The organism is Brevibacillus fluminis (assembly GCF_003710825.1).
Taxonomy (GTDB): Bacteria; Bacillota; Bacilli; order Brevibacillales; family Brevibacillaceae; genus Brevibacillus_D; species Brevibacillus_D fluminis.
This window is the reverse complement of sequence record NZ_RHHQ01000014.1, coordinates 1-55,874: the sequence shown is the minus strand read 5'-3', so window position 1 is coordinate 55,874 and position 55,874 is coordinate 1. Positions and strand designations below refer to the sequence as shown.

Sequence of the window (55,874 nt, the reverse complement as noted above, 5' to 3'; positions counted from 1 at the left end):
TAGGTTACTAGTTTCATACCTTATCTCCTTTACTTTGGCTTTCATTTTTTATGTCTGGCTATGAAGCTGCAAATCCGTTTTACCCCTTCCAGCAATTGCGACTCTTCTGACGCAAGAGATATACGCACCATTTTGTTGGTCAGCTCCCCAAAAGTGGTGCCGGGGGCAACAGCTACTTTTTCCTCTTTCAGCAATTGGAGCACCAGTTCGTCTGCTGGCCGACCCAATTCCGCCATATCAACCAGCATGTAGAAAGCGCCATCCGGTTTAAACGCTTTCACTTCTGCTTGTGTAAACAAATCGTATGCTTTGTCGCGTCTCTGCTTGTAACTTTGCCGCATTTCCTCAACAAAATCCTGCGGTCCTCTAATCGCAGCCTCCGCCGCTTTTTGGGAAATGGAGGTGGCGCAGGATACCAAGGGCAGCATCACTTTACCCATTATCGTGGTAATCTCGGGAGAGGCCACTGCGTAGCCGATTCGCCAGCCGGTCATCGCGTAATTTTTCGATGCGCCAAAAATGCTGATCACCCGGCCATCGGTGTCGAACGTTTTTGGACTGATATGGGTGCCTTCAAAAACGATTCCGTCGTACACTTCGTCCGATATCACATACAAGTCGTGCTTGACGGCAAATGCCAACAATTCAAGGATTTGCTCCTGCCCGAGAACCGCTCCTGTCGGATTCCCCGGCGTATTGATCAAAATGGCCTTGGTTTTCGGGGTAACCAATTGTTCCAGCTGCTCCAGATCAGGGGCAAAACCGTTCTCCAACTGCAAAGGATATCTTTTGGCCACAGACCCTTGCGCGAGAACCATCATTTCGTAAACCGGCCAGCCCGGATCGGGAATCAAGATTTCATCGTCGGCGTCGGCAATTGCCAGCAAGCTGGCTGTCAAGGCTGTTACGGCCCCGGAGGTGACCATCACTTGCTCGCTTGTGATTTTTAATCCATAGCGATAGCCAAGATGCTCGCACAATGCATCGCGCAGCGATTTGTAACCTGGCACCGAAGTATAGCCGGTAAAGCCTTCGTTCATGGCCAAGGTTGCCGCTTCCCGAATATGTTGTGGCGTATTGACGTTCGGTTCGCCCACTTCCAGATGAATGGCATCCGGAATACTGGCGGAAAGCTCCATTAGCTGGCGGATTCCTGAGTTTGGCAACTTGCTTCGCGTTTTGGATAATTCTTTCATGCTCGTATCTCTCCTTCGCCTTTTTGATACACGATTCTGCCGTCCAAAACGGTCATCTCCACTGTTATATCTTTAATTCTCTCTGTTGGCGTTTCCATGATTGGCTCGCTTAAGACAACCATATCCGCCAATTTTCCCACTTCAATGCTCCCCTTGATGTGCTCATCGAAACTGGCGTAAGCGCCGTTCCATGTATAAAGCCTTATCGCTTCCAGCCGTTTGATCCGTTGGCAGTCACCGACTGACAATCCCGCCTGCGTCTGTCTATTTACCGCTGTATGGATGCCCAAGAGTGGATTGCAATCCGTAATCGGACTGTCCGATCCGGCTGCGGCGATGATTCCCTCGTCGATGAAATCTCTGGCCGGAAACATGTGATTCACACGCTCCCCGTAATTTTTCACGTAACCCTCGCCGAATTCGTAGAAGAACGGTGGATTCGGTATCGGGATAACGTTCAGTTCTTTCATCCTTTTTAACAAGTCAGGAGTTGTTATCCCGGCGTGTTCGATACGATGTCGATGATTGTGGCGGGGCTGTTTTTGCAATGCAGTCTCGATGCAATTCAACATCATCTCGATGGCCCGATCGCCCTGAGCGTGCGCCGTAATCTGGTATCCTAGTTCATGCGTCGTCACTAACGCTTCGTTTAATTCTTCTTGCCCAAAATACAGAATTCCGTGATTATTTCGGTCACTCGTATACGGCTGTCTTGTGGCGATTGTCGGTCCACTGCTGCTTCCGTCAATAAACACTTTGACCGGGCCGATTTTAAACTGCTCATTCCCTAAGCCAGTGACGACTCCGGCCTCCATCATCTTTTTCACAAATTCCTGGGAATCATTTAGAGCCCCAATCATGGCATAGATACGTACCTGAATATCGCCAGTTTGAGTGGACTGCTGCAAAATCCTTAGACTTTCTGGACCGTACGCGCCGGCATCGTGAACGCTAGTAATGCCATTGGCTAGCAGTTGTTGGGAGGCTAGCGGCAATCCCTGACGTATCTCCGTTTCGGTAAATTTGGAAAAATGATGCATGTTCATATGAGCGTTTTCAATCAACACGCCTGTGGGAACCCCTTTTTCATCCCGCTCAATTTTGCCGCCCGGAGGATCAGGAGTATTGGCGTCAATTCCTGCCAATTCCAGCGCCTTGCTGTTTACCGCCGAGATGTGGGAGCAGGTTCTGACCACGATAATCGGGTGATCGGTGGATATCGCATCAAGTTCCCAGCGTGTCGGATATCTTTGCTCCGCTACTTTCGTTTCGTTGAACCCCCATGCGCGGACCCATGCGCCTTTGGGAACCTGGGACGCTTTTGTTTGCAATTCTCCCAGAATGTTTTGCACTGATTTTATATGGGCCGCCTTGCAGTTTATGCCAAGCGTGTTGGCAGCCATCAATGTTACATGTAAATGCGAGTCGATAAAACCAGGTAGCATGCTTCTACCTTGTAAATCGATGATCTTCGTTTCACTGCCGATACATTTTTCGATACCAGCATTGTCTCCTACCGCGAGTATGCGGTTTTCCTTTAGTGCAACCGCTTGTAAAATACGATTTTCTGGGTCAATGGTAAGAATCTGACCATTTATAAAAACGATGTCTGCAGTCAGGGGACGTCCCTCCTCTCATTGTGATCGGTTACTTAAGTCAGTTCGACCTCCTCTCCCAGTTCCTCGGCCAACTTGTGGAGATCGACCTTATAAATAGGGCGCGGTCTGCCTTTCTGGGCCATTTTTTCTTTGCCGATCACTTCTGCAATCTCTTTGTTTTTTAATGATTTGATTAGCCTTGCAGCATTTCGTTCACTGGTAGACAGAGCATTGCTTATCTCCCGCGTTGTCACAACTTCTTTCCGCAAGGTAGTGAGCCAGGAATACAGCTTGCGCATTGAATGGGGAATGGAGTAACCTTCCCCATCAACCAGTGAATATTCCATTGTAGTTCCAGAACCGAACGGACCATATGCTCTTTTTTGATCATCAATCAAAAAGCCGCAATTTCCTCCGTCTTGCATCGCCATTGTCAACGCCTTGTTTGCGTTGTACGCAGCGCCTTCCCCGGTATCTCCCATTCCGATTCCGAAGTTGATGAAAAAGGGGTACCTCTCAAAAATCTGTTCGAAAAGAGAAAAGTCCATAAAATGATCAGTCAGTCTCTCAATGATTCCTCTGGTTGTGTAAAGGGTGACAATATCTTCATCCAGTTCTCCCATTCTGGTGAAAAACAGATTACTTAAGTCGTTAATGGTTTTTTTCACATGCAGATGATCATTTTGCTCGATATATGCCGATTCATCGATCTTAAACTGAAGAATCGTAATTTGTGCGGAGTGTTTTTTATGCTCTTTACCCAGCAGTATCGCTTTTTTTATCGTCTCGCGTATGGTTTGATTGGTATGTTTGACAAGGAAAACTGGGATTTTCAATTCCCTCAATTTTACGTAAACGGAATTCAGACATGTGGCAACAACCTGGAATTTACCCTCCTTCCATAATTGAAGATGGTGTTCAGACAGCTTTTCTCCGTCATACTCATCATCCATTGTTGTTACCGACCATTGAAAATCGGCAATCTGCAATTCTTCAAACGTTTCTTGTAAAACATCAGGGGTGATGACATCAAAGCTAACAGAAGGATAAAAGTGGTATGTACGATAAATATGGAAAATGACAGAGTAAATATCTGTACCTTCAAACGGAATGTAAATGGATCGGCTATCTGGAGGAAGATCATTTTGCGAAAGATAGTAAGGGAATTTTCCACTGAATAAATAGACATCGATTATTTCCTTACACTGTTTTATCAATGCTGGGGATTCCTTTTCCGACTCATAAACGAGTAGAACGGATTCTAGCTCCTCAAATTCATCAGCAACCTTTTTGATTGCTGTTACCAAATTTTCAGGACCAATTATCGCCATTTTAATTTTCATTTTTTCACCCTGTATTTTGTCTTTAATTAGTCTTTTATTATCTGTTTTACTACCTTTCTAATGAACGTATGGTCGATTTACGTATAATTAAGTGTTTTTACGATTTTTATAACGTCTTTATTTAGTCTTTTAATTAGATTCTAATTATTTTTTTCGAGTTGTCAATCTTTTTGTAATATTCAACTGAATGAATTTAGGACGGTAAGCACCAGACAATAAAAGCAACTTTGATTGATTCAGATAGAAGTTGGATAGTTTGAAAAAAGAGGTATTCAAGAACGTGTTTTTTCGTTCCTGAATACCTCTTTTTTTCAAAATAGATTTCTAAGTCTATATGCGATTAACATGCAGTTCCCATTAGACGCTTTTCATTCCCATTCAATCCCAAGCGAATCTTTGCTCACGCCAAGGATCTCCATACATATTATACCCGTTCTTCTCCCAAAACCCCGGCTTATCCTTCTCCACGAACTCTACACCGCGCACCCATTTTGCACTCTTCCAAAAATAAAGGTGCGGGATCACAAAACGCAGCGGATACCCGTGATCAGGTGTCAGCGCTTCCCCGTTATGCTTGGTGGCAAACACGTTGCCCGCGGCCATGAAGTCGGCGAGCGGCATGTTCGCTGTCCAGCCGTGTTCGGCATGCAGCACGACATATTTGGCTTCCGGCTTCACTTTTGCCAGCGCGACGACCGCCTCTACGGGAATGCCCTCCCATTCGTTGTCCAGCTTGCTCCAGCCGGTCACACAATGGATATCATTGGTCACGTGGGTCATCCCCAGCTCCATCAACTGATCGAAGGTGAGCGTCTGCTCTTCCTCCACCGCACCGAAAAGCCGGAACGTCCAGTCGCGCAAATCGTTATAAACAGGCACATCGCCGTAGTGCAGCACCGGAAAGCCTGTCGTCACCTTTTGATTCGGCGGTACGCGGTCTTTCGCTGGAGCGCCGCTCTGCTGTTGGTCCAACCCCATATGTATGCCCTCCTTTAGCGATTGCGCGGAACCAGAATGGCGTGATCCACTTTGATGCAATGGTCCATAATGACCTCGATGCCGTGCTCAGCAACCAGAGACGCAGCCGCTTCATTATATACGCCTTCCTGCAACCAGAACACTTTTGGCTTTTGCTCCATCTTCACAGTATCTTCCGCCACCGGCAGCGTCTCTTCGCTGCGGCGGAACACGTTGACGATGTCCACCGGTTCATGGATGTCAAGTAGCGATCCGAGCACGGTTTCACCCAATACGGTTTGCCCTGCGATAACTGGATTGACCGGAATGATCCGGTATCCGGCATGCTGCATGGCAGCGGCAATCATATAGCTGGTGCGGTCCGGTTTGTTCGAGCAGCCCACCACCGCGATGGTTTTTGCGTCCACCAAAATTTGGCGGCGCTTGTCATTGTCAGGATTTGTGAATGCCATTGTAAACACTCCTTTGTCGAGGTCTTGATATTATGGTACAATCTCGATTATGATTGTTGCTCAAGTTGCAGTTTTCGATACGGAAATGGGATGCTTTTCACTTCTTGATACGGAATGCTGTCGATTTCTGGCAAGGCGGCTAAACATTCCTCGATGTAGTCGATCACCTGCTCCACGTTCAAGCTCCAATAAACCGGCGTGTAGTTTGCGAGATATTTCCGGGCGTTGGTAAACATCCATCTCGCTCCCTTCATATTACCACATTCAAAATGGTAGATGCCCACAGCCAACTGCAACATTCCTTGCAGAAACTTATTGGTCTTGTCCTCCATCCAGATATCCTCAAGGAGGTCGTGGCATTCATAATACTCGCCAACGTTGAACTTGCGAAAAAATTCGTAGTATTGTTCCGGGTATTGGGCAGCCATCGTTTTTCACACTCCTCACGCGTGTCCAAGCTGTGCACGTTACTTATGAAAACTTAACGGATGATTCACTTGCGATTCTGATACAATAATGTCAGAAGCAACAGTTTACGGAAAGGACCGGTCCTGATTCATGAGCATACTTTTAAACAATTTCCCCTTATGGGCGGCACTCCTTTCAATCGGCATCGCACAATTTATCAAAATTCCGCTCCATTTCCTGGCGGCCAAAAAATGGCAATGGCCATTGATGTTTAGCACGGGCGGTATGCCCAGCTCCCACTCCTCCGCTGTCACCGCGCTTTCCACGGCGGTCGGGATTCGCGAAGGTTTTGACAGCAGCTCGTTTGCCATCTCCGCGGTTATTGGGATTGTCGTCATGTTCGACGCGGCGGGCGTGCGCAGACATGCCGGCATGCATGCGGAGGTCTTGAATCGCCTGGTTGACGAATTCAACCATCTGTTGGAAGGCATGCGCACATTCAAAATCAAGCCGAAAGAAGAAAAAGCGAAAAAGTTGAAGGAACTGCTCGGGCACCAGCCAATTGAAGTGTTTATGGGCGGCTGGCTCGGTATCCTGATCGCCATCGTTCTCTATTATTCATTCTACACCATCTAGCGTACCCACTCTCGTCTTACACTTGCAAAAATGGAGGGAATCACATGCGAATTGTCTCCCTTTGCCCCAGCAACACGGAAATCCTTTTCGAGCTGGGGCTCGATGAGCAAGTCGTCGGCCTGGATGATCATTCCGATTGGCCACCGCAATGGCAGCATCTGCCGCGTGTGGGGCCTGATTTGACCATCGATATGGAAAAGGTCGAAGCACTCTCGCCCGATTTGGTTGTCGCATCCTTGAGCGTACCCGGTATGGAGCGGAATGTTGACGAGCTGAAGCAACGGAATATTCCGCATATTGTGCTCAATCCGAGCCATCTCGATGAAATCCCCGCTGACATTCTCGCGGTCGGGCAGGCGGCGGGCATCCCGCAGCAAGCGGCAATTGCAGCAGAGCGTTTCACCGAGCGGCTTGGGAGTCTGCGTCTGCGGGCGACAGCTTTTACCGAACGGCCCAAGCTATACTGGGAATGGTGGCCCAATCCGATTTACACGCCAGGACGGGGCAACTGGCTAACCGATGTCAGCTCGCTGGCTGGGGCTGTCAACGTATTCGACGACTTTACAGAAGCGAATGTAAAGGCGACCCGTGAGATGGTAGCGGAGCGCGATCCTGAACATATTTGCATCGTCTGGTGCGGCATCGAGCTGAAACGAATCAAGCGCGAAATGATTACGGACCGCCCCGAATGGCAAACGATGAGGGCGATCACCAGCGGCAATGTCCATCTGTTGGAGGAAGGCCTTTTTTGCCGGCCATCTCCGCGCATTCTCGATGGTTTGGAGCAACTGATCGGTTTGATTCATCCTGTTGCCAGCACGGAATTACGAGTATGATACGAAAAAGGCCGGACAAAAGAGATTTCTCTTTCGTCCGGCTTTTTTTCTAAAAAACGTCTCGACGTTATTCATTAGATTGATGTGACCGCTTGCGATCAGCACTTTTGTCCCCCGATGAGATGGGAAAAACGGTCACGACCGTTTTTGTGTGCCTTAATCGATCGGCTGCGCCATTGCGGCGATTCCTTTTTCATTCAAGCCCTTCATCATCGCCTCGGTGACTTTTCCGCCACCTCTGTGGACCACATACACTTCCAGTGTCTTTTTACCCCACTGCTCAAAAATGTCCTTTTTCGTTTCGAAATAAAGATCGATGGTATTGCCGCGTACCGCTCCACCTTTGTCCGCTACCACGCCATAGCCATAACCGGGAATGTAGAGCACGGTCCCTAAAGGAAACACTCGCAAGTCAGCCGCAATCGTCGAATACGTCGCGCGCTGCACCTTCACCCCGGAATACGTGATGCCATAGGTCGGATGATCCGGCGTTTTCCCCGTGGACTCAATGCCTGAATAGTACCCTGTCGCTACAACACGTACTTTTGGATATTGTTCAAAAGATTTATCGATGTATTCGTCTTTATCAATGACTTGTGTGAGTGAGCTGGCGGAAACGGTGCGTCGTTTGACTACCTTTTCCCCTTCCCGTTTCTCCGAGACACCAAAACTGTCCCATCTGGAATACGTTTCTGCTACATTGTACGTGTAACCTGTGGTAGCGAACCCGGTCAGGAGCATCAAGCCGAGTGCGGCTGCGCTAATAAACTTCTTCCAATTCTTCGCGTTCATTCAGCAATGAACCTCCTCTCATCAACTAGTCATGTCCAGAAATGAGAGAAGTATACATAAATGCACAGGATTGATTGGAATCATCTGAACATTTTTGCTTGTACGAAAGTGGTTTAAAGCCCGCCATCCTTTTCCAGACTAGTAGTATCCCACTCATAAAGGAGATGTTTTTAATGGACCCTTCGATGAGCAACAATCAAGTGTTGGAACGCATTCGCAGCATCCAGTCGGGAGGCGGATCGTTGGCCAAGAAAGCGGTCAAGGTAGCCGATCCCGAGCTGATGCGCAACGCGCTGTTTTACTTTCCATCCTGGGATAACGCCATTCAAGCCGCAAACGACTAATCCCTTCATACGAAAAAAACGAAAGCAGGCGGATGTTCTCGCCTGCCTTCGTTTTTTATCGTCACCGTTAAAACATCCGATACCCTTTTTTCCGCAAAAGCTGAATCGTGTAGCCGCTCATCACAGAACCGGCCATGCCGAACAAAAGAATCGTCAAATCGTAACCAGTGGGAACAATATTTTTCAGCACAAGCGCACCAATGACGACGCCGACGCATACGATAACCGGCAACCAAGTCGTGCGCAGCACCATATTTAAAATAAAACCGATTCCAAACGCGAGAATCGTAAACAGCACAATGGAAATCAAAAATTGAATAATATTCATAAGCCGCCTCCACTACACGTGTGTTCTCTAGCGTCTAGTGTAGCGAAAAGCGCAGCGTGGGTCAATCCATCTGGAAATGGCGATGCGCTATTTTCCCGTCATGACGGCAAGCGGGACCGCCCTATCTTCTGGATTTTTTCCAGTGCCTTGACACTGGGGACAGTTCTCAGTCCCCCCGACCATCACATGGAAATATCCCTCTCCGCTGCAATACAAGCAACTCTCAAAAGAAACGATCGACTTCATTCGCTCATTCCCCTTTCTTTGCTGGTTGTTGGCTGAACTGAATTAACTGAAAGTTTAGATAATGTTTACTTACTATATCAGATCAGCCCACATTTGCAAAGAAATCAGGAAAAGATTTTATAGGAAGTATAGCCAAAAATCGGATCCACCGGGTAATCTTTGCCGATCAGCGCAGGAGCCTGCTCCAGCACTCTCGGCAAAATGGCTTTCATATAAAGCGTGGAGAGCGGGCTTGTCAGCACTTCCTCCACCGGCAAAAACTGCGCGACCTCGATTTCCCCCGCTTGAGGATGCGGTTCGCCGCTCACGTATTCCATCAAAAAGACAACCATGTTATCGCTGATTTCCTCTTTAATTACGCCGGAGCGCACCCCGACCACTTGCAACGGGCGAGCCGTAATCCCTGTCTCTTCGAGGACTTCGCGCGCGGCCGCTTCATCGACGCGCTCTCCTTGCTGGACGAAGCCTGCGGGGAACGACCACTTGCCCTTCATGCCACCATACGCTTTTTTCACGACCAATGCCTCATTGTTTCGCAGCACGATTCCCGCCGCGCCTAGCCATACTTTTGAATCTCTCGGCATGTATTCGCTACCTCCATTCATTTGGCCAATCTAACACGTTAATTTTTCCATTGTATAGCAAAAACAGCCACCCTGTAAAAAGGCGGCTGTTCTCGTCAGGCGCGATGGAATCAGTCTTCTTCATCCAAAAGCCCGTTATCAATCATGTAACGCAGATTTTCCCGATCGCGCTCGCGTCCCTTTTCTTTCAGGCGCTCGATCGCAGGCAAAATCAAAATGTCGATCTCTTGCTGGACATGATGGACCAGGTCGTACCGCTTCTGCTCTTCTAGAAAGCCTCCGACTTCCATCAATCCGTTGTAACGGTCCAGTTCATCTCGTGTAAGCAATCCTCTGACTTGAACGCTGCAATGGCGCATCGCTATACCTCTTACAGTTTTACTTTTTTCATGGCGAGACCAATACCGCCGATTTTGACCAAATATCGCAGGTCGCTCGCTTTTTTCATCAACGCGGCCGAGGAGCCGAACAGCTTCTTGTCACCGACCTGCCCCATGCCTTCTCCTTTACCGAGAGAAGCCAGCGTACCGAGCAATTCAGGCGTGAACTTTTGCATCAATTCGCCGCGCACCAACGCAACGAGATTGTCTCCGCAGTTTTCGCCTTCTTGCCCCGCGATTTGTGCGGTTGGCGGATACGGACGTCCTTGATCGTTGAAAATGAGGGCGCAGTCGCCGACGACAAATACATTCTCATAGCCAGGCGCATGCAGGTATTCATCCACTTTCACGCGTCCGCGCATCACTTCAAAGCCGGAGCGCTCGACAATGCTGTTTCCGCGAACCCCGCCGGTCCAAACGACCGTCGCCGATTTGATCTCCTCGCCTGTCGCAAGCAGGACACCTTCTGGCGTGCATTGCTTGATCGGCGTATTTATTTTAAACTCAATCCCTTTTTTCATCAAGACTTCCATCGCGTAGTCGACGAGTTCCTTGTCAAAGCCAGGAAGCGCAGAAGGAGCCGCCTCGATATTATAGATTTTGACCAGATCCGGATTCACGTCAAACTCTTCGCAAAGCTCAGGGATACGGTCGCCCAGCTCTCCGCAAAACTCGATGCCGGTAAAGCCTGCTCCGCCGACGACAAACGTCAAATATTCCGTATGTGTCGGGTCATTTTTGAACTTGGCAAACATGTAACGGATATGCTCGCTAATCTGGCGTACCGCATTGATGCTGCGGATGCTGAACGCATGCTCGCGCAAGCCTTCGATTCCGAATGTTTCCGGTTCGCTGCCGAGCCCAATCACCAGATAATCATACGAAAGCACAGTGCCATCCTCGAGCGTGGCCGTCTGCGCCTCAGGTTCGATACTTGCAACCGTTCCTTTGACGAAATTCACTTTTGTTTTGTCGATAATCTTGTGCAGGTCCACCTGCGCGCGGGATGCAGGAGCAGTTCCCGCAGCCGGCTCGTGCAGCCACGTGGTTAAGTAATGATAATCATGCTTGTTGACCAACGTCACTTCCGCTTCGTTGTAGTGAAGCTTTTGCTGCAACTTCAGCGTTGTCAAAAGTCCACCGTACCCTGCGCCAAGGATCAAAATTTTTGGCGTGCTCATTGAAGAATCCCTTCCTTTTCCGATTTGGCTTATCTATGAGAAAAGAATGTGGCAAATTTCACAAGAGCTGTTAGTACATAAAATGTCCCAAATCATTGCGGCTACGCTGCCAAATATATAGAAGTACAAAGACAACCAGCACTTTGTGAAAAAATGCACAACTCTATCCAAAAAAAGGCTTCACAAACTTTTCACATTATAGTATTCATCTTACCAAGAATCCGACAATATTTTCAAGCTATTTTTCGCAATATTGGGTCGATATCCTTTTTTTCTTTCGTTATGATGTTTATAATAAATAGGTGTGCTTTATTCCATCATCATATACCCGGAGGTGCATTGGATTGAGTCTTCTCCAAAAGGACGATCAAGTCTATGATATTACCGTTATTGGTGGCGGTCCTGCCGGTTTATTTACTGCCTTTTATGGCGGAATGCGTCAAGCGAGCGTAAAAATTATTGAAAGCATGCCGCAGCTTGGCGGTCAATTGGCTGCACTTTATCCGGAGAAGTATATTTATGATGTAGCAGGGTTTCCTAAAGTATTGGCGCAAGACCTGGTCAATGGCTTAAAGCAGCAGCTTGCCCAATTTGATCAAACCATTTGCCTCGAAGAAAAAGTCGAAAATGTCGTAAAAAATAACGATAGCGTGTTTGAGATTACATCGGACAAAAGCATCCACTATTCCAAAGCTGTGATCGTCACAGCGGGCGTTGGCGCATTCGAACCGCGTCGTCTTGAGCACCCGGATGCTGTGAAATATGAAAAATCCAACTTGCACTACTTCGTTACGGATCTCAATTCCTTCAAAGGTCAGCGCGTGCTGGTCATAGGCGGCGGCGATTCTGCGGTTGACTGGTCGCTTATGCTTGAGCCGATCGCATCCCAAGTGACACTGATCCATCGCCGTGATAAATTCCGTGCTCATGAGCACAGTGTGGAAACATTGATGGCTTCCAAAGTGAACGTGGTGACACCGTATGAAATCACCGCGCTGCACGGCGACCAAAACATTGAGCGCGTCGTGATTCAAAACGTCACGACCAAAGAAGTGCAAGAGCTCGAAGTCGATGCGGTCATCGTCAACTTCGGTTTCATCTCGTCCCTCGGGCCGATAAAAAACTGGGGAATCGAATTGGAAAAAGGTGCGATTGTCGTCAATTCAAAAATGGAGACAAGCATGCCCGGCGTTTATGCGGCAGGCGATATCGCTACATATCCGGGAAAAGTCAAATTGATTGCGGTCGGGTTCGGCGAAGCTCCTACCGCCGTCAACAATGCCATGGGCTACATCAACCCGGATGCCAAACTGCAGCCTGGCCACTCTTCAAGCATGGATAACTTCAAAAAGTAAACGTCTCTTCGCCTCGGGCTTTATTGTCCGGGGCTTTTCCTTGCCTGTAAACTGCTCATCGCTGCATAGCCCCTTCTCAACTCGCACAAAGTAGGAATGGAGGGGGTTTTTTCATGAAAACGTTATGCCCGATTTGCAACGGCTTCACCGCTTTAGCCTCGCTCTGCCCCAACTGTAGCCTACAGCTGCAAGACACCGGCAGATTGGCTGATTATTACGGAGATTACAGTCCATACCGCGAAATCGACGATGCAAAAAAGGACAATGGCTATCCCGATCTCTCCCTCCGGCAATGCATGCACGTAACGTGGTGCTCGCTTTGCCAGATGGAGCAGATCGTTGCAGTCGACGAGTGGGCGTCATACTGATTTTCCCATTGTTTTTTATTTACATTTTCATTGCTTTTCCACATTTCAATTGTATACTAGTCGACGTACTAGATCTTGAAAAAAACGGAGGTACCATCACGTGAAAAAATTCGATCTGACCATACTGACGATCAGTGTGCTCGTTTTGGCACTGGTTATCCTGGGTGTCACTACTTCGGGAGGCGGCCACAGCGCTGCAACCGTCGCTACGGTCAACGGCGAGAAAGTAACAGAGCAGCAGTTGTACGACGCGATGAAGCAAAAATACGGAGATAAAACCCTTTCCGCGTTGACATCCAGCATCCTGATCGAGCAGGAAGCCAAGAAAACGGGAACCGTTGTTGATGAAAAACAGGTGCAGGATGAACTGAAGCAATTGAAAGCAAAACTCGGTTCGGAAGATGCCTACAAAACCTATTTGGAGCGTAGAAGTTATACAGAAGAATCATTAACCACCAAGTTAAAAGAATTGCTGCTCGTGCAAAAACTGACAGCTGCCTATAACAAACAGCACAATTCCAAGCTGACACCGAACGATTATGTGGACGAGCTGAACAAAAATGCACAAATCGTCATTTCAGACCCTTTGCTGCAAAAAAAATAACAACCAACATCTAGGCTGGTTGTTTGAATAAAGAAATTTCCCCAAAATCAGTTATACAAGGAATTGTGTGCCTCTCTATTATTACCAAGGAAACGATCTGCTTCAATAGGCTGTTCTTGGTCTATTTGGGATTTTTTTCTTCTATAGGATGTATAAGAGTTCTTCTGCTGGCCATACTATTATCATCGAGCCCGGTGGTCACCGATTTAAACGGACCAAATCCGTAACGGAGGCGATGTGCCGTGGACAATGTAGTGGATCACCTCGTCGAGAGTTTCGCGGGAGACAAGCGTTAGTCTTTACGGTAACTCATCCTCTTCATCGGAGGTAGATGTGCCAAAGAGAATAATCGTTAGTACCCAGAAATAAACGATCGGGCTCGATTATAGCCGCCTCCATATGGGGGCGGTTTGTATTATATTCAGCTGGAATTTAAAAAAACGATTATAGAAAATTTAAAAAAACCGGGGAGACTCCCGGTTTTTTACTTTTTGCGGTTGTGGGTTGTGTTTTCGCCGGTCTTGGGCGGCGTGCTGCGGGAACCTGCCGAAGCAGTGGTCGGGCGTTTTTCGTTTGACATGAGGCGTCCTCCTTTGTCGATTTCCTTTCCCTCCTATTATGCCCGCACCGTCGGATTTTTACTTTGCCAGTTATAGCGACCGAAAGACGGTCCGGAGTAGTGTAGAGGCTAATTCCGTGCATAGGGAAGTGTCGAAGGGGAGCCCAATTGCTCGTGCATCTAATTCTGGCATTTGCTCCCGAACCACCAGATCAGGGGAGTAGCCAAGATGCTTTGCCATCTTTTGCGAAAATGAAAAGTGACTCTCTTTCTTTTGCGGCCCTACATGTAATTTGCCTGTCACCTCTGTTTCACACAGCTCGGCAATGGCTTCCGCCAAATCATCCACATGCACAAACGTTCGGAACACATTATCTGCTCGACTATAAGGCTTGCCAGTAGCGAGTGCAGCTGCCAGGCTTTGCCCCCTTCTGTCGTTCCCGTCCGGGTTGGCCCCATACACAGGCCCTGTTCGCAAAATGAGATGGTTTTGGTGACATCGACTTATCATTTCCTCCCCCTTACGTTTGGCATTGCTATAGACAGCCAGCGCACTGTCTCCTTGAATGTCGCTTGTCTCATCCTCCTCACGATAATCTCCTCTCCCGTCGCCAAATACTCCATCCGTAGACAAATACAAAAGCCTTGTGCGCGACGTTAGGAGTGTAAGCAGGTAATGAAGCCCCTGTTCGATCAAGAGCTCCTCTTGCCCCATTAAAGCCCATATGACGACGGATGGCTGAGTATTTGTAAGGCACGCCTCCAGTTGATCATAGCGAGTGACATCCACCCTGATAGATTCCGAAGTTAATTCGGCGCTGCAAGCCGTCCCATATACCGTTACGGAAGGTTGGCTGGCAAGCCGATGGTAAATCGCCGATCCCACGTATCCGCTAGCTCCTAACAGCAAAACGTTCATCGTCTTCCCCCGTTTCTAAACCTTACCCAATAACCCCCGATAATGAGGAACGCAGAGCGAAAAGAGCGGGAACTGGTCTTGTTCAATCAGCCCTTTGATCCGATTGGCTTCCTGCCACGCCAAATCGTGATCGGCTTGTGTAATGACGCCCTTCTGCAGCGCTTCATCCAGCTCGTCACCGTCGATAATTTCTAGCTCGCCCGTCGGCAGCTTCACAACGTCGAGGTATAGATCATCAAACCAGGGGATGCCCTCATTCGTCACCCCATGATCCTTGACAATATCGATATAATGCTGAACGATCTCCCCTGCCTGATTGAACATCGTCGTCAGCGTAAAATGACTATGTTCAGGAAAATGCTGCAGCCAGACGTAGCCAGCATCCGCGACGCAGACGCTGACGTTGCAGCAGCCCATGACGAGCGGCTCACGCACCTCGTCGATTGCAAAAATCGTCACGATTCCCGCAAACTGGCTGTCTTGTTTTTCCATCGATGCATACCTTTTTTGGTAAATTCGTTTCCAGTCTGGTCGATTGGCAAATTTCCGTTTCATGGCATGCTCCTTTCCTCGCTGTGTTTTAGCATTCCGTTATGGGAGCGGCAAATCCTCTACTTGGTGAGTTTTCAGAAAAGAGTTATAATACTGAAAAAGGACAAACCTGTTTTGTTATGGAGGGGTAGTTCATGAGCGAGATTCAACGTGTCAGAAGAAATACGTTAGGCGATCTGCTGCGCCGGAGCAAAAGGCGGTTCCCGACCAAAATGGCGCTGCAATTCGCCGAGGAGAGCTTTACATATGCGCAGCTGGACGAGATCGTCAATCGCACGGCAAATGCGGTACGCGCTTCCGGGCTGCAAAAAGGCGACCGCGCCGCGGTGCTGTCTCGCAACTCCCTAGACTTTGCCATCCTTAATTTTGCGCTAGCAAAAGCCGGCGTCATTCTCGTCCCGATCAATTTCATGCTGAACAAGGACGATATCGCCTTTATTTTTGGCCATGCCGAGGTGAGCGCCTGCTTCGCCTCCCCCGAGTTCATCTCATTGGCGGATGACGCCATCGAGCAGGCAGGGTGCGGCATCGTACTAAAAGCGATCATCTCCAAACCATCCGCCCCAAAGGACGGCTGGCACCAGTTCCGCGAGCTGATTGAGCAAGCAAGCGCAAATGAGCCGGACGTGGATCTGCAGGATGATGACATCGCTCATATTTTGTATACGAGCGGGACGGAATCTAAACCAAAAGGTGTTATGCTGACCCATAAAAACCTAATCTCCGAATACGTGAGCACCATTATAGACGGGAGCATGGCTGAAGACGACATCGCCATTCACGCCTTGCCTCTATTCCACAGTGCACAGCTGCATTGCTTTCTCGGCCCATACGTGTATCTGGGGGCGAGCGGCATCATTTTGGAGCAAGCCACGCCTGACCTGTTGCTCGAAACGGTCGAGACGCACAAGGCAACACAGCTGTTCTGCCCGCCCACCGTCTGGATTGCGCTTTTGCGCTCGCCTGAATTCGCAGCCCGCAATCTCACTTCACTAAAAAAATGCTATTATGGCGCAGCGATCATGCCTGTAGAGGTGTTAAAAGAATTACGGAAGCGCTTACCAGATGCGCAATTTTGGAATTTTTACGGACAGACCGAGGTAGCCCCACTGGCCACCGTGCTCAAGCCGGATGATCAGCTACGGAAACCAGGTTCCGCCGGCAAGCCGTCGCTCAACGTCGAAACCATCATCGTCGATGACGAAGGGAATGAAGTCCCTCGCGGATCGATCGGCGAGATTGTACATCGGACCAGCCATGCGATGCTCGGCTATTTTCGAGATCCCGAGAAAACATCAGCCGCTTTTCATAACGGGTGGTTCCATAGCGGCGATTTAGGGATTATGGACGAGGAAGGCTATATTACGGTGGTGGACCGGAAAAAGGATATGATTAAATCGGGCGGAGAAAATGTATCCAGCCGGGAAGTGGAGGAATTGATTTACCAGCACCCCAAAGTGTCTGAGGTCGCAGTTATTGGAGTTCCCCATCCGTACTGGATCGAGGCGGTTACCGGCGTTGTTGTTCCGAAAGCGGGAGAAAGCCTGACTGCGGACGAAATTTTGGCATTTTGCCGGGAGCGGTTGTCATCGTTTAAAGCGCCGAAATTCATCGTGATCGCGGATAATCTCCCCCGCAACCCGAGCGGCAAAATCCTCAAGCGGGAGCTGCGTCTCCAGCATGAAATGCTCGCCCAGCAGTAAAGGAAGCATGTCGCAGCAAACTGGTGACGTATGGCTCATGACTAGTTTATTCTTCGTCCGCCTTGTACTATGTAACGCCGGTTTGGTTGATGCTGTAAACCGCTTTTTTTTAGAAAACCTGGCTACGCCACGTTTTTGGTGGAGCCGCGGTTGCACTTAGTACAAGCAAAAAACCTCGATGGCACGCGATTCCGCAATACCATCGAGGTTTTTCTTCGTTTAGTCGTCGCATTTCTCAGCTTTGCCTTCATCCTTCGCTGTACGGAAGGAGGAGCCACAGCCGCAACTTGCGATCGCATTTGGGTTGGTCATGGTGAAGCCGCCACCCATCATCGATTCCTTGTAGTCGATTTCGAGTCCATTAATATATTGATAGCTGTCCGCATCTACAACCACTTTAATGCCGAACTGCTCCAACGTATGGTCACCCTCGCGAACGTCTTCGTCGAAGCCCATGCCGTAGGAGAAGCCGCTGCATCCGCCTGGTCGTACCCCAACACGCAGGAAGATATTCGGATTGTTTTCCGCCGCCAACAGTTCCTTCACTTTTGAGCCAGCTTGTTCTGTCAATGTGATCATGCTAATTCCCTCCCTTGTGAAGCATACTTTCTCCCCTTTAGTATACTAAGAAAATCATCAGCCAACAAGGTTCCCACTATCCAGATAGTGTTATGTTCAACAAGTTTAGGCATTGATCCGGTCACCCCGGCTGGTTGGCTGTGAAATGACTAAAAACTCGATTTCAGCCCCACTCCTGTTCATCATCTGGTGTGGAACATGCGGGGGTACCTCCACCCCTTGATGCGGTTCGATGGTCACGACTTCCCCATCAACCTCGAGCGTGGCGACACCCGATAGGACAAAGAAAAACTGCTGCGCCTGCTCATGGTAATGCCGCACCTCCTGGGTGTCTGCAGGCATACGCTCATGAATGACGCTGAGCGCCCCGTTTTTCACCAGATGCCAGCCGTCGCAACGCTCCCCCCATATATAGTGCTCTGCGTTTTCCTTGCTGATTTTCAAAAGTAGCGCCTCCTTTATGTACAAAAAAACCGATCGACCCTATGGGCAATCGGATGTATTTATTCGTCATGATTGGCTATTTGCTTCACATCGAAATACGGTAGGCTACCTTTTAAGCAAAGTTCATCTTGGACTCCAATATATAAAAACGGTAAGGCTTCGTATTCAATGCTTTCCCCTTAGACGAGCCATGATCCATCTGGAGTAATTCATTGTGAAGTCGATCGATCTGCTTACTGCATTCCAGTACGTCCGGATGATCCAATCCACATTCCAAACCCAATTTAACCATTTGCTGTCGAAGGAGTTCGATTTTTTCGAGCAACTTTTCCCGCATCATAATCTCCTCCTACCTTTGATATGAAGTTTACTTGCCTTTATTCTACAGGAATTTACTGTCATTTTCAAACATAAATTACCAAACATATATAGAAAAAGAATAAAGAATTGGCGTCTTTTGTAAATTTTTACCAATTCATCTCCTATTTCCTCTAGTTTATGATTGTTCCGTTTCTTAAACAGCTTTATAATAAGGTCAGTCTCTTTCATAGGAAAGCGCATATGCTTCGATTTTCTACTTTTCTTTATTGTAACCACCTGAATTGACTGCGTAAATGGCAGAAACAAGACAGGTGTATTTGATGCGTTTTGATGTTTCTGTTTTGCCCGAAAGAACGGAGCTTTCATTCGAGTCTGAATGAGCCCGCATACGAAAGGAGGAACTTGTCTTGAATATCCTCGAACTCCAACCTCAGGACAAATCACTGGCAGCTATTCGTGAAAAAGTGCTGCATGGGGAACGGCTGACGAAAGAAGATGGCGTCGCCTTGTTCCAATCCAACGACCTTTTGACGATCGGTCAGCTGGCCAATTATGTCAATCAGCAAAAGAACGGGGACAATGTGTACTTTGTTCAAAACATGTACATCAACCCGACGAACGTTTGCGAAGCGAACTGTCGTTTCTGTGCGTTCCGCCGTGACATCGACGAAGAAGGCGCGTACACCATGAGCATGGATGAGCTGCTTCACTATGTTGAAGCCCGCTTCTATCCAGGCATTCGCGAATTCCATATCGTCGGCGGCCACAACCAGCACCAGAAGTTCGATTACTATCTGGATACGATTCGCACGCTGAAAAAAGCATACCCAAATGTCGCTATCAAAGCATACACCGGCGCAGAGATCGAGTTCTTCTCACGCATTGCCGGCATCAGCTTCCACGAAGTTATCCAAGAGCTAATCAAAGCGGGCCTCGATACGATGCCTGGCGGCGGTGCGGAAATTTTGACTGAACGCTACCGCGAAAAAATGAGCCCGGAAAAAGCGAGCACCGACGACTGGCTTCGTGCTCACCAAACCGCACATGAGCTGGGCCTGAAAACCCATGCTACCATGCTGTACGGCTCTATCGAAACGTTGGAAGAGCGCGTGATCCATATGCTTCGCGTGCGTGAGCTGCAAGATCAGACAGGCGGCTATATGGTCTTCATCCCGCTTGCCGTACAACCGATGAAAGCTTCTGCCGGCATCAAGCGTCGCACATCCGCGTTCGATGACTTGAAAACGATGGCGATCAGCCGTCTCATGCTGGACAATGTACAGCACATGAAAGCATATTTCATCAACATCGGCACACAGCTGACGCAAATTTCGCTGACCATGGGCGCATCCGACGTTCACGGCACATTGGTGGAAGAGCGGATCAGCCATGCTGCCGGTGCTCTCACTCAAGCTGGCCTGACCGTCGACGATCTCGTCTGGCTGATTCAAGGCGCTGGCAAAAAAGCGCTGGAGCGCGATACATTCTACAACGTAATCAAGGAATACTAAACATATCTCGACACCTTAGCCCTGATCGTAAAGAGACATGGAAAAGGACTTTCACCTTTAAAAGGGAAAGTCCTTTTCCAGCGCTTCCTTGGATTCACGCAGCTTTTCCTTGATTTTAACCAGCAGTTCATCCGGCGTTGGTGCTGAGACGAATTCGCCATCCACAAGGGCGAACGGCTCCATGTAGCACTCGCCGCAATGACCAAGGCAGCCGTATTCCACGGCGTCCAGCTCAGTGTCTTCTTCCAATATTTGAAACACCTGTTTGGTGTAAGAGGATACGTTGCTGGAACAAAATTCAACGATCGGTCTCATCGATTATCACCTGTCTTTCCCAAATCCGAACGAAAGTTGCCTTTCACCTTTCTATTGTACCGCGAATGAGTGAAAAAGCCAGCGTGGAAGATGTGGGAAAAAAGATTCTGCTTGCTTTTTTGCACAAATCCGTCTAAAAATAGATTGGATAGAACAAAATGAACAAATACATTGGAGAAACAGAAAGGACCATACTTCCTATGAAACGTCTCGTTATCCTTGGCGGAGGTTACGGGGGTCTACGGATTGTAGAACGCATGCTTACCCCAGAACTACCGGACGATGTTTTTATCACATTGGTAGACCGCATGCCCTTTCATGGTCTCAAAACCGAGTATTATGCTTTGGCTGCCGGAACCGAGCCTGAGCATAATGTACGAGTAGCATTTCCAACCGATTCCCGTCTTACCACCAAGTTCGGTGAAGTAACGAAGGTTGACTTGGAACAGCAGGTTGTACAGTTTTCCAACGGCGATACACTGGATTACAACTGGCTCGTAATCGGCTTAGGCTGTGAGGACCGTTACCATAACATTCCTGGCGCTGAAGATTTTACCCATTCCATTCAAACCATGAACGCAACGCGCTGCACGTATGCGGCCATCAACAACGTGAATCCGTACGGACAAGTAACGGTTGTCGGCGGCGGCTTGAGCGGCGTAGAGATCGCTTCCGAGCTGCGCGAAAGCCGTCCTGATTTAAATATTCGCATTCTCGACCGCGGGGAAAGCATTCTCAGCCCATTCCCGAAAAAGCTCCAGCAATACGCTTCCCAATGGTTTGTGGAGCATGAAGTACAATTGATTTCCCATGCGCAAGTCGATCGCGTGGAAAAAGGCGTTGTCTACAATCACAATCAGCCGCTCACAAGCGACGCTATTGTGTGGACAGCCGGCATTCAGGCAAACCGCATTGTCCGCGAGCTTCCTGTCGAACAGGATGGCAGCGGCCGCGCTGTTGTGAATCAATACAACCAGCTTCCTGAATACAGCAACGTCTATATTGTCGGTGACTGTGCGAGCCTCCCTTATGCGCCGAGCGCCCAGCTGGCGGAAGGTCAGGGTGAACAGATCGCTGTCGCCCTTAAAGCAGAAATGAAAGGCATCGCGATTCCAGCATTGCCAAAAATCAAGCTCAAGGGAACTCTCGGCTCCCTCGGGAAAAAAGAAGGCTTCGGCATGATGGGCAAGCTGTCCCTCGTCGGCCAAATGCCGCGCGTAATGAAGAGCGGCGTTCTGTGGATGTACAAAAAGCATTTGGGCTAGTGAATACAAAAGACCAGTCAAGCATGACTGGTCTTTTTTCTATTTCTGCTGATCACTTCTGAGCAGACGCTCGAATTCCTCCGGCGGAACAGGTGGACTGAACAGGTAGCCTTGCATTTCATTGCATTGACTGGCCTGCAAAAAGGCGCGTTGCTCCTCCGTCTCTACCCCTTCCGCGATGACATTCAGCTGCAAGCTGTGACCTAGCGCGATGATATAGGATACGATCGATGCATGATCCCAATCGACCGAAATGTCGCGAATGAACGACTGGTCAATCTTTAGCGTATCGATCGGGAATTTCTTCAAATAACTTAAGGATGAATAGCCTGTGCCAAAATCATCGATGGCGATATGTATGCCCAACGTTTTCAATTGGCGAATAAGTGAAATGGCGGTTTCGGCATCCGACATCGTCGTGCCTTCCGTGATTTCTAGCTCCAAATACTGCCCGCTGAGTCCGGTTTCCTCCAAAATCGACGCAACCGTTTCAATCAGATTGCTCCGCTGAAAATGCCGAGCGGAAATATTCACCGCTACGCGCAGCGGAGGAAAGCCTGCATCCTGCCATGCTTTTGCCTGTCTGCACGCGGTTCTGAGCACATAGCGGTCGATATGGACGATCAGATCGGTTTCCTCGGCGATCGGGATAAACGCTGCCGGAGAGATTCTCCCTTTTTGCGGATGCTGCCAGCGAACCAGCGCTTCCATCCCGATGACTTTGTTGGTGGCGAGGTTGATCCGCGGCTGGTAATGCAGCACCAGTTCTCGACGCTCCACCGCTTTGCGTAGCTCACTTTCGAGCGAAAGCTTTTCCAACGCGGTTGAGATCAGTGCGGGGGAATACAGGCGGTACTGGTTGCCACCGTTTGCCTTGGCCCGGTTCATCGCCGCATTGGCATTGAATACTAACGATTTATTATCCGCTCCATCATCGGGAAACAGACTGATCCCGATGCTCGCTGTGATGTGCAAGTCGTGATCTTCGAGAACGAACGGCTGCGAGAGGCCGTCAAGAATCTGCTGCGCCACCTTTGCAGCATCCTCACCCTGGCTGATTTCAGGCAAGATGATTTTGAATTCGTCACTCCCCAGCCTACTGAGCGTATCCCCCGCATGCAAACAGGTAGCCAGCCGCTGCGACACTTCCTTCAGCAAAGCATCCCCGATAAAATGGCTCAGCGTTTCGTTGATGATCTTGAATCGGTCCAAATTCAAAAACAAGACGGCCAGTTTTTCGCCATACCGGTTCGCTTGCGAAATCGCCTGGCTGAGACGATCGTGGAAAAGCATCCGATTGGGTAAGCCGGTTAGCGCATCAAAATAAGCCTGGTGCTTGATCTGCTCCTCATTCCGCTTCTGTTCAGTAATATCACGAAAATACCAGATCCGCGCAAACGGGACGCCGTCCTTTGCTACCGCAGGCTGGGTATACATGTCGATCACGCGCCCGTTTTTCAGTAGCACCTCATCTCGTGCCACCCTTTCAGGGTCAGCATACACGCGCTCCACCCACTGGTAAAACAGTTCGCCATGCTCGACAATGTCCAGCACGAACCGCAGTGCCTCGGGCTCTTCCCGGCCGCTCAAAAGTTCGTCCGGCAGCTGCCACATCTCAGCGAATCGTCTGTTGTGCCCGATGATCTTACGGTCGGTATTAACGATGAGAATTCCATCCAGCAGCGACTCCTGTGTGGCTTTCAGCAGCGTATTGGTCACAACGAGCTCTTCCTCGGCCTGTTTGCGCTCCAGCTCTGCTATCGTCCGACTGACAAACACCTTACCAATGCTTCGGATGATCTGCATGGTGAGGAGATCAGGCTGCTGTGAGTTGACGATCAGCAGCATGCCTACGAGGTGTTGGTCTATTTGCAGCAACGGAAATGCCATGTACCAGCCCGTTTCCCTGCTTTCAAGCGGCGTTCCCTCGAACATATTCGAGGAAAGGTCCATCCCCTCGATGATCCCGTTTGCAATCATTTGGTCATCATCGAGCAAATCAGATAGCTTATACGTAAAATTCTCGCGGAAGTCTCCGCTTGAATACACTTCAACCGTTTGGATCACATCAGGCTGCCCCGGGCTTGTCCTCCCCAAAATGACACTTTCAACCTTCATGATATGTGCCAGCTGTTCGACGAGCGATCGAAAATACGCATCTCCCGTATGCGAAGATACCGCCCTGACAATCTCCTGGAATTTCTCCTCGGTGCGCTTTTTCTCCGTTACTTCCGAATGAAACCCGACCAACTCTTTTACGACGGGAGGTTGTGTCCCATTCTCCCCTGTCTCAAATACCGGCATGACGAAGTTATGAAAGTAACGCCCGTTCTTTTCTGTTAAAAATTCCACCGTCTCCCCCGCAAACGCGCGTTCATAGGAGCGATTGATAATGGCTGCGTTAGCCGGATCGAACAATTCATCGATGCTTTTGCCGATCACTTGTTCAGTCGTCAAGTTCGACTCTACCGCCAGCGCACCCTCGTTCAGTGTTAAATAAAATTTGCCCTCCGCGGACCGATAGCTCTTAAACACCGCATTCGGCAATATTTGTAACGTTTTTTTAAAATCTTCAATCAGATTTATGCGTTCGTTTTGCATCTGCTTCAGTTCGGAAATCTCAATGACGGAGCCGATGACTTCCGTTTCCTGACGATTTCCATGAATCGCTGACAGCGTGTTACAAAATACTCTGTTTCCAAGAGTCCATTCGAATTGAACGGATTTCCCGCATGCCGCCTCCAAAAACAGCTTCTCCAGTTCAGCAGCCTTTTGGGGAAACAGCTCGTACAAGGTTTTACCGATAATATGTGGATAATACGTCGTGAGATGCCCCATTAGCTGTCCTTCAATGACCGTGATGACAAAATGACCGTCCTCGCGACGCTTTGCTTTGTACAGTAGGCCTTGAACATATTTTATCAATTGATAAAATTCTCCGGGCGATTCGTCTGCTGTTTGACATAGCTCTGGCCCTATCGTCGAATCACTCATGTCCTACCTCCCTGAAGGCTTGGGATTCAAAAAGATAAACCTACCCTTTTCGACAGATTTTGTCATTTTCCTGCTTATATGTACCAATGAAGCCCTTCGTTTTCAAGCGGGAGTGAAATTTTGTATAAAAAAAGGTATGCCGCTTGCCGACAATACCTTCTTTTTCCGCTCTTATTTTTTTGAAATGCGGATTTGTGGAATATGACGCACCTCGTACGTTCCGTCCAGAATATGCTCATTGAGAATTGATAATTTAACCAGCCCTGTTATTTTTGTCGTGTCCGCTTTCGAGAGCAACCGCCACACGTCTTTGTCCGGAAGCGCATTGTACAGACGGTTGTCATCGTAATCACGCCGCTCCTGAACGGAAATCATCAGCTTGTACTCATCGTTCACATAAGTGCCCGGCGCCTCATAAGCAGCCAACAGCTCAGCCTTTAACCGGTCGACTTCTTCCTCTGCCTGTTTTAGCAGCTGCTTTAGCTCAAAATAGCGCGCAATTTGCTGTTCCACGAAAAAAACGCCCCCTCCTGCCTATTCATCCGTACAATGTATGCGGATATCGGCAGGAGTAGACGTTGTTATTTTTCGCCTTCTTGGAGAGGCGACAAGCCCATGCTTTCAAGTTTTGCGTAAATGTCTTTCAGCTTCGGATTCCCTTCTCCGACAATTTCCCCGGAAATAATGACAAGCGGATACCATAAATCTTCCATTACGATACGTTCAGCCCACATTTTGTCATCTTCTGTCTCCGGATGTTGAAAATCGCTGTAACTGATCTCGGTGGTTCCTTCACCGAACTTCCGTGCAACAGCGGCTTGGAGCCATGCTGCCGTCTCTTTCGCGGACGGCAGATTGACGCAGCTTGCGCACAGTTGTTCTGTACCGTAAACTTTTATCGCTACTCCCATGTCTTCTCTCCTCTCCATATCGACTTCCTTATGAGAGAGCTTGCTCCAGATCTTCGATCAGATCTTCCACATCTTCAATACCTACGGAGATGCGAACCAAGCCATCCGTAATACCCAATTCAGCCCGACGTTCAGCCGGAATCGATGCGTGCGTCATACGAGCAGGCACGCTGATTAGGCTTTCCACTGCCCCCAACGATTCAGCCAGCGTGAACCATTTCACTTTGGACAGCACTTCATCCGCACGCTCTGCACTGCCGACATCAAAGGAAATCATGCCGCCAAAGCCACGCGCTTGCTTTTGCATCAGCTCATGCTGCGGATGGCCGGACAGCCCTGGATAAATAACTTTCTTGATGTCGCTGCGCTTGCTCAGCCACTCTGCAAGTGCACGTGTATTGGTTTCGTGCTCTTCCATCCGTACGCCCAGCGTTTTCATTCCACGCAGCAGCAGCCAAGAATCTTGCGGGCCGAGAATGCCTCCGATCGCATTTTGCACATAGTGTAGCTCCTCACCAAGCTCCGCATCTTTGGTCACGACCAAACCAGCGACGACGTCACTATGGCCACCCAAGTATTTGGTCGCGCTGTGGAACACGATATCTGCACCTAAATCGAGCGGATTTTGCCAGTAAGGCGTCATGAACGTGTTGTCTACAATCAGCAGCACATTTTTGCTTTTCGCAATGTCAGCGAGTGCAGAGATGTCGCTTACTTTCAGCAGTGGATTCGTAGGTGTTTCCATGATGATTGCGCGCGTGTTAGGTTGAACGGCTTTTTCAATCGCTGCGAGATCGCCCGTGTCCACGAAGGAAGCTTCCAAACCGAGACGAGTGAATACGCGTGTTACGACGCGATACGTACCGCCGTACACATCGTCACCCACAATCAGATGATCTCCTTTGTTGAACAAGGAAAGGATCGTGGAGAGAGCTGCCATACCGGAACCAAACGCAAGGCCGCGTGCGCCGCCCTCCAGCTCAGCAATGTATGTTTCGAGTGCATGGCGCGTCGGGTTGCCCGTACGGGAATACTCGAAGCCTTTGTGCTTACCAATTGCCTCCTGTTTGTATGTACTTACCTGATAAATCGGTACGGAAACCGCTCCTGTATTCGGATCGCCATCAATGCCACCATGGATCAAACGTGTTTTCAATCGCATGCTTAGATTCCTCCCTGGTAAATTTTTTTGCTCAAATAACGCTCGCTTCCATCTGCGAACAACACTACGATGTTGGTACCCGGTGCCGCTGCTTCCGCCTCGCGCATAGCCGCGCCCATCGCCGCACCGGCAGAGCTGCCGACCAAGAGCCCTTCCTTTGCTGCCAGCTCTTTCACCCAACGGAACGACTCTTCGTCGTAGATGGTGTGAATTGCGTCAAAATACGCTGTATCCATAAACGGCGGGAGAAACTCCATGCCGATTCCCTCTACTTTATGCGGACCCGGTTGGCCGCCGTTCAAAATGGAACCTTCTGGCTCGACGATAACAGTCTTTACGGATGGCTTTTGCTCTTTCAGGTAACGCGCAACCCCCATGAACGTTCCGCCCGATCCGGCACCTGCAACATACACGTCCACGTTTCCATCCATCTGATCCCAAATTTCCGGTCCTGTTGTTTTATAATGGGCGTCAGGGTTCGCTGGATTGGCGAATTGCTGCGGCACGAACGCTCCTGGAATGGAGTCTGCCAGCTCATTTGCTTTAGCAATCGCACCTTTGATCCCCTGCTCGGTCGGTGTATTTACCACTTCCGCTCCCAAAGCACGCATCAATTCCTGTTTTTCCAAGGAAAACTTCTCTGGCACGCAAAAAATGACGCGGTAGCCCGTTCCGACGGCGGCAAGTGCGACGCCGATTCCTGTATTTCCTGCTGTAGGTTCAATGATCGTTCCGCCCGGCTTGAGCTGTCCGTTCTCCTCTGCTGCGCGAATCAATTCCACGCCCAAACGATCCTTCACGCTTCCGCCTGGATTGAAGTACTCCAGCTTGGCAAAAAGTCGAACTCCGGTTGGCAGCGCAAATTGCGTCAGCTCCACAATCGGGGTATTCCCGATCAATTCTTTGACGCTGTGATACACCTTCATCAAAAATCCCTCATTTCGTTTGGTTCTCCTCTATTATAACATGAGCAATTTACAATGAATCCACCCCAAATGGACAAAACACATTGTGAATGGGCAAAATCCGAACACTATTACCACACTTTTAATACACTTAAGGATAAAAACTCATGGATTTCTCGTTGCAAGGGGATTATAATAAAGGTACCATGGCATATGGTATAGGTATCGTTGCCGTAAAGAAGGAGTGAAAAGAAATGGAAATGTTCGATCAAGTACAAGAAGTGTTGGATAAACTTCGTCCGTACCTGCAGCGCGATGGCGGTGACGTTCAATTGGTTGACGTAGAAGAAGGTATCGTGAAGCTGCGCCTGATGGGTGCATGCGGCAGCTGCCCATCTTCCACCATTACCCTCAAAGCAGGTATCGAACGCGCGCTCTTGGAAGAAATTCCAGGCGTGAAGGAAGTACAACAAGTATTCTAATTGTGGCAAATCCTCGCCCCTGTCAATCGCTCACGCGTTGGCAGGGGTTTTTGTTGTTTGCTCCAAGAAAAACGAAATGATGCGTTTGCCATACTGTTCCGGCCCAGTCGCAAAGCTCCTCACGTGGCCGGCTTCCGGAACGAGCCATAGCTGTGCGCGCGCAGCGTCCGCTTTTGCAAGCAATCGCTGGCTGTTCTCATGCGGAATCGTTTCATCATCCGTTCCATGGATAAACAAAATGGGCCGCGGCATGATCCCCTCGATCGCTTGCCAGGGGTTGATCCGGTTGATGTCCACTTTGAGCATAAGCGGAATGATGCGCAAAATCAGCCACGTGAAGGGGATGTGCGGCAGGTTGGTCCATCGCGGCATGTTTTCCATCAAATACTCACGCAACGAATAAAATGGCGAGTCGGCGACAATCGCGCGAATCCGCTCATCCTCGGCCGCTGCAAGCAAAGAGGTAGCTGCCCCCATCGAAAAGCCGATCAACCCGATCGGGCCATCCGCTGACCGTCCCGCTGCAAAATCGACCGCCCCCAACAAATCACGCTTCTCATGATAACCGACCGTCGTAATATCCCCACCGGACTTGCCTGCATTGCGGAAATCAAACATCAGCACATGAAAGCCTGCAGCGACTAGCTGGGAAGCCAGCGCGAGCGCGGGAAGATGGGGTTCTTGTCGGTTTTGGCTGTAGCCATGGGCCATCACCAGCGACATCCCGTTCCCTTTATATCCGTTTTCCTCTGCTGAAAAATACCAGCCGGACAGCAGTGTTTCATTATCCCGGCTTTTAAACAGCACATTTTCAAAACGTTCCAATCCATAGTCTTTGGGCTGCATGTCCACCGGTTTACGCGGCGGTCTCGTCAGCTTGTGGCCCACATACACGCTAACCCCAAGCATGACGATCGCCGCCAGTGCAAGCAGCACGCCCATGATGATCGCAACATTAGCCATATGCCTGCAACCGTCTCCTTTCTTAGTGGATCAGGAGTTGTTCCACAGCGACCACTCAAGCGCTGGAATCGTAGCGCCATAGCGATTGCTGACCAGGCGCGGAAAATGCTGCAGCACAGGCTCCATTGCCAACAGCTCTCCGTCAAGCTTGGCCTCCCAATCTCCCATGTCCTCCAACTCTTCTTCCTCTTCTTCCGCCGACTGCCTAACCATCTCGACCTGCTTGAGAAAGCGGCCTGGATACATCAGCAGCGCATACACCCAAGCGAATTCCTCTTCTGCAAGCGGCTCGACATCGGTATAACCGGTGAGAAATGCGAGAACTTTTTGCTCATCCCATCCGCTGCGGCGAATATCGCTCTTAATCCACTGGGCGATATCGCGGCTACGAATATCGAGAATCCAGCTCCATTCGCCGGCGACCAGCTGCTCGCCTGATTCTGCGAAGAAGACGAAGCTTTCGTCAAAATTTTGAAAAGCGACCTTGCCGTATTTGCCGGGTGCCTTGGCTTTCTTCGTGTAGCCGGTATCCTCTAAATACTGGACGGCTGCATCGCCAAGCTGACTGACATAGGTGTAGGTGGTCAGCAAATATTCATCGAACGGTGTTACTTCCTCTTGATCATCCAAGTGGTCGCGGTGCTCATCGAATTGCTTGAGCTTTTGCCGCCACAGTTCCGGCCAATTGCCCAACGAGCTGAATGTGCGAAACGACTTTTCGCCCGTAAAGCTGGCTGTCGCTTGATGAAAGCGGGCGAGCGACTCTCCGATCACATACGCCTCATTCGCCAGCGAGCCGGAACGAACGCCTTGCTTCACATAATACAATTTATCATCATGCAGAAAATATCCTTCATTTTGATAGGTTGTCGCCGATGGAAGCAAATGAATCCTGGGTGCCTTGGCGAGATGCTGCTCCACGCTTCCGACGAATTTGGCCTTGCTGCGATAGGCAGCCGGGCAGGAAAACAGATAGTATGTGCCGCTGTCTGTATCCATTTCGTACCTGCTGCCCACTTCCTGGCCACCGAAGACGCGCAGGCCGTATTTTTCCTGCAGCTTCGCTGCAATCTCCTCCATATTCGATCCCTCCTGCAAACTTGCCTATAGCACAATATGACTGCCAGCCGGGATAGGTGCCTATTTTTCACGGATAGAATTAGGCGATCGGGGCAAACCTATCATTACCTTTTGGAAAAAGCGAGGCATTCGGAATGAAATTCAGTCAAGTGAGCAGTCAACAGGTCTATGAAAAAGCTCTCTCCCTTTTACAAGAACGGGGAGTGCGGATTGAGGATATCGCCGATATTGTGTTTTTTTTGCAGAAACAGTACGTGCCGGACCTGCAGATGGAGATGTGCATGGAAAGCGTTCATGCCGTGCTCAAAAAACGTGAGGTGCAAAACGCGCTGCTGACAGGTATCCAGCTGGATATGCTTGCTGAAAAAGGGCAGCTGCTCTCCCCGCTACAAGAAATGCTCGATGCGGATGAACCGTTGTACGGGGTCGACGAGGTACTGTCGCTCGCCGTCGTCAACCTGTATGGAAGCATCGGCTTTACCAATTACGGCTATGTAGATAAGATCAAATACGGCATTTTGGAAAAATTGAACGACAAAAAATACGGTGTCCATACGTGCCTCGATGATTTGGTTGGGGCGATTGCGGCGGCGGCCTCAAGCCGCATCGCCCATCGCGTTAATCAAGAAACGGAGAATACGCCTCCCACCACTGCGTAAGGCTGTCAGCCTCATACGTAGGCTGAATGCGGAAACGCTCGATATCCGCTTCTTTGGAGTAGCCGGTGTAAACGAGCAGGCTGTCGACGCCGCTGTTGCGTCCCGCTAAAATGTCGGTATGCAGATTGTCGCCGATCAGGAGCGTATCGCTTTTGTCCAACCCGAGCTTGCGCAAGGCATAATCAACAATCAGCGGCTCCGGCTTTCCGACGACGACTGGCTCTGCTCCGGAAGCGACGGCAACAGCCGCAACCAGGGAGCCGTTGCCCGGAGTAAGTCCATGTTCGGTGGGCAGTGCGGCATCATTGTTAGTTGCAAGAAAACGCGCGCCCTGCCGAATCGCTTTGGCGGCGATCGCCAATTTTTCATAGGTGAAGCTGCGGTCAATTCCCACCACGACAGCATCCGGCTGCTCTGCAGTCAAATGATAGCCTACCTCCTCCAACTCATGCACCAAGCCTTGCTCACCGATCACATATATGTGGGCTCCCTGCGGCAGTTGGTCGCGTAAGTACGTCGCTGCCGCCATGCTTGTCGTATACACCTCCTCGCCCTTTGTAGGAATGCCCATCCCTTCAAGTCGGCGGGCTACATTTTCAGGCGAGGTGGAAGAATTATTCGTGAGAAAAAGGTACGGAATATTCCGCTTCCTGAGCTGTTCCATAAAGACCACAGCCTCTGGTATCGGTTCATTCCCTCGATAGATGGTCCCGTCCAAATCAAGCAAAAACCCTTTGTACCGTTTCATCGATGCCCTCCTGTTTCCGTTGCAAAAATATATAAAAAATCCACCCGATCGAGTGGATTGTGTAAAAGTTATTGTTCAGCTGCGTGAATGCGGAAAACACAGTGGTCTCCACCTTTTGCCATGCAAGAGGTTTGATCCACTTCCGCTTTCAGCACGCGGCGAAACAGCGACAGCTCACAGTTGCACGCCTGCGTGAATTCGCGAGCCACCTGCGCGATCGGGCAATTGAACTCTTTGATGAAAAAGTTGCCAGTCGTCGGGTCTTGGTCCCATTCGACCATATAGCCCTTTTGATTTTGCAATTCAGCCAATGTTTCTACGCGATCCCGCAGCTTGTCACTCGAGGACATCTGCGTCCGGTAGGTTTCTTCAAGCCGGTCTTCCCTGCGTTTGAACAAACTTTCAACTTTGCCCATTCCGTCCATTTCCCGCAAATCTTGCAGGAAATCAAGCGTCAGCGTGGAGTAGTTGCGCGGAAACAGCTCATCCGCTTCCTGGGACAAAGAGTATACGTTCGTCGGTCTGCCCATCGCTTGGCGGACGAGGGATGACTTGATCAAATTATCCCGTTCCAATGTATTAAGATGGCGTCGTACCGCCATTTCCGTAATGCCCAATGCAACCGCCATGTCACTTACAGGCAGTGGTCCCTTTGTTTTCAACATGTTCAGGATTTGGTCACGGGTCGAATTGTTGTCGCTCGTCATCGTTATTCACCGCCCCTCTTTCTTACCATTGTATCCGATTTTCTCTCTTTAGTAAACATTTTAGTATAAAAAATGGCCTTAGACGGGCCACCTGCCGTATTGTTTAATGTTCCTAACAGTGGTTCAAGGATTTCCGGAAAAAAGTCCCACGACGTATGACGTTACCCACAAGGGGACGGCCTCAAGGCCTTACGCTGCGCGACGGGTGTCTTTTCTCGGTTGTGTGTGGTGCGAAGAATGTTCCATTTTCCGCTCCACCGAACTGGTATCGTTAAGGCGCCGTTCTTCTTTTTTCCGCAAATCCCTTCACTGCTAATAAAAAGATTGCACTCTATTGTCTGCGCACTTTAAGCGCTTTTCATTTTTGACCAGACTAAAAGAGCTCCTGTTTCAAATAAGCCTGTACCTTGGGGGCGAATGCCTCTAATGCAGGCAATGACTCCTCCACAAGTCGGACCATTTGCGAAACCGGAACTTGGGTATATTCATTCACGAGATGCTTGCGGAACAAAACCGTCTCCGTCAACGTCTTCGCATCTTGATCGTCGATGACGCGCTCATCTCGCAAAATTTCAACGATATCGGTGTAGCTGCCTGGATCGCGCATGATGAAGCCGTCGATCAACGCATTGCCTACATCAGCGATCGCTTCAATGGACAGGTGCAAAGCGCGCTCCATCGCCACGGTTGAAACCCGGCTATTCGCGATGCTTTGTTCACCTTCCGCCACGAGCTCATGCAAAATTTCCAGCATTTTTTTCATATGGGTTAAAACTTGTTCGATTTTTGTAGTATTGACGTCGTACAAGATGAATCCCCGCCTATTGTTTTTTCTTCTTAGACGCGCGTTTGGCGTACCATAGCGTGCCCACGAACGTAAGGATCAATGCGAGCAAAACCAACTCGCCTTCTTGCAAATAAGAATTGCCACCCGTCATGGCTTTTCCCCCTTTTCTTCACCCAGTATACCAGAATTATCGTTTCTGTCACGATATATACTGGCGATTAACCTGTCATGTGTTAAAATGTGTACGAACCTTGAACAACGATAGAATAACCGGCAAGAGGAGGACGACATGGACAGGGAACTGGCGCTAGAAGTAGTCAGAGTAACAGAAATGGCGGCGCTTGCTTCGGCGGAGTGGCTTGGCCGCGGCAAGAAAAACGAGGCGGACGGTGCGGCAACCAGCGCGATGCGTGCGATGTTCGATACAATCGCGATGCGCGGGACTGTCGTGATCGGCGAAGGTGAGCTGGACGAGGCACCGATGCTCTATATTGGAGAACCAGTGGGCAATCAGGCGATCGAATCTCCTGAAGTGGATGTAGCGGTTGATCCGCTTGAAGGAACGACCATTGTTGCAAAAGGGCACGGAAATGCCATGTCAGTCGTCGCGCTCGGCGACCGGGGAACATTGCTGCACGCCCCAGATATGTACATGATGAAGCTGGTAGTCGGCCCGCGTGCAAAAGGGACCGTCTCGCTCGACGATTCCATCGAGACGCTGATCGACAAGGTGGCCAAGGCCAACAACAAGCGCATCCAAGACGTAACGGTGATCATCCAGGAGCGCGATCGGCACCAGCATATCATCGATGCCGTTCGTGAAAAGGGCGCACGGGTCAAGCTGTTCGGCGACGGCGATGTGGGCGCTGCGATCGCAGCCTGTTTGCCAAGCACGGGAATCGATCTGTTCATTGGCATCGGTGGTGCCCCGGAGGGCGTAATCAGCGCCGCGGCAATCAAGTGTCTCGGTGGCGAGATGCTTGCCCAGCTCAAACCGCAAAATGAAGCAGAACGTGAGCGTTGTGTCCGCATGGGCATCGCCGATCCTGACCAGGTTTTCACCTTGGACGACCTTGTCCGCGGCGATGATGCAATTTTTGCCGCAACCGGCGTATCGGACGGCGAACTTTTACAAGGCGTCCGCTATCTGGGTGACGATACGGTCGAGACCCACTCGCTGGTCATGAGAGCCAAGACAAAAACCGTTCGTTTCATTCGCGCCTTGCATAATCTTGAAAATAAACCTAATTTAACGTGGAAGTAGGTGCCTTGCATGAGTTATGAGCGTTTTTACCTGTACGATGAAACGGAAACTGTCAACACTCGGTTCGTGAGCTTCACCGGTGATACGGTCCGCTTTGACCTGATTATCCTGACAACCAGCCGCTTTTATGGCAAAAAGGTTGTCATCAACATCCAAAATGGCCGTAGCGCGATTATCGGCCACGACGACCTGGACGAAGAAGGCTATCTCGCCCATGCGTTCAATCTGAACGATGAGGAAGCGGAAGATCTGCATTCTTTCCTGACAACCGTGATTTAGTTCCTTTTTTTTGCGCCCATTTTCGGCAGGACAACTCGCTCACTGGGCTGATGCCCCGTATACTACATCGAGAAATCAGCTTAGTAGAGGGAGCGTCGATGAGTACCCATGCAAGAGGAATATAAATTCGAGTCACAATCGCATGCTGACATGCACCAACCGTATGCTGACATGCAGGCTGCTGCTCCATTCGTTCCTGAACCTGCGAGATGGCACGATCATCATGAATCATCGAGGTTCAGACACCATCATCATTACTACCCGTATTATCCGTACTATCCATATTATCCACCAAGCTACTATCCGTATTATCCCTATTCCCCCTATCCGCCATATCCATACCCATATCCGTATTATGGCTATCAGTCGATGGGGGCTGCGGAGTACGAAACGAACAGCAGCAATCATTTTTGAGAAGTTAGAAAAAAGCCTCTTTCTCGGAACGAACCGGAAAGAGGCTTTTTTGTGTTGCATCACGGATTGGTCGGTTTATGGTCGGAACCACGCTTTTCACCTTGGGTCACTTTTTCCCGGTGTTGCCGCGGTGGAAATGGTCGTTTCTGGTCACGATTGGACCGCTCATTGAAACGCTGTTCTTTTTGGCGGAATGGACGCTGCTTCTGCTCCTGTTTCCCCTCTTGCTGGCCGCGCGAAAAACGCGGAGGCGTTTCGGTACGCTGCACAACGATTTCGCTAATGTCAAGCGCTTCCAATTCAGCTTGCGTCAGCTGCTCTGTGCCTTCCCCACGCGAGATCGCCTTGGTGCGTCTCAGCACGAAATAAGGACAGCCAAAATTACAAAATTCTTGCAAGTATTCATCCAGCGTAGCGATCTTTTGCTCAAAGGGGACTTTCCGGTTTGTGTTCTCATAAAAGCCGCGCATCCGAAGCTGGCCATAGCCCCAGTCGCCCACAATAAAATCGTACTTGTCCAACACATCGCTGTACCGTTCCTTAAAGGCTTCCGGATTCCAACCGTTTCGGTTTTCTTCGATTAGTTCATAGATACCAGCTTGTGTGCGAATCAACCCAGCTTCCTCCTTTTGCGAGAACATCGATACCATATTAACACATTTTTAGAATGTACACATGTTTTTCCCTCGAAAACAACTCTGTGCATCCGGGCACATTATATCCAGGAGGTGTTCCAATGAAAAAGACATGGCTTTACGGTGCATTAGCAGGGGTGGCTTTGCTTACGACAGCTTGCGGTAACAGAACAGCTGCTCCCAATACCAATCAACCAGCTGGGACAAAGGTCCAGCAGTATGGGACCAATGCTGCTCACCGTATCGGTACCTACGGCACCATGCATGATGGAACCACCAACTACTACGGGACCGGCTACAACGGCTATGGCACCGTAGGAACTACCGGTTACGGTACTGGTGCAGGAACCACGGGTACCACAGGTACAACCGGCACGACCGGCTATGGCGGTACCGGGACTACCGGAACGGGTTTTAACCCCTATGGCGGCACTGGCAACACGTATAACAATGGCTACAACACAGGCGGCTTGACGGGTTATACCGGTTACGGCGGAACAGGCTATCGCGGCGCAGGCACTTACAGCGCGTACGGCACCACGAATAATGCCGGCCTCCATACGCGCTACGCCACTGTAACTGGCCAATCCATGTACCAGTCGACACGCATGAACACGGCGCAAAATAACATGCCATCCATGGGCTATGCGAAGATTGATGCCGTTCATGCACGTACCTATTCGACTGCACACAGCCGTGTCTATGTGGATCGCAATGCGCTTGCCAAAGCCGTCGCTGACGTCACCAACAGTGTTCCGGGCATCCGTAGCAGCACTGTTCTGGTAACGGATGAAGAGATTTTTGTCGGCTGCACCACGGACCACAAAAATGCGCACGACAGCAAAAACAAAGCTCGCATGAACGCCATGTCCATCGCTCCGCGCTACTACAAGGTTTATGTGACGGACGACCCTGGTATGATTGCCGAGCTGACGCGCGTCGCCAGCACGACAACCCACGCCAATTCGACCTTGCCGCAAAACGATTCGCAAATCAATGCCTTGATCAAACGTTTCGGCGGCATGACCGACCGTGAAGAGAGCAATCGGATGGGTACACGTTCCGATATGCATCACACGACAGGAATGAAATAACATGTTTTAAAAATCCCCTGTACTTGGTGACAAGCCAGGGGATTTTTCCTTACCTTTATGATCCTTGTGCAATCGCTTCTTTAGCTGCATTCGCTTGCTCATGTGCATGATACGAGCTGCGCACCAGCGGTCCTGCCTCTACGTGACTGAAGCCCCGCTTCATGCCTTCTTCCTTCAACATAGCGAATTCATCAGGATGATAATATTTTTCCACTGCAATATGCTTCTTGGTCGGCTGCAAATACTGTCCGATCGTCATGATGTTCACGTCTACCGCACGCAAATCGTCCATCGTCTCCAGTATTTCTTCGATCGTTTCGCCGACACCTATCATCAAGCTCGATTTGGTCGGGATCGTCGGCTGCATCAATTTGGATTGGCGCAGCAGCTCTAGTGTCCGATCGTATTTCGCACGTGCACGTACGCGGTCCGATAGGCGGCGCACCGCTTCAATGTTGTGGTTCAACACGTCCGGCTTGGCATCCATAACCGTTTTCAACGAGTCCCAGTTGCCCATGAAATCCGGGATGAGCACCTCGACGGTCGCAAGCGGCAGGCGACGGCGAATCGCTTTGATCGTTTCGGCAAAAATTTGCGAGCCGCCATCAGCCAAATCGTCGCGGGCTACGGATGTCACCACGACATGCTTCAAGCCCATTTGCTCGGAAGCTTCTGCGACGCGTTCCGGCTCAGCCAAATCTAATTCAGTCGGCAGGCCTGTCTTCACCGCGCAAAAACGACAGGCTCGTGTACAAATATCTCCTAAAATCATGAAAGTTGCAGTCCGATTGGCCCAGCATTCATGGATATTGGGGCACTTGGCCTCTTCACAGACAGTGTGCAGTGTTTTGCCGCGCATCATCTGCTTTAATTCCTTAAAGTTTGCCAGCTCCTCGCCCGAGACAAGGTTTATCTTGAGCCAGTCCGGTTTCCTTTGAATCATTTGGCCCCACTCCTATTACTCTGATTTCCTCCTATTATAGTGTAGTCCTTTTCCAAGGAGCAATAGCAACGAGGTGCAAAAGGTTAATCGAGTGGAACCGTTTCCAGCTCAGGAAACATCCGGTTGGCTTCTGCTGTCGGTAATTCTTCCACATTTCGCAAGTTTCGTTCAATCGCGCGCGTACGCACCTTCGCGCTATCGATTGCATTCGTTGCCTCTTGGAGCTTCTTCTGCGTTTTCTCCAGCACGTCGCCAAACTTGCCGAATTCCGTCTTGGCTGCTCCCAGCAGTTTCCACACCTCGCTCGACCGCTTTTGGATCGCTAGCGTGCGAAAGCCCATCTGCAGACTGTTCAGCAATGCGGAGAGCGTGGAAGGACCGGTTACAATGACGCGGTGCTCACGCTGAAGCGCATCCCATAAGCCCGGGCGGCGCAGGACTTCCGCATAAAGACCTTCGATCGGCAAAAACAAGAGGGCGAACTCCGTAGTGTGCGGAGGCTCGATGTACTTGTCGCGGATCGTCCGGGCCTCGAGCTTAACCCGCGTCTCCAACGCTTTGGCAGCTTCCGCCGCAAGCTGAACATCCCCTGATTCCTGGGCATCGAGCAGCCGTTGGTAGTCCTCCAGCGGAAACTTGGAATCGATCGGCAGCCACACATGACTGTCAGGGCTATCGCCCGCAGGAAGCTTGATGGCGAATTCAACTCGTTCGCTGCGGCCGCTTTTCACCGCGACGTTTTTTTCATACTGCTCGACGGTCATGATTTGTTCCAGGAGCGATTCCAGCGCGATTTCACCTAGCGTCCCCCTTGTTTTTACATTGGAGAGAACCCTCTTCAAGTCGCCCACGCCTGCCGCGATCGACTGCATTTCCCCCAATCCGCGGTGCACCTGTTCCAACCGCTCGCTGATCATCTTGAACGAATCGCCCAAGCGCTGCTCCAGCGTCGCGTGCAGCTTCTCATCGACCGTTTGTCTCATTTGCTCCAAGCGGCGGCCGTTATCTTCCTGCAGCTGTACAAGCTTTTCTTCCAACGTCTGCCGGACTTGCTCCAGCTTCCGTTCGTTCATCAGTGTAAGCTCATGCAGCTGCGACGACATCGTCTTGTGGAACGTGCCCAGTGAATGCGTCAGCTCCTCGCGCATTTGCTTAGCCGCAGCATTTCCTTCCTGCCGGTTGTGGATCGCTTCCTCCTTCAGGCTGCGCTCTACCTTTTCCTGCGCTTTTTCCAATGCGTACAAATGCTGCTTCAGCTGTTCCTGTGGCTTTTGGTTCCCTTTTCGCAATAACAGCATGACCAGTAAAACCAAAATGATTGCGTTTACTACAAGCGAAATGGACAACAACAGATTTTGCATGGCAAATCCCTCCTTTACTACATGACAAGCCATTTGGCCAATGTTACACTTATGGGCAATCTCAACTCCGATTATTTGGTGGAAAGGAAGACATTCACCCATGAAAACAGCTTATTTAGACTGTTTTTCCGGCTTAAGCGGCGATATGACACTTGCCGCGCTTGTCGATGCGGGAGCAAACCGAGAAACGATCGAATCCGAGCTGCGAAAGCTGTCGCTGGGCGATTTTTGGATGGAATGGCAATCCGTCATGAAGACAGGCGTCCACGCACTCAAGCTCAATGTGATCGACCTGCATCTCCAGCAGCAAGCCGAACAAGCAAAAGTCAACCCTTTTCGCGTGCTGCACAGCCATCCCCATGAGCATCGCCGCTATATGGAAATCGTCGCGCTGATCGAAGCAGCTGGACTATCACGGCGCGTGACACAAAGAGCGCTCGCCGTCTTTGAACAAATCGGCAAAGCGGAAGCCAAAATTCACAACATTCCGGTCGACACCGTTCACTTTCATGAAGTCGGCGCATTAGACTCCATCGTGGACATCGTCGGCGTCGCTATCGCACTTGAAGACCTCGGCATCGAACAGCTATATTGTGGGCCTGTCCCAACCGGGAACGGCTATGTACGCTGCGATCACGGCCTTTATCCTGTTCCCGCGCCAGCTACAATGGAGATTCTCAAGGGCATTCCGCTACGTGCTAGCACGATTGAAAAAGAGCTGACGACACCGACCGGAGCGGGGATCGCTGCCGCATTGGTCACGCAGTTCGGCCCGTTGCCCAGCATGACGGTCGAGTCCATCGGTTATGGCGCTGGCACGCGCAATCTTCCCGACCAGCCAAACGTACTACGTGTCATGATCGGGACGCTTTAATCATCCCCGAGTGTTTCCACGAGCCGAATTGCTTCACGATACACTTTTCCGAGTGGTACGCTCGCCTCACGCGCCCGCTTTGCGCACGCCTCATACTCCGGTGAAATTTGCACCCGCTTGCCGTGATGGTATCCGAGTTTGACCTCTACCTCACCAAAGCGGGTTTTCACTGTTACCATCCGCCTTCCCAAACGGTGAACCGCTACCGGAAAATAACGGATTCCAAACGTCGTCGTCTCCTCGAACAAAATCGTCTTCAGCGCATCAAGTTGGCTTTGGTAACAAAGGATTTGTAGCATGCTGCCCTGCCTGCCTTTTTTCATGGTCAACGGAAACATGGACACATCGTTGGCGCCTGATGCAAACAGTCGTTCCATGCAATAAGCCAACCATTCGGGTGTGCAATCATCCAGATTGGCTTGCAGCAGCAGCATCCCTTCATCAATATGCTCCTCGCCATGCTGCCTCACCTCGCGTTTGTGGCCAAGCATCTGCTCGACGCAGTCAACCAAAAGGATTGCTGCTCCTTCATTCACCGCTGCATGCTCTATCTTCATGGTCTGGAGCGTAATGCTTGATGCGCCGACCGTTTTCAGGTAAAGAAGCGCAAGCGGTGAAAGCCATTCTTCGGTAGACATATCCTCATGAATTGCAAACCCTGTCATAAGTGCATACTGAGAAACGGGAACCTTCCTTGGCACGATCAGCGGAGCAACCATCCACTCCATCGTAACAAATGGCCCATGAGCAAGCTCCCGCAAGGCGTTTATCTCTTCTTGCCACAAATCATCGGGCACCTGCTCAGCATATGGAGCCGCCACTTGCACGATCTGTTCAATCCATGCTTCTCGCTGCTCATCCGTCCAAGCCGGAACCGGTGTCGTCAATGGCACGATGCCTGCCGCCAACTCTCGGCATAATCTTGCCAGCGAGACGAGCCTTAGCGGTCGATCGCTTTTTAGATAAAGCTTCACGCGCCTTCTCCCCTTCCTTTTTGGCATCATAGCACACGTTGTTTGATCACTGTCAAACAGGAATGGAAAATGCTGCGAGCATATTTATCGCCGACCTGTTGAAACTAGATGGGGAGACTATTGGCTGGAGGGAAATAGATGAGGATCTTCTGCCGTCTTATTGTAAGCACATGCATTCTATTCGTTTCGCTTATGGCCTTTTCAGCCCCGTCATTCGCAGAAAAAAAAGACCAGGCTGCCTTGGACAAGGCACGAATGGATCTATATGTGCAAATGGAGCAATTGTATGCGATTCCTTGGTATTATGTCGCGGCGATCGATCAATATGAACGCACCATGATCCGCAAGAAAAAAGGGGCAAAAAAAGCAGCGCCCCAGCCTAGTACCGATCGCGTCACATCGATTACGATACCGCCAGAGAAGTGGTCCGGTTTTTTCAATCCGGAAGATGACGATTATGATGAAGCCTCGATCACCTTTTTTGAAGGCATCGGTAAAGACGGCTCAGGCGATCAAAGAGCGGATCAGTCCAATGATCTCGATGTGCTGACAACGCTTACCAAATATTTGGCTGCCTACGGATTCTCTCGTGAAGACTTCCGCATTGGCTTGTGGAATTATTACAAGAAAGATCTCGCGGTGAGAACGATTGATCAGTTTGCCCGTATCTACGAAAAATTTGGCAGGCTTGACCTGCACCAGCATGCATTCCCGATCCCTGCGCGCTACGATTGCAGCTATAACAATACATGGGGCGATGCACGCGGTTGGGGCGGACGCCGCATCCATGAAGGCACCGACATTTTCGCGGATTATGGGACCCCTGTGTTAAGCACGGGCTACGGCGTTGTCGAGGTGGTCGGCTGGAACCGCTATGGCGGCTGGCGCATTGGCATGCGTGACATGGATAACGTGTACCATTATTTGGCACACCTGTCTTCTTTCCGAAAAGGCCTGAAGCCAGGAGAAATCGTCGAACCCGGACAAGTCCTCGGCTATGTCGGCAGCTCCGGATACGGAAAGCCCGGTACATCGGGCAAGTTTCCCCCACATCTGCATTATGGGATGTATCGGGACATGGGAAATGAAGAATGGGCGTTTGACCCTTATCCGTATTTGAAAAGGTGGGAGCGGCAGAAGGTTAGAAGTGTAAAAAAGACACAGTAAAAAAAGAGCGATCGAAAGCTCTTGATCGCTCTAAGGCAGTGACTGAAAATGGACGAAAAAGGTCGTCCCCTGCTCGCTTGTCTTGATATGGATGGATGCGTGATGCCGTGCCGCAACACTGTAGCACACGGCCATTCCCAGTCCAGTGCCTTGGGATTTTGTAGTGAAGAACGGCGTGCCAATCTTGTCCAGAATCTCGTCGGTGATTCCTGTTCCTTCATCCGAAATCTCCAGAATAACCTCGTCATCCTTCGGATAAGTCCGGATGGTCAAATTGCCGCCCTGCTCCATCGCTTCCAAGCCGTTCAGCGCCAGATTCAACACGAGCTGGCGTATTTCTTTTTCATCGAGCAAAATATTCGGGCAATGATGCAGCTCCAGAAGAACATGCTTGTCAGATAGCAATGCTTCTGCCTGAATGAGCGGATACAACGCATCGATGATGACATTCAAATTTTGTGAGTACCGGTTGGTCGTCCGATTTTTGGCAAGTGTAAGAAATTCGGTGATAATTTCATTTGCCCGATCGAGCTCTGACACCATCAAATCTACATATTGGTGCATCGGAGCGTCCGGCATGCTTTTGGACATTTGCAAAAATCCTCGCACGGTCGTCATCGGATTGCGGATTTCGTGGGCGATCCCCGCCGCCATTTCGCCGATGAGGTGGAGGCGATCGAGCCGGGCCATTTCTTTTTCAAGATGAATTTGCTCGGTAATGTCGGTGACCACGCTCATAATGCAGCGTTCCCCGTCGTTGTCGAACATCTCGCAGGAAAGAAGTCCCTCACGCAAATCGCCTGATTTGGTGTAATAGCATATTTTGGCGTTTCGGGCCGATTCATCCAGTTCCGGCATCCGTGCGATTTGTTCGCCTTCCTCCGCTTTGAAATACATCTGCAGCAAGTCGACTGTATTGTCGATCACATCCTGACTATCATATCCCGTCGTTTTCAGCCAGCTTTCATTCACTGTCAAATACCGGTGGTCATGAAGCGAGCGAATCGCAATCATGCTGGGGCTGGACGCGAACATTTTGCGAAACCTTTCCTGCGACCGCCGCAAATCCACCGTACGCTCCTCGACGAGCCGTTCCAGCCGATTGTATTGCTCCTTCCGCTCTTCTTCCAGCCGCTTCCTCTCTGTAATGTCCCGGATCGAGCATACGAACAGCTGCATGTCTGCCAGATTCGCCTGTCCGACCTGGATGTCGCCGGGAAACGTAGACCCATCCTTGCGTTTAAAGCGCGCCTCAAAGATTTTCCCGATTCCTTTGTCATGCTGATTCAGTCCGAAAAAATCACCAATCCCCATCCTACAGCGTGTAAACGTATCCGCTTCGTCGAGAAAATGCCGAACATGACGGCCGATTACCTCCGCTGGCGAGAAGCCGAACATGCTCTCCACTGCCGGATTGGCTGTCACGATGAAACCGTTCTGGCTCATGGTGATGATCGTATCAACGGAGGTTTCCCCGATAATACGGGCCAGTGCCTCGGTTTTTTTCAACTCTGCTGTGAGGCGCTCTAGTTTTTGGTTCGCCTGTTCCAGCTGAATGGTTCGCTGGTTGAGCTTCACGAACCCTTCAATTTTTCGCTTCAATGCTTCGGGATGAAACGGCTTGAATATGTAGTCGATCGCCCCCACTGTGTACCCATGCAGGACATGCTCCGTCGCCTGGCTGATCGCGGTGATGAAAAGGATCGGAATATGCTTAGACTTTTGCCGCGCTTTGATCAGCTTCGCCGTTTCAAAACCATTGATGCCAGGCATCTGCACATCCAGAAGAATCAGCGAAAACTCCTCTTTGAGGACCCAGCGCAAGGCCTCTTCCCCGGAGTTCACGCTGACCAGCCGGTAATCCGACGAGCGCAAAATCGCTTCAAGCGCCAACAGATTTTCCGGTCGGTCATCCACCAGAAGAATGTTGGTTTTCGGCGTCTCTTGTTCGGCGCGAAGAACACGCTGGATGTCCTCCTCCTCTGCGGGAAGACCGGCTTTGGCGAACGGCACTTGGCCCATTCGCCTCAAACGTGCGACAATTTTTTTGCGCGGTGACGGATTCTGCTCAGTGGGTAACATGGCACTCACGAATAAACCCCTCTTTTCGTCCTATCATCAAAGGTTGTTCTCAAGTAGGAAGCCATTCTGCAATCAAGGCCAACAGTTCATTCACCTTGACTGGTTTGCTGATAAACGCGGAGGCTCCGGCTGTCAGACACATCGCTCTGTCGTCCTCACTCGCTTTCGCTGTAAGCGCGATGATCGGCAAATCGCGATATGCCGCTTCGGATCGAATTGCACGAATCGCCTGCACCCCATCCATTTCAGGCATCATGATATCCATCAGGACGAGATCGACGTCAGGTGACTGCCGCAGCCGTTCTATCCCTTCTCGCCCATTCTCCGCAAAGAGGACTTTCATCTGGCATCCTTCCAACGCGGTCGCAAGTGCGAACACATTGCGCACATCATCGTCGACGATCAGAACCTGCTTGTTTTCAAGCATCGGCAATCTGGTGCCGAGCGGCTCAGGCGCAATAGGCAAATAACTGCTGGCAACCTCAGCATGCGCTACCAATGGGGTAGAGGAAGCGAGCTTGTCCGTAACGAGCGGAAGCACGAGCGTAAACGTGCTGCCAACCCCTTCCTCACTCTCCACGTGGAGGTAGCCGCCCAATAGATGGGCGATTTCCCTGCTGATGCTGAGACCAAGACCGGTTCCGCCATATTTGCGGCTTGTCGTGCCATCCGCTTGACGAAACGCTTCAAAGATGAGCGCCTGCTTCTCTTTGGCGATTCCGATCCCTGTATCCCGGACCTCAATCGCAAGCATCGGCTTCTCAAGCTCTTCACCGATTTGGTAAAACGCCATGTGGACGCTACCTTTTTCTGTGAACTTGAAAGCGTTGGAGAGCAGGTTCCGCAAAATTTGCTGCAGCCGCTGTTCATCGGTATAGATCGTGTCAGCAAGCTTTTCATCGAGTGTGATCGCAAACCCGATGCCTTTTTGATTCGCCACCGGGACGAATTGCCGTTCCAAAAACGTCTGCACATCCGCCAGAAACACTTCGCTCGAAAACAGCTCCATTTTGCCCGACTCAACTTTCGACAAATCCAGCACCTCATTGATTAGACGGAGCAAGTCATTTCCTGAGGAATAAATCGTATTGGCATACTCAACTTGGGAAGGTGAGAGATTATTCTCTTTGTTTTCTGACAAAATGTGCGCCAAAATTAGCATACTGTTCAGCGGTGTACGCAGCTCATGCGACATGTTGGCCAAAAATTCCGATTTGTACTGCGAGCTGATCAGTACTTGCTGGGCTTTTTCCTCCAGCGCAAACTTCACTTTCTCCAGTTCCCTAGATTTCTGTTCGGAATGCTCAAATTGCAGGGCGAGCTGCTCGTTGGTGCTTTTCAGTTCCTCCTTTTGCCCCTGGAGCTCCTCGGACCGCGTCTGCAGCTGTTCGGTCAAACGCTGCGAATCGTTCAGTAGTTTTTCGATTTTCATGTACACATCGACGCTGTTGATGGTGATTCCTAGATTGCCCAGCACTTGATCCAGCAGCTTCAGGTGAAGCGAGTCGAAGCTTTGGAAGGTTGCCAGCTCCACAACAGCCATGACCTCCCCCTCAAACAGCACAGGAACAACCATGAGGAAGTTCGGCAAGCCTTTGCCCAGCCCTGACGTAATCTGGATATAATCGCTTGGGAGCTGGTTTATTTGGATCATGCGTTTCTCCAGGGCGGATTGCCCGACCAATCCTTCACCAAGACGGAATTCTTGCCGATCGGCCTTGAACTCCATCGCAGCGTATGTAGCCAGCCTGACGAAACGCTGCTCCTCCCCGCTTCCCTTCTTCAAGTAGAACACCCCGAAGCCGGCGCCGACCAGCGGTGTAATTTTGGTGATAAACAGGTGTGCCAATGCTTGCAAATCATGGACGCCTTGGTACATCGAGCTGAACTCGGCGATCTTGGTTTTCAGCCAGTTCTGTTCCTGCAGCACTTCCTTGTATTCCTTTTCCTGCTTAGCGTGATCCTCCATCGATGCGGCGATCTGGTTGAAGGCGCTCGCGATCTTGCCGATTTCATCGTTTGAGGTCACTTCAATCCGCGGAAACGACCCTTGCACGCCATAATTTCCTTTTGTGATCACGCTGGTGACCTTATTCATGCTGCTCGTGATGCTCCGCAATATCCAAATCGTAATGATCGTGCCGACCAATGCGGTCACGACGACAAGGGCTGTCAACAGTTCGATCGTCGAACTGAACGCCTTGATATTGCCATCGATCGTCTCATCCATGCTGTCTTCCAAACCGTCTTGGAAATCTTTAATCCCTTGCATCAGGATGGTGCGCTTCGGAATGACTTGCATGGTCTGAAGCTGCGTGGCCAAGAACGTATTGTCCGAATTGATCGCCTGAATGGCTTCCTCCGCGACCCGATTGTACGATTCAAACAAGATCGTATTCTTGTATAGAAGCTGTTTCAGTTCCTCAAGCACAATCCGCTTTTCCAGTGTCGCCAAGATGGTCGCCGCATTGATGCTTGCACTTTCAAAGTCTTCCACTTCGATATCGCGCTTGTTTTTCGGTGCTATATACAGATTATTCAGATGATTACTCATCGACTGGATTTCGTTGCCAAGCGCCGTCACCATCTTTACCTTCTCATAACGATCGATCACGACATGGCTCATCACATTTTTCATATCGATCAGGATGTTTTGGATAATGCCCAGACCGAGTACAAGCATAATTAGGATTGAACCAAATCCTAAGTAAAGTTTGGTTTTGATTTTCATCCGCATTTCCCTCTCCCGCCAAGGATCATCCTCACCTGAAAACGATACAGGTACATTCTACAAACATTGCGAAAAACCTTTTTCCGCGTCGAATTTGCAAGAATGGCGGATTAGAATTTTCGCGATTCTAATCCGCCATTAGGAGCAACCAAAAACCAGTCCGCTGCACATCGTTATTCACGCAGCAGCTTCACAAACGCGTCGGTGATCTTTTGCTCGTCCAGCTCTTCCTTATAAAAGACATGGTGCATGATACAGCCGTCCCAGAACGCATTCAACATTCTTGATTTCGACTCTATGTCAATTTCTTCAGACACCTGCCCGTTCTCCTTCAGCTTCTCTAGCAATTGTTTGATCTCAGCGATCCAATTCTCGTAGAGCTCGATGTATTTCGCCTGGATCAGCTCGCTCTGTTTGGACTGGATGAAAAAGTCCATATATACCAAAATCCATTCCGGTGACTGCGTCACAAACGCAACCGACGCCTTGACGACGGACGACACAGCTTCATGCAGCGTCATGGACTCTCCCCGCGCCTTGGAAACCGCCGCCATCATCGATCCCCGGCTTTCTGTGCGTTGATCCATCAAATGCAAAAAGAATTGCTCTTTGCTTTCAAAGTGGACGTAAAAAGCCCCCTTTGTGTACCCCGCACGACTGACCACGTCATCAATCGAAGAGGCAGAATAGCCTCTCTCGCAAAGTACCTCAATGCCTGCCTGAATCAGGTTGGCATAGGTCGCTTCCCTTTTTAGTTGAAATTTATTTTTCTTCAAAATGTTCACTCCGGTGTGATTTGTTTTTCAACTATTGTAGTCTAGATCACACTTTTACCTCAATAGCAATTCTTGTTTTTCAGGAAAAAAGTGAAAATATTGGATTAACCGGAGCTGAATGAACATGATTTTTCAGTTAGAAAACCTGGCTACGCCATGCTCTTTGGCGGAGCCGCGGTTGTGTAAAAAAGAGCACCCCTTTCGTTCAAGGAGTGCTCTTCATTCAGGCATCCGCATGTACCGAGCGGGCGCCGTACACGGCTGGAGCAGCATTGACATAGCGCTGCTTCGGTTCCTTTTCACCGAATACAATCACGTCGCTTAACTGGGCGTAGACCGTCTCCCCAAGCTTGAGGTCCAATTGGTGAAACCTCTCGATGCTGAGCTCTGCTTCCAGCAGCTCCTCTTTGTCGGGCCGGGCCAGCTCAAGACGCACGATCGGCCCGATTGCATGGATATGCGTAATGATAGACGGAATGCTTTTTTGATCAACAGCGTGCTTCGCCAGCTTTACCTCATGCGGACGAATATATCCGATCGGCGCGTCGGCAGCGAACGGTTCGGTCTGTACCTGATTCACCCTGCCCAAAAAGCGGTACACGAATTCGTTGGCAGGCTGATGGTAAATTTCCTGCGGCGTGCCGACCTGCTCGATCCGCCCCTTGTTCATGACCACGACCCGATCAGCCAGCTCCATCGCTTCCTCCTGATCGTGCGTGACAAACACGCTGGTGATCGACAAGCTTTTTTGCAGCTGCCGCAGCCAGCGGCGCAAATCCAGGCGCACCTTGGCGTCGAGCGCGCCAAACGGTTCATCCAACAGCAGCACGGACGGTTCGATCGCGAGCGCTCGCGCCAGTGCGATCCGCTGCCTCTGTCCCCCGGACAGCTGTGCCGGATATCTGTCGCCGAGTCCTTCCAGTTGGACCAGCTTGAGCAAATGCTCCACGCGCTCGCGGATCTCCGCCTTGTTCGGGCGGCTTTTGCGCGGTCGCACCTTCAGGCCGAACGCGATATTGTCAAAGATATTCATATGCTTGAACAGGGCGTAGTGCTGGAACACAAATCCGACATTGCGCTCCCCTGTGCTTTTTTCGGTCACATCTGTGTCATCGAACAAAATCTGCCCCTGCCCAACAGCCTCCAAGCCGGCGATGGAGCGCAGCAGGGAGGTTTTGCCCGAGCCGGACGGACCCAAGAGCGCGATCAGCTCCCCTTTTTGGATCTGCAAGCTGACATCCTGCAAGGCAGCGAATGCCCCGTAGTTCATGGAAACCTGCCTTATCTCGATACTCATGGATAAATCCTCCCTGATTGCTTGTTCTTCCATTCCACGATGTTTTTGATGACAAGTGTCACCAAAGCCAAGATGGTCAAGAGAGAGGCTGCCGCAAACGCAGCGGCAAAGTTGTATTCGTTGTACAAAATCTCTACCTGCAGCGGAAGCGTGTTAGTCTGCCCGCGAATATGCCCGGACACGACCGACACCGCTCCGAATTCACCCATCGCCCGCGCATTGCACAGGATGATGCCGTAGAGCAAACCCCACTTGATATTGGGCAGCGTCACCCGAAAAAAGGTTTGCCAGCCGCTGGCACCAAGCGACAGCGCCGCTTCCTCCTCCTCGCTACCTTGCGTCTGCATCACTGCGATGAGCTCGCGCGCAACGAACGGAAAGGTGACGAACGTGGTAGCCAAGACGATTCCGGGAACGGCGAAGATGATTTTCAAGTCATGTTCGGCAAGCCAAGGCCCGAAAACGCCCTGAGCCCCGAACAAAAGGACGAAGATCAAGCCGGAGATAACCGGCGAAACGGCATAGGGCAGATCAATCAGCGTAATCAGCAGGTTTTTTCCCCTGAACTCGAATTTGGTGATGGCCCACGCGGCTGCGACACCGAACACGACGTTAAGCGGAACCGTAAGCCCCGCCGTGAGCAGCGTCAGCTTGATCGCGCTGATCACATCTGCTTCGACAATCGACTGCACGTAAATCTCCCAGCCTTTTTTAAACGCCTCCCCGAAAACAAGGATCAGCGGCACGATCAGGAAAAAGGCGAGAAACAGCAGCGCGACCGCGATCAGCCCCCACTTGACAAGAGAGCCTCCCGCCTCGCTGCGCGGGATGGCGGCAGCTCTCGGTACAGCATTCGTTGCGATTTGTTCACTCATGCGTCAGCTCCCCCCTATCCCACCAAATGTCGTTTTCCGCTTTTCCATTGCAGCACATTGATGACAAGCAGCATGACAAACGAAATCACCAGCATAACCGCCGCAATCGCCGTCGCTCCGGCATAATCGAATTGCTCCAGCTTGGTCATGATGAGGAGCGGCGCGATCTCTGTTTTCATCGGCATGTTGCCGGAGATGAACACAACCGAGCCGTACTCCCCGATCGCCCTTGCAAAGGCGAGCGTGAATCCGGTCATAAGCGCAGGCAGCACATTGGGAAAAATGACGCGTCGAAATGTAACCCAGCGGCTGGCTCCAAGTGTGTGCGCTGCCTCTTCCATTTGCCGGTCTGCTTCCAGGAGGACCGGTTGAACGGTCCTCACCACAAACGGCAGCCCGATGAAAATCAGAGCGAACACGATGCCCAGCGGCGTGAAAGCGATTTTGATTCCTAGCGCCTCTGCATATTGGCCGATCCAGCCATTTTGCGAATAAATTGTCGTCAACGCGATCCCCGCCACCGCGGTCGGCAGTGCAAACGGCAGATCAATCAGGCCATCAACCAGCTTTTTCAACGGAAACTCATAGCGGGTCAGCACCCATGCCACAATAAACCCGAAGACGCAATTGACCAGAGCGGCAACGAACGCGGCAGAAAAACTCAGCCAATAGGCGGCGAGGACGCGTTCGCTGAAAATCGTGGCGACAAAGCCGGACCAGCCGATTGTCGCCGCTTTGCCAAACAGGAAAAAAAGCGGGATTAAAACTAAGAGACTTACGTAAATCAACGTATACCCCAGCGTCAGGCCAAAACCCGGCAGGACGCTGCGCCGCACTACCCTACCATTCATGTTGATTCATCTCCTGGCGTGCTATGGCTTATAAATTTGATCGAAAACGCCGTTATCGGCGAAATGGGTGGCTTGTGCTTTTTTCCAGCCCCCAAACAGCTCATCGATGGTAAACAATTCGATTTTCGGGAATTGGGACGCGTATTTGTCCGCTACCGATTTCAAGCGTGGGCGGTAAAAGTTTTTGGCTTCGATCTCTTGGCCTTCTTCGGAATAGAGGAAATCGAGATACGCTTTTGCCACTTCGCCTGTACCGTGTTTATCCACGTTTTTGTCTACGATGGCGACAGGTGGCTCTGCCAGGATACTGATCGATGGCACGACGATATCGAGCTTATCCTTGCCCAGCTCATTGACGGCAAGGAATGCTTCGTTTTCCCATGCGATCAGCACGTCGCCGATGCCCCGCTCCACGAATGTCGTCGTTGCCCCGCGCGCGCCGGAATCAAGCACCGGCACATTCTTAAACAGCTTCGTGACAAATTCTTTCGCTTTCGCTTCATCGCCGTTGTTTTTCTTCAAGGCGTATCCCCATGCCGCAAGATAGTTCCACCGCGCGCCCCCGGATGTTTTCGGGTTCGGCGTAATAACGGACACGCCTGGTTTGATCAGATCGTCCCAGTCTTTAATGCCTTTCGGGTTGCCTTTACGCACCAAAAAGACGATTGTGGATGTATAAGGTGCACTGTTTTCTTTCAATTTTGATTGCCAATCGGCAGACAGAAAGCCTTTATCCGCGATGGCATCGATATCGTAAGCGAGCGCAAGCGTCACTACGTCAGCTTCCAGGCCATCGATAACCGATCGCGATTGCTTGCCGGAGCCGCCGTGGGATTGTTTGATCGTCACAGTCTGCCCTGTTTTTGCCTTCCATTCGGCAGAAAATTTCTCATTGATATCCTGATACAGCTCCCGTGTCGGGTCGTAGGAAACGTTCAACAGCTCAACGGCTGGCTTTTCTGCCGGAGCCGACGCGCTCGCATTGCTTGCGCCTGTGCTGCCTTCTTTTGCAGGCTCCGTACTACTTCCAGCTCCGCACCCAACCATACTGATGACCAGACCACCTGTTACTGCAAAAGCACCGATTTTCTTTCCCCATGTAGTAAAACGATTCACAAATAAACCCTCCTTTTTTTCTCTGAAACAAAGGAACAACCAGAAAAAGAAAAAGCTCCCGCAACCTGCCCAAAAAGAGTTGGTCAAGTCAGTGGGAGCCTTCGGTGGTCCGATCGGCTGTGTTTTTCATTTTTCTAGGAAATTCTTGTCGTGTTGCCGGTTTTCGTTTGCGCTTTTTCCAATGGAAAGCGATGTTTTTCCGTCCGGTCAATCTGAATGACCTGCGAATCGTGCACGACGATCTGCACGGAACCGAACTCCAGCCCTTCCAATGCTCGCAATATTCGGACGACTAATTCTTGGTTTTGATCTTCAGGTTTCTTTGACAAGCTCCTTCACTCCCTCTATGCCCTTCAAGTTTCGCTTCACCAGATCGTCGAGAGTCGTCTGGTCCAGAACGAATGAAACCGTGTCTCGCACCAATGTCCAGAGCGGTTTCAGCATACATTCGGCTTCGAGGGGACACTGTTCGTAAGCAGTGACGCTGGCGCAGTTCATGGGAGCCAGCGGGCCTTCCAAACGCCTGATCACATCCCCGATGTTGATCTCGGAGGGCGATTGTCTCAGTGCATAGCCGCCTTTTACACCACGCCTGCTTTTTACATACCCTAAATTTTTCAGCTGCAGCATGATTTGTTCAAGATAGCTGAATGGCACCAGCGTTTTTTCCGCAATAGCAGAAATCGGCAGCACCGCACCGTTCTGTTGCGCCAATGAGAGAAGGGCCCGCAACGCATACTCTCCTCTGCTTGATACCTTCAAGTGGCTCCCTCCAATCCTGAGAACCTTGACATTGATAGTCAAGATTTAATCGGCAATGCACAATGCTTGTGGACGGATCTAGTAACAGATGATGGATTCTATTCCATAACTATAATGCCAATTATTCCGATTAGTCAACTGTGTTTTTAGATAATTCGCATTCATCTTTCCTTTTCCAGTCAAGCATTTTTTGCTGCCCACACCGAGGGTGGGCAATTTCCCTATACTGTATGCTGCATGTATTTCTCCTGACATTTGTCTAGTTCCCAATCAAGAAAATTGGGCACTGGCATTTCACCAAGTAAACTACTACAATAAGTCACAAACCTAAAACTGAATGTTGCGACTACGAAAATGAGAGAGATAGGTGAGAACTAGTATGACAATCTCAATGAAAAATGTGACATGGGTGCGCGAAGGAGGCACCGTGATCCTCAATGACGTGAACTGGGAGGTAAAACCCGGCGAGCATTGGGCGCTCGTCGGGCTGAACGGTTCGGGCAAAACGACGCTGCTTAACATGATTAACGGCTATCTGTGGCCGACGCGCGGTGAGATCAGCGTGCTTGGTCAGCGATTCGGCACGGTTGATTTGCGCGAGCTGCGGAAATCGATTGGCTGGGTCAGCTCCAGCCTGCAGCAAAAGCTGTATGGCAGCGATACGGGGCTGGAAATCGTGGTGAGCGGGCGCCTTGGCACGATCGGCGTGCATAACAAACCGACGGAAGATGATCTGGACGAGGCGCGGAAGCTGTTGGAATCGCTGAAATGCACCTATTTGGCAAACCGGCCTTACCAGCATTGCTCGGAGGGTGAGCGCCAGCGGCTGCTAATCGCCCGCGCCCTGATTTCCAAACCGAAGCTTCTGATTCTCGATGAACCATGCAATGGCCTTGATATTTTCGCGCGGGAGCAATTGCTCGCTACGGTCGAGGAAATAACCAAGCAGCCCGATGCGCCAACCCTACTTTTTGTAACGCATCATATTGAAGAAATTTTACCGACGATCAAGCATGCCCTGCTGTTGCGGAATGGCGAGGTGTTCGGCGCCGGCCGAACGACAGAGCTGCTCACATCGGAACAGCTCTCCCAGTTTTTCGGAACCAGCGTTACAGTGGAATGGCGCAACAACCGCCCTTGGCTACAGCTTGAGTTTGATCAGATTACGATTCACTAGTACGCTAGCGCAGCATAAGAGCGCAAACACGCCCCCTGCCGCAATCAGCGTGCCCGCTCCAAACCGTGCGGCTAGCGGTCCGATCAACAAGCTGGCAATGGGCAAAAACAAGACGCTGATAGTGGTCACCGCTGCGAATACCGCCGCTTGCTGATCCTTTGGCACCGTCGTTTGGATGATGACCATCTCCGGTACATTGATCGCCGTCATCGTCATACCGAACACAATGCTGCACAAAACGAGTGACCATATCCACGGGGACGCGCCCAATCCGATGACGGCGATGCTTTCAACGACAGCTGCACCGATGAATAATGCCCCCTGACGCTTGATGTTCACCTTGGCTAGCATGAAACCAACTAGCAAGGCCCCAAACGCCTGACTGCCCTGCAGTGTGGCGAACAACGCCGCCTCACCGTGCAGCTCGCTTTGGACATAGACCGCAAGCAGTGTGAAAAGCGGAGCTATCCCGATATTTTCAAATGCGAAAAACCACGCCATTGCATGAATTGCCCGATGCTGCCTAAGTGCGCGAAAGCCTTCTTGCAAATTTCCCAAATAACCGGACAGGCCCTTGCTCGCCTGCTCGGTTTTTTTGTTTGTTTGCGCGAGCGCATCTTCTGAACGTTCCGCCGGGATGTGAATAAACAGAAGCAAAAAGGCGGATAGGCAAAGCAATGCTGCGGTGATGACCAAGGTAGTTGCAGCAGAAAGCAGGCTCACCATCATTCCTGCCCCGGCCAATCCGAGCAGACGAACCATTTGATTGGCCGACTGGAGCAGCGCATTCCCCTTTTGCACCTGATCGGATGAGACGATTCGCGGCAGGAGGGAAACCGAGGCCGGGTTATAGATTGCTCCGCAGGCTGATTGCAGAAACGCCGACACGAAGAACAGCCATAGTGGTGGCTGGCCCATCAAATGGGCCAGTGGCACGACTAAAATCAGCAGTGCTCGGATCGAATCGGATGAGAACATCCAATGGGTCACTTTCCCTTTTGCCAGAAATGGGCTTGCCAGCACGCCAAAAAATAGGATCGGCAAAAGATTTGACATATACAGAAGCGTGGTGCTGGTGGCATCCCCTCCGCTTTCCAGCAGCAGCCAGATAAAAGCGATGGCGGCAAACTGGTCCGCTGTCACTTTCAAGATGGTGGAAGAGAACAAGAGGAGAAATTGCCGGTGCCATATGCTTCTGCTATTAAGGGGGATAGTAGCGTTCATGTCGAGCACTCCCAACTCAAATTAATTAGAAATATATCTAATTAGATTATTGTTTAATCCCCCTTTTTTGTCAAACACCAATACATGTTTGATGGCTATTGTTTTGTGACCCTAAGCGTCTTGCTATAAAAATAGGAAAAACGCCAGCCAAAAAGCTGACGTTTTCCTTTCATATCGCTAGCTGTTACACAACCAATCCATTGAGACTAGCAAATGTTGCTGTAACCGTGCCCAAGCCTGCTAACGCAGCGGGTACTGTTACCGTGAGAGAGTACGTGAACGAACCTGCACCTGGCGCATCCACAAAGGTAATGCCCACGTCGTCAAAAACAATTGCACCAGTCAAGAGACCAGCGATGATTGGCGCACTGTCCGTTACCGAGGCAATCGTTGTACCGCCTCGTGCCAGGTTCACGGTCACATTGAACGTGGCTCCCGTGAGAATTGTAGCAAGAATATTAAGTGAGAAATCAACCAAGCCATCAAGCTTGACTTGCTGCCCAGCAGCTACCGTAACTGCTGGCATCGAAACTACCGTTAAGTCCGTGCTAGGTGTAGGGACATTGACCCCAGCTGCTGCTGCAGTAGCCAATGTAGGTGCTGGACCTGTTGGACCTGTCGGACCGGTTGCTCCCGTTGGACCCGTCGGACCTGTCGCACCTGCCAGACCTGCTGCTCCCGTTGGACCCGTCGGACCCGTCGGACCATCAGCACCCGTTGGACCGGTTGGACCCGTTGCACCTGCCAGACCTGCTGCTCCTGTTGGACCCGTTGGACCTGTCG

General features: G+C 50.5%; 62 protein-coding genes and 1 pseudogene (1 of these 63 running past the window's edge). 18 read left to right on the top strand and 45 right to left on the bottom strand.

Going from position 1 to position 55,874, the window contains the following annotated elements; genetic code table 11:
• From EDM56_RS18785 to EDM56_RS18755, 7 genes are all read right to left on the bottom strand, one after another.
• Positions 1–17 carry the beginning of a fumarylacetoacetate hydrolase family protein gene (locus EDM56_RS18785; RefSeq protein ID WP_122919459.1) on the bottom strand. Its footprint begins 943 nt before the window's first position, so 17 of the gene's 960 nt are visible here — the first part of the coding sequence; it begins with the start codon at positions 15–17; its stop codon lies beyond the left edge, outside the window.
• A gap of 24 nt (positions 18–41) precedes the next feature.
• A complete protein-coding gene (locus EDM56_RS18780; protein WP_122919458.1) occupies positions 42–1,196 on the bottom strand; it encodes a pyridoxal phosphate-dependent aminotransferase in 1,155 nt (384 codons plus the stop codon).
• Complete coding sequence (locus EDM56_RS18775; RefSeq protein WP_122919457.1) at positions 1,193–2,815, bottom strand: amidohydrolase; 1,623 nt, start codon at positions 2,813–2,815, stop codon at positions 1,193–1,195. The genes EDM56_RS18780 and EDM56_RS18775 overlap by 4 nt, the downstream gene beginning before the upstream one ends.
• A 32-nt stretch (positions 2,816–2,847) precedes the next feature.
• Complete coding sequence (locus EDM56_RS18770; protein ID WP_122919456.1) at positions 2,848–4,137, bottom strand: hypothetical protein; 1,290 nt, start codon at positions 4,135–4,137, stop codon at positions 2,848–2,850.
• Positions 4,138–4,515: 378 nt separating this feature from the next.
• Positions 4,516–5,115 carry a sulfite oxidase-like oxidoreductase gene (locus EDM56_RS18765; protein WP_122919455.1) on the bottom strand — a complete coding sequence of 200 codons (600 nt, stop codon included), beginning with the start codon at positions 5,113–5,115 and terminating at the stop codon, positions 4,516–4,518.
• 14 nt (positions 5,116–5,129) lie between these two features.
• A complete protein-coding gene (locus tag EDM56_RS18760) occupies positions 5,130–5,567 on the bottom strand; it encodes a CoA-binding protein (protein ID WP_122919454.1) in 438 nt (145 codons plus the stop codon).
• A gap of 47 nt (positions 5,568–5,614) precedes the next feature.
• Complete coding sequence (locus EDM56_RS18755) at positions 5,615–5,995, bottom strand: DUF309 domain-containing protein (RefSeq protein ID WP_122919453.1); 381 nt, start codon at positions 5,993–5,995, stop codon at positions 5,615–5,617.
• A 130-nt stretch (positions 5,996–6,125) separates the two neighbouring features.
• Between EDM56_RS18755 and EDM56_RS18750 the strand changes: the two genes are divergently transcribed.
• Together EDM56_RS18750 and EDM56_RS18745 are read left to right on the top strand one after the other, a co-directional pair.
• Positions 6,126–6,611 (top strand): divergent PAP2 family protein, encoded by a 486-nt coding sequence (locus EDM56_RS18750; RefSeq protein WP_122919452.1) that lies wholly within the window; start codon positions 6,126–6,128, stop codon positions 6,609–6,611.
• 44 nt (positions 6,612–6,655) lie between these two features.
• Positions 6,656–7,447, top strand: coding sequence for a cobalamin-binding protein (locus EDM56_RS18745; protein WP_122919451.1), 792 nt, complete (start codon positions 6,656–6,658; stop codon positions 7,445–7,447).
• A gap of 156 nt (positions 7,448–7,603) precedes the next feature.
• Here the strand turns inward: EDM56_RS18745 and EDM56_RS18740 are convergent, their stop codons facing one another.
• On the bottom strand, positions 7,604–8,239 hold the full coding sequence (locus EDM56_RS18740) for a 3D domain-containing protein (RefSeq protein WP_122919450.1): 636 nt from the start codon (positions 8,237–8,239) through the stop codon (positions 7,604–7,606).
• 173 nt (positions 8,240–8,412) lie between these two features.
• On the opposite strand from EDM56_RS18740, the gene EDM56_RS31555 reads away from it, so the two are divergent.
• Positions 8,413–8,583, top strand: a complete 171-nt coding sequence (locus EDM56_RS31555; RefSeq protein WP_183192515.1) for a hypothetical protein — start codon at positions 8,413–8,415, stop codon at positions 8,581–8,583.
• A 67-nt stretch (positions 8,584–8,650) separates the two neighbouring features.
• On the opposite strand, the gene EDM56_RS18735 is transcribed toward EDM56_RS31555, so the two are convergent.
• The 5 genes from EDM56_RS18735 to EDM56_RS18720 form a co-directional block, all read right to left on the bottom strand.
• Positions 8,651–8,911, bottom strand: coding sequence for a YuiB family protein (locus tag EDM56_RS18735; protein WP_122919449.1), 261 nt, complete (start codon positions 8,909–8,911; stop codon positions 8,651–8,653).
• An 87-nt stretch (positions 8,912–8,998) separates the two neighbouring features.
• On the bottom strand, positions 8,999–9,157 hold the full coding sequence (locus tag EDM56_RS31550) for a YuiA family protein (protein ID WP_183192514.1): 159 nt from the start codon (positions 9,155–9,157) through the stop codon (positions 8,999–9,001).
• Positions 9,158–9,261: 104 nt separating this feature from the next.
• Entirely contained in the window at positions 9,262–9,741 is a 480-nt protein-coding gene (locus EDM56_RS18730; RefSeq protein ID WP_122919448.1) for an NUDIX domain-containing protein, read from the bottom strand.
• A 110-nt stretch (positions 9,742–9,851) separates the two neighbouring features.
• Positions 9,852–10,100, bottom strand: coding sequence for a hypothetical protein (locus EDM56_RS18725; RefSeq protein ID WP_122919447.1), 249 nt, complete (start codon positions 10,098–10,100; stop codon positions 9,852–9,854).
• 11 nt (positions 10,101–10,111) lie between these two features.
• Positions 10,112–11,302, bottom strand: coding sequence for an NAD(P)/FAD-dependent oxidoreductase (locus tag EDM56_RS18720; RefSeq protein ID WP_122919446.1), 1,191 nt, complete (start codon positions 11,300–11,302; stop codon positions 10,112–10,114).
• 344 nt (positions 11,303–11,646) lie between these two features.
• On the opposite strand from EDM56_RS18720, the gene EDM56_RS18715 reads away from it, so the two are divergent.
• The 3 genes from EDM56_RS18715 to EDM56_RS18705 all read left to right on the top strand — a co-directional run bounded on the left by EDM56_RS18715 (position 11,647) and on the right by EDM56_RS18705 (position 13,629).
• On the top strand, positions 11,647–12,657 hold the full coding sequence (locus EDM56_RS18715; RefSeq protein ID WP_122919445.1) for an NAD(P)/FAD-dependent oxidoreductase: 1,011 nt from the start codon (positions 11,647–11,649) through the stop codon (positions 12,655–12,657).
• A 113-nt stretch (positions 12,658–12,770) separates the two neighbouring features.
• Positions 12,771–13,025, top strand: a complete 255-nt coding sequence (locus EDM56_RS18710; RefSeq protein ID WP_122919444.1) for a hypothetical protein — start codon at positions 12,771–12,773, stop codon at positions 13,023–13,025.
• Between the two features lie 100 nt (positions 13,026–13,125).
• A complete protein-coding gene (locus tag EDM56_RS18705) occupies positions 13,126–13,629 on the top strand; it encodes a SurA N-terminal domain-containing protein (RefSeq protein WP_122919443.1) in 504 nt (167 codons plus the stop codon).
• Between the two features lie 650 nt (positions 13,630–14,279).
• Here the strand turns inward: EDM56_RS18705 and EDM56_RS18700 are convergent.
• Both EDM56_RS18700 and EDM56_RS18695 read right to left on the bottom strand, forming a co-directional pair.
• The gene (locus EDM56_RS18700; RefSeq protein ID WP_122919442.1) at positions 14,280–15,107 is read right to left on the bottom strand and encodes a sugar nucleotide-binding protein; all 828 of its coding nucleotides are present in this window, start codon (positions 15,105–15,107) and stop codon (positions 14,280–14,282) included.
• Between the two features lie 15 nt (positions 15,108–15,122).
• On the bottom strand, positions 15,123–15,662 hold the full coding sequence (locus EDM56_RS18695) for a ribonuclease FAU-1 family protein (protein WP_122919441.1): 540 nt from the start codon (positions 15,660–15,662) through the stop codon (positions 15,123–15,125).
• A 131-nt stretch (positions 15,663–15,793) separates the two neighbouring features.
• Here EDM56_RS18695 and EDM56_RS18690 point away from each other — a divergent pair, with 131 nt between their 5' ends.
• The gene (locus EDM56_RS18690; RefSeq protein ID WP_122919440.1) at positions 15,794–17,362 is read left to right on the top strand and encodes an acyl-CoA synthetase; all 1,569 of its coding nucleotides are present in this window, start codon (positions 15,794–15,796) and stop codon (positions 17,360–17,362) included.
• A gap of 219 nt (positions 17,363–17,581) precedes the next feature.
• Here EDM56_RS18690 and erpA read toward each other — a convergent pair whose 3' ends face one another.
• The 3 genes from erpA to EDM56_RS18675 all read right to left on the bottom strand — a co-directional run bounded on the left by erpA (position 17,582) and on the right by EDM56_RS18675 (position 18,725).
• A complete protein-coding gene (erpA, locus tag EDM56_RS18685) occupies positions 17,582–17,941 on the bottom strand; it encodes an iron-sulfur cluster insertion protein ErpA (protein ID WP_122919439.1) in 360 nt (119 codons plus the stop codon).
• A 105-nt stretch (positions 17,942–18,046) separates the two neighbouring features.
• Positions 18,047–18,385: a cupin domain-containing protein gene (locus tag EDM56_RS18680; protein WP_122919438.1), complete on the bottom strand. Its 339-nt coding sequence runs from the start codon at positions 18,383–18,385 to the stop codon at positions 18,047–18,049.
• Between the two features lie 112 nt (positions 18,386–18,497).
• Positions 18,498–18,725 carry an aspartyl-phosphate phosphatase Spo0E family protein gene (locus EDM56_RS18675; protein ID WP_246009443.1) on the bottom strand — a complete coding sequence of 76 codons (228 nt, stop codon included), beginning with the start codon at positions 18,723–18,725 and terminating at the stop codon, positions 18,498–18,500.
• Positions 18,726–19,113: 388 nt separating this feature from the next.
• Here EDM56_RS18675 and mqnE point away from each other — a divergent pair, with 388 nt between their 5' ends.
• Entirely contained in the window at positions 19,114–20,217 is a 1,104-nt protein-coding gene (mqnE, locus tag EDM56_RS18665; protein WP_122919435.1) for an aminofutalosine synthase MqnE, read from the top strand.
• 57 nt (positions 20,218–20,274) lie between these two features.
• Here mqnE and EDM56_RS18660 read toward each other — a convergent pair whose 3' ends face one another.
• Positions 20,275–20,532, bottom strand: coding sequence for a DUF1450 domain-containing protein (locus EDM56_RS18660; protein WP_122919434.1), 258 nt, complete (start codon positions 20,530–20,532; stop codon positions 20,275–20,277).
• A 200-nt stretch (positions 20,533–20,732) separates the two neighbouring features.
• Here EDM56_RS18660 and EDM56_RS18655 point away from each other — a divergent pair, with 200 nt between their 5' ends.
• Positions 20,733–21,797, top strand: a complete 1,065-nt coding sequence (locus EDM56_RS18655; protein ID WP_122919433.1) for an NAD(P)/FAD-dependent oxidoreductase — start codon at positions 20,733–20,735, stop codon at positions 21,795–21,797.
• 39 nt (positions 21,798–21,836) lie between these two features.
• Here the strand turns inward: EDM56_RS18655 and EDM56_RS18650 are convergent, their stop codons facing one another.
• The 5 genes from EDM56_RS18650 to cysK all read right to left on the bottom strand — a co-directional run bounded on the left by EDM56_RS18650 (position 21,837) and on the right by cysK (position 27,790).
• Positions 21,837–24,791: a sensor domain-containing protein gene (locus EDM56_RS18650; protein ID WP_122919432.1), complete on the bottom strand. Its 2,955-nt coding sequence runs from the start codon at positions 24,789–24,791 to the stop codon at positions 21,837–21,839.
• Between the two features lie 171 nt (positions 24,792–24,962).
• Positions 24,963–25,304: a hypothetical protein gene (locus EDM56_RS18645; RefSeq protein ID WP_122919431.1), complete on the bottom strand. Its 342-nt coding sequence runs from the start codon at positions 25,302–25,304 to the stop codon at positions 24,963–24,965.
• A gap of 68 nt (positions 25,305–25,372) precedes the next feature.
• Positions 25,373–25,702, bottom strand: a complete 330-nt coding sequence (locus EDM56_RS18640) for a YuzD family protein (RefSeq protein ID WP_122919430.1) — start codon at positions 25,700–25,702, stop codon at positions 25,373–25,375.
• A 28-nt stretch (positions 25,703–25,730) separates the two neighbouring features.
• A complete protein-coding gene (locus EDM56_RS18635; protein ID WP_122919429.1) occupies positions 25,731–26,864 on the bottom strand; it encodes a bifunctional cystathionine gamma-lyase/homocysteine desulfhydrase in 1,134 nt (377 codons plus the stop codon).
• A gap of 2 nt (positions 26,865–26,866) precedes the next feature.
• The gene (cysK, locus tag EDM56_RS18630) at positions 26,867–27,790 is read right to left on the bottom strand and encodes a cysteine synthase A (protein ID WP_122919428.1); all 924 of its coding nucleotides are present in this window, start codon (positions 27,788–27,790) and stop codon (positions 26,867–26,869) included.
• A gap of 233 nt (positions 27,791–28,023) precedes the next feature.
• On the opposite strand from cysK, the gene EDM56_RS18625 reads away from it, so the two are divergent.
• On the top strand, positions 28,024–28,251 hold the full coding sequence (locus EDM56_RS18625) for a NifU family protein (protein WP_122919427.1): 228 nt from the start codon (positions 28,024–28,026) through the stop codon (positions 28,249–28,251).
• A gap of 30 nt (positions 28,252–28,281) precedes the next feature.
• Here the strand turns inward: EDM56_RS18625 and EDM56_RS18620 are convergent, their stop codons facing one another.
• Positions 28,282–29,214, bottom strand: coding sequence for an alpha/beta hydrolase (locus EDM56_RS18620; RefSeq protein WP_122919426.1), 933 nt, complete (start codon positions 29,212–29,214; stop codon positions 28,282–28,284).
• 30 nt (positions 29,215–29,244) lie between these two features.
• Positions 29,245–30,294, bottom strand: a complete 1,050-nt coding sequence (locus EDM56_RS18615; protein WP_122919425.1) for a protein kinase family protein — start codon at positions 30,292–30,294, stop codon at positions 29,245–29,247.
• Between the two features lie 134 nt (positions 30,295–30,428).
• On the opposite strand from EDM56_RS18615, the gene EDM56_RS18610 reads away from it, so the two are divergent.
• Complete coding sequence (locus tag EDM56_RS18610; protein WP_122919424.1) at positions 30,429–30,953, top strand: phosphatidylglycerophosphatase A family protein; 525 nt, start codon at positions 30,429–30,431, stop codon at positions 30,951–30,953.
• Here EDM56_RS18610 and EDM56_RS18605 read toward each other — a convergent pair.
• The 4 genes from EDM56_RS18605 to EDM56_RS18590 form a co-directional block, all read right to left on the bottom strand.
• Positions 30,913–31,701: a TIGR01457 family HAD-type hydrolase gene (locus EDM56_RS18605; RefSeq protein WP_122919423.1), complete on the bottom strand. Its 789-nt coding sequence runs from the start codon at positions 31,699–31,701 to the stop codon at positions 30,913–30,915. The two genes, EDM56_RS18610 and EDM56_RS18605, sit on opposite strands and share 41 nt — an antisense overlap.
• Positions 31,702–31,769: 68 nt before the next feature.
• Positions 31,770–32,408, bottom strand: coding sequence for a helix-turn-helix transcriptional regulator (locus EDM56_RS18600; RefSeq protein WP_122919422.1), 639 nt, complete (start codon positions 32,406–32,408; stop codon positions 31,770–31,772).
• Between the two features lie 373 nt (positions 32,409–32,781).
• Positions 32,782–33,216, bottom strand: coding sequence for a DUF86 domain-containing protein (locus EDM56_RS18595; RefSeq protein ID WP_122919421.1), 435 nt, complete (start codon positions 33,214–33,216; stop codon positions 32,782–32,784).
• Between the two features lie 13 nt (positions 33,217–33,229).
• A complete protein-coding gene (locus tag EDM56_RS18590) occupies positions 33,230–33,346 on the bottom strand; it encodes an amino acid ABC transporter permease (RefSeq protein WP_122919420.1) in 117 nt (38 codons plus the stop codon).
• A 138-nt stretch (positions 33,347–33,484) separates the two neighbouring features.
• Here EDM56_RS18590 and glpX point away from each other — a divergent pair, with 138 nt between their 5' ends.
• The 3 genes from glpX to EDM56_RS18575 all read left to right on the top strand — a co-directional run bounded on the left by glpX (position 33,485) and on the right by EDM56_RS18575 (position 35,152).
• Positions 33,485–34,459 carry a class II fructose-bisphosphatase gene (gene glpX / locus EDM56_RS18585; protein WP_122919419.1) on the top strand — a complete coding sequence of 325 codons (975 nt, stop codon included), beginning with the start codon at positions 33,485–33,487 and terminating at the stop codon, positions 34,457–34,459.
• 9 nt (positions 34,460–34,468) lie between these two features.
• Positions 34,469–34,738, top strand: a complete 270-nt coding sequence (locus tag EDM56_RS18580; RefSeq protein ID WP_122919418.1) for a DUF3055 domain-containing protein — start codon at positions 34,469–34,471, stop codon at positions 34,736–34,738.
• A 108-nt stretch (positions 34,739–34,846) separates the two neighbouring features.
• Entirely contained in the window at positions 34,847–35,152 is a 306-nt protein-coding gene (locus EDM56_RS18575) for a hypothetical protein (RefSeq protein ID WP_122919417.1), read from the top strand.
• A 59-nt stretch (positions 35,153–35,211) separates the two neighbouring features.
• Here the strand turns inward: EDM56_RS18575 and EDM56_RS18570 are convergent, their stop codons facing one another.
• On the bottom strand, positions 35,212–35,766 hold the full coding sequence (locus tag EDM56_RS18570) for a YutD family protein (protein WP_246009442.1): 555 nt from the start codon (positions 35,764–35,766) through the stop codon (positions 35,212–35,214).
• A gap of 122 nt (positions 35,767–35,888) precedes the next feature.
• Between EDM56_RS18570 and EDM56_RS18565 the strand changes: the two genes are divergently transcribed.
• Positions 35,889–36,881, top strand: coding sequence for a YhcN/YlaJ family sporulation lipoprotein (locus EDM56_RS18565; protein ID WP_122919416.1), 993 nt, complete (start codon positions 35,889–35,891; stop codon positions 36,879–36,881).
• A gap of 55 nt (positions 36,882–36,936) precedes the next feature.
• On the opposite strand, the gene lipA is transcribed toward EDM56_RS18565, so the two are convergent.
• Together lipA and EDM56_RS18555 are read right to left on the bottom strand one after the other, a co-directional pair.
• A complete protein-coding gene (gene lipA / locus EDM56_RS18560; protein WP_122919415.1) occupies positions 36,937–37,824 on the bottom strand; it encodes a lipoyl synthase in 888 nt (295 codons plus the stop codon).
• An 83-nt stretch (positions 37,825–37,907) separates the two neighbouring features.
• Entirely contained in the window at positions 37,908–39,185 is a 1,278-nt protein-coding gene (locus tag EDM56_RS18555) for a DNA recombination protein RmuC (RefSeq protein ID WP_122919414.1), read from the bottom strand.
• 100 nt (positions 39,186–39,285) lie between these two features.
• On the opposite strand from EDM56_RS18555, the gene larC reads away from it, so the two are divergent.
• Positions 39,286–40,059 carry a nickel pincer cofactor biosynthesis protein LarC gene (gene larC / locus EDM56_RS18550; protein ID WP_122919413.1) on the top strand — a complete coding sequence of 258 codons (774 nt, stop codon included), beginning with the start codon at positions 39,286–39,288 and terminating at the stop codon, positions 40,057–40,059.
• Here larC and larC2 read toward each other — a convergent pair.
• On the bottom strand, positions 40,056–41,033 hold the full coding sequence (gene larC2, locus EDM56_RS18545; protein WP_246009441.1) for a nickel pincer cofactor biosynthesis protein LarC2: 978 nt from the start codon (positions 41,031–41,033) through the stop codon (positions 40,056–40,058). The two genes, larC and larC2, sit on opposite strands and share 4 nt — an antisense overlap.
• Positions 41,034–41,171: 138 nt before the next feature.
• Here larC2 and EDM56_RS18540 point away from each other — a divergent pair, with 138 nt between their 5' ends.
• Positions 41,172–42,200, top strand: coding sequence for a M23 family metallopeptidase (locus EDM56_RS18540; RefSeq protein ID WP_122919412.1), 1,029 nt, complete (start codon positions 41,172–41,174; stop codon positions 42,198–42,200).
• A gap of 30 nt (positions 42,201–42,230) precedes the next feature.
• Here EDM56_RS18540 and EDM56_RS18535 read toward each other — a convergent pair whose 3' ends face one another.
• The 9 genes from EDM56_RS18535 to EDM56_RS18495 form a co-directional block, all read right to left on the bottom strand.
• The gene (locus tag EDM56_RS18535; RefSeq protein ID WP_246009444.1) at positions 42,231–44,282 is read right to left on the bottom strand and encodes a PAS domain S-box protein; all 2,052 of its coding nucleotides are present in this window, start codon (positions 44,280–44,282) and stop codon (positions 42,231–42,233) included.
• Between the two features lie 49 nt (positions 44,283–44,331).
• Positions 44,332–47,013 carry an ATP-binding protein gene (locus EDM56_RS18530; RefSeq protein WP_183192513.1) on the bottom strand — a complete coding sequence of 894 codons (2,682 nt, stop codon included), beginning with the start codon at positions 47,011–47,013 and terminating at the stop codon, positions 44,332–44,334.
• Between the two features lie 173 nt (positions 47,014–47,186).
• Entirely contained in the window at positions 47,187–47,789 is a 603-nt protein-coding gene (locus EDM56_RS18525; RefSeq protein ID WP_183192512.1) for a TetR/AcrR family transcriptional regulator, read from the bottom strand.
• Between the two features lie 223 nt (positions 47,790–48,012).
• Positions 48,013–49,086: a sulfate/molybdate ABC transporter ATP-binding protein gene (locus tag EDM56_RS18520; protein WP_122919409.1), complete on the bottom strand. Its 1,074-nt coding sequence runs from the start codon at positions 49,084–49,086 to the stop codon at positions 48,013–48,015.
• Entirely contained in the window at positions 49,083–49,961 is an 879-nt protein-coding gene (gene cysW, locus EDM56_RS18515) for a sulfate ABC transporter permease subunit CysW (protein WP_122919408.1), read from the bottom strand. The genes EDM56_RS18520 and cysW overlap by 4 nt, the downstream gene beginning before the upstream one ends.
• A gap of 14 nt (positions 49,962–49,975) precedes the next feature.
• A complete protein-coding gene (gene cysT, locus EDM56_RS18510; RefSeq protein WP_122919407.1) occupies positions 49,976–50,812 on the bottom strand; it encodes a sulfate ABC transporter permease subunit CysT in 837 nt (278 codons plus the stop codon).
• Between the two features lie 21 nt (positions 50,813–50,833).
• Positions 50,834–51,859 carry a sulfate ABC transporter substrate-binding protein gene (locus EDM56_RS18505; protein WP_122919478.1) on the bottom strand — a complete coding sequence of 342 codons (1,026 nt, stop codon included), beginning with the start codon at positions 51,857–51,859 and terminating at the stop codon, positions 50,834–50,836.
• A 203-nt stretch (positions 51,860–52,062) separates the two neighbouring features.
• Positions 52,063–52,257 (bottom strand): YezD family protein, encoded by a 195-nt coding sequence (locus tag EDM56_RS18500; RefSeq protein WP_122919406.1) that lies wholly within the window; start codon positions 52,255–52,257, stop codon positions 52,063–52,065.
• Positions 52,241–52,690 (bottom strand): RrF2 family transcriptional regulator, encoded by a 450-nt coding sequence (locus EDM56_RS18495; protein ID WP_122919405.1) that lies wholly within the window; start codon positions 52,688–52,690, stop codon positions 52,241–52,243. Before EDM56_RS18495 ends, EDM56_RS18500 begins: the two co-directional genes overlap by 17 nt.
• 379 nt (positions 52,691–53,069) lie before the next feature.
• Between EDM56_RS18495 and EDM56_RS18490 the strand changes: the two genes are divergently transcribed.
• Positions 53,070–53,867 (top strand): ABC transporter ATP-binding protein, encoded by a 798-nt coding sequence (locus EDM56_RS18490; protein WP_122919404.1) that lies wholly within the window; start codon positions 53,070–53,072, stop codon positions 53,865–53,867.
• Here the strand turns inward: EDM56_RS18490 and EDM56_RS18485 are convergent.
• Together EDM56_RS18485 and EDM56_RS31545 are read right to left on the bottom strand one after the other, a co-directional pair.
• Entirely contained in the window at positions 53,832–55,091 is a 1,260-nt protein-coding gene (locus EDM56_RS18485) for an MFS transporter (protein WP_122919403.1), read from the bottom strand. The genes EDM56_RS18490 and EDM56_RS18485 overlap by 36 nt on opposite strands.
• A gap of 184 nt (positions 55,092–55,275) precedes the next feature.
• Positions 55,276–55,874 (bottom strand): annotated as a pseudogene (locus tag EDM56_RS31545) (hypothetical protein); the annotation flags it as partial.

Excerpts from the sequence above, each read along its gene's own strand:
- EDM56_RS18700 (WP_122919442.1), bottom strand. The coding sequence starts at position 15,107 with ATGAACGTTTTGCTGTTAGGAGCTAGCGGATACGTGGGATCGGCGATT.
- EDM56_RS18740 (WP_122919450.1), bottom strand. The coding sequence starts at position 8,239 with ATGAACGCGAAGAATTGGAAGAAGTTTATTAGCGCAGCCGCACTCGGC.
- EDM56_RS18620 (WP_122919426.1), bottom strand. The coding sequence starts at position 29,214 with ATGGCTAATGTTGCGATCATCATGGGCGTGCTGCTTGCACTGGCGGCG.
- EDM56_RS18760 (WP_122919454.1), bottom strand. The coding sequence starts at position 5,567 with ATGGCATTCACAAATCCTGACAATGACAAGCGCCGCCAAATTTTGGTG.
- cysW (WP_122919408.1), bottom strand. The coding sequence starts at position 49,961 with ATGAGTGAACAAATCGCAACGAATGCTGTACCGAGAGCTGCCGCCATC.
- EDM56_RS18610 (WP_122919424.1), top strand. The coding sequence starts at position 30,429 with ATGAAATTCAGTCAAGTGAGCAGTCAACAGGTCTATGAAAAAGCTCTC.
- EDM56_RS18600 (WP_122919422.1), bottom strand. The coding sequence starts at position 32,408 with ATGACGAGCGACAACAATTCGACCCGTGACCAAATCCTGAACATGTTG.
- lipA (WP_122919415.1), bottom strand. The coding sequence starts at position 37,824 with ATGATTCAAAGGAAACCGGACTGGCTCAAGATAAACCTTGTCTCGGGC.
- cysK (WP_122919428.1), bottom strand. The coding sequence starts at position 27,790 with ATGAAGGTGTATCACAGCGTCAAAGAATTGATCGGGAATACCCCGATT.
- EDM56_RS18765 (WP_122919455.1), bottom strand. The coding sequence starts at position 5,115 with ATGGGGTTGGACCAACAGCAGAGCGGCGCTCCAGCGAAAGACCGCGTA.
- EDM56_RS18635 (WP_122919429.1), bottom strand. The coding sequence starts at position 26,864 with ATGCGATTGAAAACACGTTTGATCCATGGTGGCATTGATGGCGATCCG.
- EDM56_RS18565 (WP_122919416.1), top strand. The coding sequence starts at position 35,889 with ATGAAAAAGACATGGCTTTACGGTGCATTAGCAGGGGTGGCTTTGCTT.
- EDM56_RS18530 (WP_183192513.1), bottom strand. The coding sequence starts at position 47,013 with ATGAAAATCAAAACCAAACTTTACTTAGGATTTGGTTCAATCCTAATT.
- EDM56_RS31550 (WP_183192514.1), bottom strand. The coding sequence starts at position 9,157 with ATGAAGTCGATCGTTTCTTTTGAGAGTTGCTTGTATTGCAGCGGAGAG.
- EDM56_RS18605 (WP_122919423.1), bottom strand. The coding sequence starts at position 31,701 with ATGAAACGGTACAAAGGGTTTTTGCTTGATTTGGACGGGACCATCTAT.
- EDM56_RS18720 (WP_122919446.1), bottom strand. The coding sequence starts at position 11,302 with ATGAGCACGCCAAAAATTTTGATCCTTGGCGCAGGGTACGGTGGACTT.
- EDM56_RS18745 (WP_122919451.1), top strand. The coding sequence starts at position 6,656 with ATGCGAATTGTCTCCCTTTGCCCCAGCAACACGGAAATCCTTTTCGAG.
- EDM56_RS18650 (WP_122919432.1), bottom strand. The coding sequence starts at position 24,791 with ATGAGTGATTCGACGATAGGGCCAGAGCTATGTCAAACAGCAGACGAA.
- EDM56_RS18695 (WP_122919441.1), bottom strand. The coding sequence starts at position 15,662 with ATGAAACGGAAATTTGCCAATCGACCAGACTGGAAACGAATTTACCAA.
- EDM56_RS18725 (WP_122919447.1), bottom strand. The coding sequence starts at position 10,100 with ATGCGCCATTGCAGCGTTCAAGTCAGAGGATTGCTTACACGAGATGAA.
- EDM56_RS18540 (WP_122919412.1), top strand. The coding sequence starts at position 41,172 with ATGAGGATCTTCTGCCGTCTTATTGTAAGCACATGCATTCTATTCGTT.
- EDM56_RS18640 (WP_122919430.1), bottom strand. The coding sequence starts at position 25,702 with ATGGGAGTAGCGATAAAAGTTTACGGTACAGAACAACTGTGCGCAAGC.
- EDM56_RS18505 (WP_122919478.1), bottom strand. The coding sequence starts at position 51,859 with ATGGTTGGGTGCGGAGCTGGAAGTAGTACGGAGCCTGCAAAAGAAGGC.
- EDM56_RS18625 (WP_122919427.1), top strand. The coding sequence starts at position 28,024 with ATGGAAATGTTCGATCAAGTACAAGAAGTGTTGGATAAACTTCGTCCG.
- EDM56_RS18555 (WP_122919414.1), bottom strand. The coding sequence starts at position 39,185 with ATGCAAAATCTGTTGTTGTCCATTTCGCTTGTAGTAAACGCAATCATT.
- EDM56_RS18655 (WP_122919433.1), top strand. The coding sequence starts at position 20,733 with ATGAAACGTCTCGTTATCCTTGGCGGAGGTTACGGGGGTCTACGGATT.
- EDM56_RS18520 (WP_122919409.1), bottom strand. The coding sequence starts at position 49,086 with ATGAGTATCGAGATAAGGCAGGTTTCCATGAACTACGGGGCATTCGCT.
- EDM56_RS18535 (WP_246009444.1), bottom strand. The coding sequence starts at position 44,282 with ATGTTACCCACTGAGCAGAATCCGTCACCGCGCAAAAAAATTGTCGCA.
- EDM56_RS18780 (WP_122919458.1), bottom strand. The coding sequence starts at position 1,196 with ATGAAAGAATTATCCAAAACGCGAAGCAAGTTGCCAAACTCAGGAATC.
- glpX (WP_122919419.1), top strand. The coding sequence starts at position 33,485 with ATGGACAGGGAACTGGCGCTAGAAGTAGTCAGAGTAACAGAAATGGCG.
- larC (WP_122919413.1), top strand. The coding sequence starts at position 39,286 with ATGAAAACAGCTTATTTAGACTGTTTTTCCGGCTTAAGCGGCGATATG.
- EDM56_RS18675 (WP_246009443.1), bottom strand. The coding sequence starts at position 18,725 with ATGATGCGGGAAAAGTTGCTCGAAAAAATCGAACTCCTTCGACAGCAA.
- EDM56_RS18690 (WP_122919440.1), top strand. The coding sequence starts at position 15,794 with ATGAGCGAGATTCAACGTGTCAGAAGAAATACGTTAGGCGATCTGCTG.
- EDM56_RS18485 (WP_122919403.1), bottom strand. The coding sequence starts at position 55,091 with ATGAACGCTACTATCCCCCTTAATAGCAGAAGCATATGGCACCGGCAA.
- EDM56_RS18750 (WP_122919452.1), top strand. The coding sequence starts at position 6,126 with ATGAGCATACTTTTAAACAATTTCCCCTTATGGGCGGCACTCCTTTCA.
- EDM56_RS18755 (WP_122919453.1), bottom strand. The coding sequence starts at position 5,995 with ATGGCTGCCCAATACCCGGAACAATACTACGAATTTTTTCGCAAGTTC.
- EDM56_RS18770 (WP_122919456.1), bottom strand. The coding sequence starts at position 4,137 with ATGAAAATTAAAATGGCGATAATTGGTCCTGAAAATTTGGTAACAGCA.
- EDM56_RS18615 (WP_122919425.1), bottom strand. The coding sequence starts at position 30,294 with ATGGAGGAGATTGCAGCGAAGCTGCAGGAAAAATACGGCCTGCGCGTC.
- cysT (WP_122919407.1), bottom strand. The coding sequence starts at position 50,812 with ATGAATGGTAGGGTAGTGCGGCGCAGCGTCCTGCCGGGTTTTGGCCTG.
- EDM56_RS18660 (WP_122919434.1), bottom strand. The coding sequence starts at position 20,532 with ATGAGACCGATCGTTGAATTTTGTTCCAGCAACGTATCCTCTTACACC.
- EDM56_RS18735 (WP_122919449.1), bottom strand. The coding sequence starts at position 8,911 with ATGAATATTATTCAATTTTTGATTTCCATTGTGCTGTTTACGATTCTC.
- EDM56_RS18710 (WP_122919444.1), top strand. The coding sequence starts at position 12,771 with ATGAAAACGTTATGCCCGATTTGCAACGGCTTCACCGCTTTAGCCTCG.
- EDM56_RS18590 (WP_122919420.1), bottom strand. The coding sequence starts at position 33,346 with ATGACGGGTGGCAATTCTTATTTGCAAGAAGGCGAGTTGGTTTTGCTC.
- EDM56_RS18580 (WP_122919418.1), top strand. The coding sequence starts at position 34,469 with ATGAGTTATGAGCGTTTTTACCTGTACGATGAAACGGAAACTGTCAAC.
- EDM56_RS18490 (WP_122919404.1), top strand. The coding sequence starts at position 53,070 with ATGACAATCTCAATGAAAAATGTGACATGGGTGCGCGAAGGAGGCACC.
- erpA (WP_122919439.1), bottom strand. The coding sequence starts at position 17,941 with ATGATCACATTGACAGAACAAGCTGGCTCAAAAGTGAAGGAACTGTTG.
- EDM56_RS18730 (WP_122919448.1), bottom strand. The coding sequence starts at position 9,741 with ATGCCGAGAGATTCAAAAGTATGGCTAGGCGCGGCGGGAATCGTGCTG.
- EDM56_RS31555 (WP_183192515.1), top strand. The coding sequence starts at position 8,413 with ATGGACCCTTCGATGAGCAACAATCAAGTGTTGGAACGCATTCGCAGC.
- EDM56_RS18575 (WP_122919417.1), top strand. The coding sequence starts at position 34,847 with ATGCAAGAGGAATATAAATTCGAGTCACAATCGCATGCTGACATGCAC.